The sequence below is a fragment of the Micromonospora sp. LZ37 genome (assembly GCF_059359015.1).
The window spans coordinates 56,864-113,130 of the sequence record NZ_JCADBL010000007.1 but is presented as its reverse complement, the minus strand read 5'-3'; the positions used below and the strand labels follow the sequence as shown (position 1 = coordinate 113,130).

At 74.7% G+C, this 56,267-nt stretch carries 53 protein-coding genes (2 of these 53 running past the window's edge); 16 read left to right on the top strand and 37 right to left on the bottom strand.

Annotation, left to right across the window (positions count from 1 at the left end; all coding sequences use genetic code 11):
- The 4 genes from AC5L3Z_RS16365 to AC5L3Z_RS16350 form a co-directional block, all read right to left on the bottom strand.
- Positions 1-12: the start of a beta-ketoacyl synthase chain length factor gene (locus tag AC5L3Z_RS16365; protein ID WP_494842913.1), read on the bottom strand. It extends 480 nt beyond the left edge of the window; the window shows 12 of its 492 coding nt (coding positions 1-12); it begins with the start codon at positions 10-12; its stop codon lies off the left edge, out of view.
- Between the two features lie 101 nt (positions 13-113).
- Complete coding sequence (locus AC5L3Z_RS16360) at positions 114-1,226, bottom strand: beta-ketoacyl-[acyl-carrier-protein] synthase family protein (protein WP_494842911.1); 1,113 nt, start codon at positions 1,224-1,226, stop codon at positions 114-116.
- Positions 1,219-1,464 (bottom strand): acyl carrier protein, encoded by a 246-nt coding sequence (locus AC5L3Z_RS16355; protein ID WP_494842909.1) that lies wholly within the window; start codon positions 1,462-1,464, stop codon positions 1,219-1,221. The genes AC5L3Z_RS16360 and AC5L3Z_RS16355 overlap by 8 nt, the downstream gene beginning before the upstream one ends.
- The gene (locus AC5L3Z_RS16350) at positions 1,464-1,730 is read right to left on the bottom strand and encodes an acyl carrier protein (RefSeq protein WP_494842907.1); all 267 of its coding nucleotides are present in this window, start codon (positions 1,728-1,730) and stop codon (positions 1,464-1,466) included. Before AC5L3Z_RS16350 ends, AC5L3Z_RS16355 begins: the two co-directional genes overlap by 1 nt.
- A 17-nt stretch (positions 1,731-1,747) precedes the next feature.
- Here AC5L3Z_RS16350 and AC5L3Z_RS16345 point away from each other — a divergent pair, with 17 nt between their 5' ends.
- Complete coding sequence (locus AC5L3Z_RS16345; protein ID WP_494842905.1) at positions 1,748-2,389, top strand: 4'-phosphopantetheinyl transferase family protein; 642 nt, start codon at positions 1,748-1,750, stop codon at positions 2,387-2,389.
- 35 nt (positions 2,390-2,424) lie between these two features.
- Here the strand turns inward: AC5L3Z_RS16345 and AC5L3Z_RS16340 are convergent, their stop codons facing one another.
- Together AC5L3Z_RS16340 and AC5L3Z_RS16335 are read right to left on the bottom strand one after the other, a co-directional pair.
- The gene (locus AC5L3Z_RS16340) at positions 2,425-3,816 is read right to left on the bottom strand and encodes a class I adenylate-forming enzyme family protein (RefSeq protein WP_494842903.1); all 1,392 of its coding nucleotides are present in this window, start codon (positions 3,814-3,816) and stop codon (positions 2,425-2,427) included.
- Between the two features lie 421 nt (positions 3,817-4,237).
- Positions 4,238-6,028: a hypothetical protein gene (locus AC5L3Z_RS16335; protein ID WP_494842901.1), complete on the bottom strand. Its 1,791-nt coding sequence runs from the start codon at positions 6,026-6,028 to the stop codon at positions 4,238-4,240.
- Between the two features lie 279 nt (positions 6,029-6,307).
- Between AC5L3Z_RS16335 and AC5L3Z_RS16330 the strand changes: the two genes are divergently transcribed.
- Positions 6,308-6,430 (top strand): hypothetical protein, encoded by a 123-nt coding sequence (locus AC5L3Z_RS16330; protein ID WP_494842899.1) that lies wholly within the window; start codon positions 6,308-6,310, stop codon positions 6,428-6,430.
- 248 nt (positions 6,431-6,678) lie between these two features.
- On the opposite strand, the gene AC5L3Z_RS16325 is transcribed toward AC5L3Z_RS16330, so the two are convergent.
- The 12 genes from AC5L3Z_RS16325 to AC5L3Z_RS16270 all read right to left on the bottom strand — a co-directional run bounded on the left by AC5L3Z_RS16325 (position 6,679) and on the right by AC5L3Z_RS16270 (position 15,962).
- Positions 6,679-7,005: a hypothetical protein gene (locus AC5L3Z_RS16325; RefSeq protein ID WP_494842897.1), complete on the bottom strand. Its 327-nt coding sequence runs from the start codon at positions 7,003-7,005 to the stop codon at positions 6,679-6,681.
- A 73-nt stretch (positions 7,006-7,078) separates the two neighbouring features.
- Entirely contained in the window at positions 7,079-7,618 is a 540-nt protein-coding gene (locus AC5L3Z_RS16320; protein WP_494842895.1) for an SMI1/KNR4 family protein, read from the bottom strand.
- Positions 7,619-7,676: 58 nt separating this feature from the next.
- Positions 7,677-7,841, bottom strand: a complete 165-nt coding sequence (locus tag AC5L3Z_RS16315; protein ID WP_494842893.1) for a hypothetical protein — start codon at positions 7,839-7,841, stop codon at positions 7,677-7,679.
- 102 nt (positions 7,842-7,943) lie between these two features.
- A complete protein-coding gene (locus AC5L3Z_RS16310) occupies positions 7,944-8,267 on the bottom strand; it encodes an antibiotic biosynthesis monooxygenase family protein (RefSeq protein WP_334532632.1) in 324 nt (107 codons plus the stop codon).
- On the bottom strand, positions 8,264-9,514 hold the full coding sequence (locus AC5L3Z_RS16305; protein ID WP_494842891.1) for a beta-ketoacyl synthase N-terminal-like domain-containing protein: 1,251 nt from the start codon (positions 9,512-9,514) through the stop codon (positions 8,264-8,266). The genes AC5L3Z_RS16310 and AC5L3Z_RS16305 overlap by 4 nt, the downstream gene beginning before the upstream one ends.
- A 61-nt stretch (positions 9,515-9,575) precedes the next feature.
- Positions 9,576-10,844, bottom strand: a complete 1,269-nt coding sequence (locus tag AC5L3Z_RS16300; protein ID WP_494842889.1) for a beta-ketoacyl-[acyl-carrier-protein] synthase family protein — start codon at positions 10,842-10,844, stop codon at positions 9,576-9,578.
- A complete protein-coding gene (locus tag AC5L3Z_RS16295) occupies positions 10,841-11,245 on the bottom strand; it encodes a cupin domain-containing protein (protein ID WP_494842887.1) in 405 nt (134 codons plus the stop codon). The genes AC5L3Z_RS16300 and AC5L3Z_RS16295 overlap by 4 nt, the downstream gene beginning before the upstream one ends.
- On the bottom strand, positions 11,238-11,948 hold the full coding sequence (locus AC5L3Z_RS16290; protein ID WP_334532624.1) for an SRPBCC family protein: 711 nt from the start codon (positions 11,946-11,948) through the stop codon (positions 11,238-11,240). The genes AC5L3Z_RS16295 and AC5L3Z_RS16290 overlap by 8 nt, the downstream gene beginning before the upstream one ends.
- The gene (locus tag AC5L3Z_RS16285) at positions 11,945-13,369 is read right to left on the bottom strand and encodes an acetyl-CoA carboxylase biotin carboxylase subunit (RefSeq protein WP_494842885.1); all 1,425 of its coding nucleotides are present in this window, start codon (positions 13,367-13,369) and stop codon (positions 11,945-11,947) included. The genes AC5L3Z_RS16290 and AC5L3Z_RS16285 overlap by 4 nt, the downstream gene beginning before the upstream one ends.
- A gap of 15 nt (positions 13,370-13,384) precedes the next feature.
- Positions 13,385-13,915, bottom strand: coding sequence for an acetyl-CoA carboxylase biotin carboxyl carrier protein (gene accB, locus AC5L3Z_RS16280; protein WP_494843242.1), 531 nt, complete (start codon positions 13,913-13,915; stop codon positions 13,385-13,387).
- Positions 13,894-15,624 carry an acetyl-CoA carboxylase carboxyltransferase subunit alpha gene (locus AC5L3Z_RS16275; protein ID WP_494842883.1) on the bottom strand — a complete coding sequence of 577 codons (1,731 nt, stop codon included), beginning with the start codon at positions 15,622-15,624 and terminating at the stop codon, positions 13,894-13,896. Before AC5L3Z_RS16275 ends, accB begins: the two co-directional genes overlap by 22 nt.
- Positions 15,621-15,962: a TcmI family type II polyketide cyclase gene (locus AC5L3Z_RS16270; RefSeq protein ID WP_494842881.1), complete on the bottom strand. Its 342-nt coding sequence runs from the start codon at positions 15,960-15,962 to the stop codon at positions 15,621-15,623. Before AC5L3Z_RS16270 ends, AC5L3Z_RS16275 begins: the two co-directional genes overlap by 4 nt.
- A 406-nt stretch (positions 15,963-16,368) precedes the next feature.
- Here AC5L3Z_RS16270 and AC5L3Z_RS16265 point away from each other — a divergent pair, with 406 nt between their 5' ends.
- The 7 genes from AC5L3Z_RS16265 to AC5L3Z_RS16235 all read left to right on the top strand — a co-directional run bounded on the left by AC5L3Z_RS16265 (position 16,369) and on the right by AC5L3Z_RS16235 (position 23,706).
- Positions 16,369-17,253, top strand: a complete 885-nt coding sequence (locus AC5L3Z_RS16265) for an AfsR/SARP family transcriptional regulator (RefSeq protein ID WP_494842879.1) — start codon at positions 16,369-16,371, stop codon at positions 17,251-17,253.
- A 121-nt stretch (positions 17,254-17,374) separates the two neighbouring features.
- The gene (locus AC5L3Z_RS16260) at positions 17,375-17,722 is read left to right on the top strand and encodes a TcmI family type II polyketide cyclase (RefSeq protein WP_334522119.1); all 348 of its coding nucleotides are present in this window, start codon (positions 17,375-17,377) and stop codon (positions 17,720-17,722) included.
- Positions 17,723-17,735: 13 nt separating this feature from the next.
- The gene (locus AC5L3Z_RS16255; protein WP_494842877.1) at positions 17,736-19,088 is read left to right on the top strand and encodes an FAD-dependent oxidoreductase; all 1,353 of its coding nucleotides are present in this window, start codon (positions 17,736-17,738) and stop codon (positions 19,086-19,088) included.
- Positions 19,089-19,323: 235 nt separating this feature from the next.
- Positions 19,324-20,535 (top strand): helix-hairpin-helix domain-containing protein, encoded by a 1,212-nt coding sequence (locus AC5L3Z_RS16250; protein ID WP_494842875.1) that lies wholly within the window; start codon positions 19,324-19,326, stop codon positions 20,533-20,535.
- A 365-nt stretch (positions 20,536-20,900) separates the two neighbouring features.
- A complete protein-coding gene (locus AC5L3Z_RS16245) occupies positions 20,901-22,097 on the top strand; it encodes a low temperature requirement protein A (protein WP_494842873.1) in 1,197 nt (398 codons plus the stop codon).
- A 190-nt stretch (positions 22,098-22,287) separates the two neighbouring features.
- Entirely contained in the window at positions 22,288-22,494 is a 207-nt protein-coding gene (locus AC5L3Z_RS16240) for a hypothetical protein (RefSeq protein WP_334522123.1), read from the top strand.
- A gap of 252 nt (positions 22,495-22,746) precedes the next feature.
- Positions 22,747-23,706: a TIGR03557 family F420-dependent LLM class oxidoreductase gene (locus AC5L3Z_RS16235; RefSeq protein ID WP_494842871.1), complete on the top strand. Its 960-nt coding sequence runs from the start codon at positions 22,747-22,749 to the stop codon at positions 23,704-23,706.
- A 133-nt stretch (positions 23,707-23,839) separates the two neighbouring features.
- On the opposite strand, the gene AC5L3Z_RS16230 is transcribed toward AC5L3Z_RS16235, so the two are convergent.
- The 5 genes from AC5L3Z_RS16230 to AC5L3Z_RS16210 form a co-directional block, all read right to left on the bottom strand.
- On the bottom strand, positions 23,840-25,201 hold the full coding sequence (locus tag AC5L3Z_RS16230) for a hypothetical protein (protein WP_494842869.1): 1,362 nt from the start codon (positions 25,199-25,201) through the stop codon (positions 23,840-23,842).
- 261 nt (positions 25,202-25,462) lie between these two features.
- Positions 25,463-27,568, bottom strand: coding sequence for an APC family permease (locus tag AC5L3Z_RS16225; RefSeq protein WP_494842867.1), 2,106 nt, complete (start codon positions 27,566-27,568; stop codon positions 25,463-25,465).
- A gap of 109 nt (positions 27,569-27,677) precedes the next feature.
- Positions 27,678-28,073 (bottom strand): hypothetical protein, encoded by a 396-nt coding sequence (locus AC5L3Z_RS16220; protein WP_494842865.1) that lies wholly within the window; start codon positions 28,071-28,073, stop codon positions 27,678-27,680.
- Between the two features lie 146 nt (positions 28,074-28,219).
- The gene (locus AC5L3Z_RS16215) at positions 28,220-28,990 is read right to left on the bottom strand and encodes a DUF5995 family protein (protein WP_494842863.1); all 771 of its coding nucleotides are present in this window, start codon (positions 28,988-28,990) and stop codon (positions 28,220-28,222) included.
- A 114-nt stretch (positions 28,991-29,104) separates the two neighbouring features.
- A complete protein-coding gene (locus AC5L3Z_RS16210; protein ID WP_494842861.1) occupies positions 29,105-32,029 on the bottom strand; it encodes a helix-turn-helix transcriptional regulator in 2,925 nt (974 codons plus the stop codon).
- Positions 32,030-32,219: 190 nt separating this feature from the next.
- On the opposite strand from AC5L3Z_RS16210, the gene AC5L3Z_RS16205 reads away from it, so the two are divergent.
- On the top strand, positions 32,220-34,847 hold the full coding sequence (locus AC5L3Z_RS16205) for an AAA family ATPase (protein WP_494842859.1): 2,628 nt from the start codon (positions 32,220-32,222) through the stop codon (positions 34,845-34,847).
- 31 nt (positions 34,848-34,878) lie between these two features.
- Here the strand turns inward: AC5L3Z_RS16205 and AC5L3Z_RS16200 are convergent, their stop codons facing one another.
- The 4 genes from AC5L3Z_RS16200 to AC5L3Z_RS16185 form a co-directional block, all read right to left on the bottom strand.
- Complete coding sequence (locus AC5L3Z_RS16200) at positions 34,879-35,469, bottom strand: dienelactone hydrolase family protein (RefSeq protein WP_494842857.1); 591 nt, start codon at positions 35,467-35,469, stop codon at positions 34,879-34,881.
- 59 nt (positions 35,470-35,528) lie between these two features.
- Complete coding sequence (paaI, locus tag AC5L3Z_RS16195) at positions 35,529-35,945, bottom strand: hydroxyphenylacetyl-CoA thioesterase PaaI (protein WP_494842855.1); 417 nt, start codon at positions 35,943-35,945, stop codon at positions 35,529-35,531.
- Position 35,946: 1 nt separating this feature from the next.
- Complete coding sequence (gene paaK / locus AC5L3Z_RS16190; RefSeq protein WP_494842853.1) at positions 35,947-37,254, bottom strand: phenylacetate--CoA ligase PaaK; 1,308 nt, start codon at positions 37,252-37,254, stop codon at positions 35,947-35,949.
- 164 nt (positions 37,255-37,418) lie between these two features.
- Positions 37,419-37,859 (bottom strand): DUF6766 family protein, encoded by a 441-nt coding sequence (locus AC5L3Z_RS16185; RefSeq protein ID WP_494842851.1) that lies wholly within the window; start codon positions 37,857-37,859, stop codon positions 37,419-37,421.
- Between the two features lie 247 nt (positions 37,860-38,106).
- Between AC5L3Z_RS16185 and AC5L3Z_RS16180 the strand changes: the two genes are divergently transcribed.
- From AC5L3Z_RS16180 to AC5L3Z_RS16155, 6 genes are all read left to right on the top strand, one after another.
- Complete coding sequence (locus tag AC5L3Z_RS16180) at positions 38,107-38,586, top strand: fluoride efflux transporter FluC (protein WP_494843240.1); 480 nt, start codon at positions 38,107-38,109, stop codon at positions 38,584-38,586.
- A complete protein-coding gene (crcB, locus tag AC5L3Z_RS16175; protein WP_494842849.1) occupies positions 38,583-38,945 on the top strand; it encodes a fluoride efflux transporter CrcB in 363 nt (120 codons plus the stop codon). The genes AC5L3Z_RS16180 and crcB overlap by 4 nt, the downstream gene beginning before the upstream one ends.
- A 532-nt stretch (positions 38,946-39,477) precedes the next feature.
- Positions 39,478-41,517: a glycosyl hydrolase family 28-related protein gene (locus AC5L3Z_RS16170; RefSeq protein ID WP_494842847.1), complete on the top strand. Its 2,040-nt coding sequence runs from the start codon at positions 39,478-39,480 to the stop codon at positions 41,515-41,517.
- A gap of 239 nt (positions 41,518-41,756) precedes the next feature.
- Positions 41,757-43,295: a ricin-type beta-trefoil lectin domain protein gene (locus AC5L3Z_RS16165; protein WP_494843238.1), complete on the top strand. Its 1,539-nt coding sequence runs from the start codon at positions 41,757-41,759 to the stop codon at positions 43,293-43,295.
- A 45-nt stretch (positions 43,296-43,340) separates the two neighbouring features.
- A complete protein-coding gene (locus AC5L3Z_RS16160; RefSeq protein WP_494842845.1) occupies positions 43,341-44,597 on the top strand; it encodes a family 16 glycosylhydrolase in 1,257 nt (418 codons plus the stop codon).
- 59 nt (positions 44,598-44,656) lie between these two features.
- Positions 44,657-46,255, top strand: a complete 1,599-nt coding sequence (locus tag AC5L3Z_RS16155) for a glycoside hydrolase family 64 protein (protein WP_494842843.1) — start codon at positions 44,657-44,659, stop codon at positions 46,253-46,255.
- A 63-nt stretch (positions 46,256-46,318) separates the two neighbouring features.
- Here AC5L3Z_RS16155 and cobA read toward each other — a convergent pair whose 3' ends face one another.
- The 10 genes in view from cobA to AC5L3Z_RS16105 are tightly spaced (at most 29 nt apart) and all read right to left on the bottom strand, a layout consistent with a single transcriptional unit that may run on beyond the window.
- A complete protein-coding gene (gene cobA / locus AC5L3Z_RS16150; protein WP_494842841.1) occupies positions 46,319-48,007 on the bottom strand; it encodes a uroporphyrinogen-III C-methyltransferase in 1,689 nt (562 codons plus the stop codon).
- Positions 48,004-48,600 carry a precorrin-8X methylmutase gene (locus AC5L3Z_RS16145; protein ID WP_494842839.1) on the bottom strand — a complete coding sequence of 199 codons (597 nt, stop codon included), beginning with the start codon at positions 48,598-48,600 and terminating at the stop codon, positions 48,004-48,006. The genes cobA and AC5L3Z_RS16145 overlap by 4 nt, the downstream gene beginning before the upstream one ends.
- Positions 48,597-49,676 (bottom strand): HoxN/HupN/NixA family nickel/cobalt transporter, encoded by a 1,080-nt coding sequence (locus AC5L3Z_RS16140; RefSeq protein WP_494842837.1) that lies wholly within the window; start codon positions 49,674-49,676, stop codon positions 48,597-48,599. The genes AC5L3Z_RS16145 and AC5L3Z_RS16140 overlap by 4 nt, the downstream gene beginning before the upstream one ends.
- Positions 49,673-49,906 carry a DUF362 domain-containing protein gene (locus AC5L3Z_RS16135; protein ID WP_494842835.1) on the bottom strand — a complete coding sequence of 78 codons (234 nt, stop codon included), beginning with the start codon at positions 49,904-49,906 and terminating at the stop codon, positions 49,673-49,675. Before AC5L3Z_RS16135 ends, AC5L3Z_RS16140 begins: the two co-directional genes overlap by 4 nt.
- Positions 49,903-51,612 (bottom strand): precorrin-3B C(17)-methyltransferase, encoded by a 1,710-nt coding sequence (cobJ, locus tag AC5L3Z_RS16130; protein WP_494842833.1) that lies wholly within the window; start codon positions 51,610-51,612, stop codon positions 49,903-49,905. Before cobJ ends, AC5L3Z_RS16135 begins: the two co-directional genes overlap by 4 nt.
- Positions 51,613-51,641: 29 nt before the next feature.
- On the bottom strand, positions 51,642-52,889 hold the full coding sequence (cbiE, locus tag AC5L3Z_RS16125; protein ID WP_494842831.1) for a precorrin-6y C5,15-methyltransferase (decarboxylating) subunit CbiE: 1,248 nt from the start codon (positions 52,887-52,889) through the stop codon (positions 51,642-51,644).
- Entirely contained in the window at positions 52,877-54,019 is a 1,143-nt protein-coding gene (locus tag AC5L3Z_RS16120) for a cobalt-precorrin-5B (C(1))-methyltransferase (RefSeq protein ID WP_494842829.1), read from the bottom strand. Before AC5L3Z_RS16120 ends, cbiE begins: the two co-directional genes overlap by 13 nt.
- Entirely contained in the window at positions 54,016-54,849 is an 834-nt protein-coding gene (cobM, locus tag AC5L3Z_RS16115) for a precorrin-4 C(11)-methyltransferase (protein WP_494842827.1), read from the bottom strand. The genes AC5L3Z_RS16120 and cobM overlap by 4 nt, the downstream gene beginning before the upstream one ends.
- Positions 54,846-55,613 carry a precorrin-2 C(20)-methyltransferase gene (gene cobI, locus AC5L3Z_RS16110; RefSeq protein WP_494842826.1) on the bottom strand — a complete coding sequence of 256 codons (768 nt, stop codon included), beginning with the start codon at positions 55,611-55,613 and terminating at the stop codon, positions 54,846-54,848. Before cobI ends, cobM begins: the two co-directional genes overlap by 4 nt.
- Positions 55,610-56,267, bottom strand: the final stretch of a protein-coding gene (locus AC5L3Z_RS16105; RefSeq protein ID WP_494842825.1) for a cobyrinic acid a,c-diamide synthase CobB. The gene runs 704 nt beyond the window's last position; 658 of the gene's 1,362 nt are visible here — the last part of the coding sequence; its start codon lies off the right edge, out of view; its stop codon occupies positions 55,610-55,612. The genes cobI and AC5L3Z_RS16105 overlap by 4 nt, the downstream gene beginning before the upstream one ends.

The following is a 56,267-nucleotide window of genomic DNA, read 5'->3' as shown; positions in this document are numbered from 1 at the left end:
CTCGGCCAGCACCCGGACCTCCCGCGGCCGGTCGGTTCCGGCCGCCGGTGCGGCCGTCCGGCCCGATTCGCCGGGGCCCGGAGTGCGGGACCGAGGCGGGTGGGCGGGGGCGGTCACGGGGCGCCGACCAGGAGCGCGGTGTTGGCGCCGCCGAAGGCGGCGTTGAGGCTGAGCGCGTACGGGGTGGTCGCGCGGCGGGGGGCGGAGGTGATGACGGTCAGCGGGCAGGCCTCGTCGGGGCCGAGCCAGCCGGCGTTGACCGGCAGCCTCCCCCACCGGAGCGCGAGCACGGTCACCACGAGTTCGAGCAGCCCGGAGGCTTCCAACGCGTGCCCGTGCACCGACTTGGTGGAGCTGACCGGCACCCGGTCGGCGACGTCGCCCAGGGCCAGCCGCAGCGCGGCCGCCTCGGAGGCGTCGCTGAACCCGGTGCCGGTGGCGTTGGCGTTGACGTAGCCGATCGCGTCGGCGGGCAGCCCGGCCCGGCGCAGCGCCGCCCCGACCGCCCGGGCCAGCCCCCGCCCGCCCGGGTCCGGCTGGCACGGGTGGTACGCGTCCCCGGCCCGCCCCCAGCCCCTGATGGTCGCCACCGGCGTGCCACCCCGGCGGTGTGCCGCCCCGGCGGACTCCAGCACCACCGCGGCCACCCCGTCGCCGAGCAGCAGGCCCCGCCGGCCGGCGCTGAAGGGGCGTACCGCGCCGTCGGCGGCGAGCGCCCGGCCGGCGTCGAAGAGCGCGAACTGGTCCGGTTCGACCAGGTAGCCGGCGGCGACCACGACCCGCTCGACGTCACCGCGGCGGATCATCGTGGCGGCGTCGGCCACCGCGGTGCTCGCCGAGACGCAGGCGCTGGTGTAGATCCGCGTCGGGCCGCCGAGGCCGCCGCGCCGGGCCAGGTGAGCGGCGAGCGCCGGCACCTCCGGGCCCGGGTCGGCCGCCGGGCCGCCGTGCGTCGCCAGCAGCAGGGCCGACTCCGCCCTGGCCGCCGCGTCGAGCCCGGCCGCCCGGCAGGCCGCGTCGATCGCCTCGGCCAGCTCGTCGGGCAGCGTCCCCACCTCGGGCAGGGTCGCCGCGACGGTGACCCGGCGGCCGGCGGTGTCGAAGCGGCGTACCGGCCGGAACGCCGGCGCGCCGGCGAGCACTCCGGCGAGCTGCGCGTCGGCGCCCCTGCCGAGGGCGCTGACCGCGTCTACGCCGGAGATCGCTACGGCCCCCCGCTCAGCCATCGGCGGGGCTGGTCAGGCAGGTGCGGAACACCGCCAGGGCGTCGTCGACGGTACGGATGCCGGCCAGCTGGTCGTCGGTGAGCTCCAGCCGCCGGTCGTAACGCTGCTCGACGAGGTGCACCAGCCAGGCGAGTTCCATCGAGCCGACCCGGTGCGGCACCTGGTCGACGGGTTTCGCGCTCATCTCGGCGAGCATGCTCACCAGGTCAGCTCGCCCCAGGTCGGGCTGACCGGCCATCAGCGGTCGGCGGCGGTCTGACCGGCGATCCGGTCGGCGACCATGGCGGTGAACTCGCCGACCGTCATCAGGGCCAGCTTCTCCGACTCGTCGTCGGCGAACTTCAGGCCGTAGCGGTCCTCGACGCGGACGGACAGGTCGGCCAGGGCGAGGGACTCCAGGTCGACCCCGGACGGGCCGAGGGTGGTCTCGTCGTCGATCCCCTCGACGTCGTAGTTCATGTCCTCGAGCTGCTCGATGACGAAGGTTCGGACCTCGTCTCGCATGGCTTTAACCTCTCTTCATGGGCGAGCTGACGGTGTCCGGTCGGGACACCGTGCACGTGTGGGTCGGCCGTACCACCGGCGGTCGGCCGGAGGTGGCGCCGCTGCTGCGGCACGCGGGTGGCGCGCTGCTCGGCGGGCCCGAGCGGGAGGTCGCGGTGGGTCGGACGCCCGGCGGGCGGCCCTGGGTACGGGCCGGCGGGGTGGCGCTGCCGGTCAGCGTCAGCCACGGCGAGGGGCTGGTCGTGGTCGCCGCCCGCCGGGCCGGCCCGGTCGGGGTGGACGTGGAGCGGCGCCGGCCGCTGCCCGCCGTGGCGCTGGCCCGCCGCTGGTACGCCCCGGCCGAGGCGGCCTGGCTGGCCGGCCTGCCCGACAGCGCCCGGGTGGAGGCGTTCCTGCTGCTCTGGACGGCCAAGGAGGCGGTGGGCAAGGCCCTGGGCGCGGGGTTGCGCTCCGGTGGTCTGCGTCGGCGGATGCCGGTGCCCGCGCACCCCGTGGAGCTGCTGCGCCCGTTGCCCGACCGCTGCGGCGTCCGGGTCGGACATCCGGGGTGCGGTGCCGGGTGGGTGCTCGCGGTCGCGGTCGGCGGCGAAGCCGCTGACCCCGGCGCCGGGGAGTCCGTCCCGGCCGCCCCGGTCAAGGTGTCGGTGCGGTACGCCTAGCCGGCCGGTGCCCTCGTGTCCGCCGAGCGGGCCGGTCACGGCGCCGCCGCCCGGAGCGCGGTGGCGGATCGGACCAGCTTGCCGGTGGTGGTGCGGGGCAGCTGCTCGACGAGGTGCAGGGTGCGGGGGCGCTTGTAGCCGGCCAGCCGTTCGGCGAGCAGCTTCTCCAGCACCTCCTCCGACAGCGGGCCGTCGGGCTGCACGTACGCGGTGATCTCCCCGTCGTGGACCACCACGGCCGCGCCCACTCCGGGCAGCCCGGCCAGAGTCGCCTCGACCTCGGTGAGGTCCACCTTCAGGCCGCCGACCGAGACCTGCGAGTCGAGCCGCCCCTTGACGGTGACCAGACCGGTGTCGGCGTCGACCGTGCCGGCGTCGCGGGTGTGCAGCCAGCCGTCGGCCCACCGGGTCGGGTCGCTGAGCCCCACGTACGGCGACGCCGGGCAGCTGACGTGCAGCTCGCCGTCGACCTCGCGGACCTCGATGCCGGGCGCCGGGGCGATGGACGGGCGGTGCCGGCCGTGCAGGTCGGTGCCGATCACCCCGACCTCGGTCATCCCGTACATGTTGCCCAGCGGAACGCCGAACCGGTCGGTGAAGGCCTGGGCGGTGGCGGCCGGGACCAGCTCCCCGCCGGTGGTCATCCGCCGGAACTGTGGCAGCGGGCCGGCCGGGCGGGTGGAGGCGAGCAGTCCGATGTGGAAGGGCACCCCGAGCACGGTGGCCGGGGTGGCCTGGGCGGCGATGGCGGCGAGCACCGCGTCGCCGCTGAGCCGCTCCGGCGGCACCAGCTCCACGCCGACGTGCAGGCCGTAGAGGAGGCCACCGACCAGGCCGAGCACGTGCACCATGGACGGCAGCAGGATGATCCGTTCGCCGGGCAGCGCCACCCCGTCGATCCGGGTGTAGCGGTGCACCTCGGCGACCAGGTCGGCGGCGGTGCGGCCGATCACCTTGGACGGGCCGGTGGAGCCGGAGCTGAGCTGGATCACCGCGTGTCCGCTGGTGGCCGGCCGGTCGGCGTACGCGGTGACTCCCTCGGTCACGTCGACGAAGATCCGCAGCGCGCCACCGCCGGTGCGCACCGGGGCGACCACCACCTGCGGGGTGAGCCGCTCCAGCGCCTGACGCACCTCGTGGTCGGTGAGCCGGTGGTCCAGCAGGATCGCCTGGGCGCCGGTGCGCCAGGTGGCGAGCAGGTTCACCACGTACGCCAGCGAGGGAGGCAGCCGCAGCGCGGCGGCCCCGCCGGGGCGCAGCCCGCCTGCGGTGAGGCGGTCCTGCGCCCCGGTGACCAGGCGGTGCAGGGTGGCCCGGTCGACCGGCTCGGGCAGGCGTAGACAAACGTCGGTCGAACGCCCGCTGAACAGAAGGTCGTCGACCCAACCGGGGTCCTGCGCCTCAGAATCTTCCGTCGGACGATCCATGGTCACCGCCGTCCACCGCCCAGCATGAAAGAGGGCGGAATCCGCCCATACAGTGCATCTTTTGGGGTGCTGACGGAACCCTACGGCAGCCTGGGAAAGCACTGCTAGATGCAAATGGCTGGATCGGAAAGGGCCTGCGGTCGGATTGCCGACCCTCGATCGGACGGGCAGTATCACCCGCGCATCCACCACTCCCGGTCATCAAGAGGTGGACGGAGAGAGTCGATCTTGCTCTATGCCGCCAACCGCCCTGAATAGCCGGGGGGCGAAACGGGAGGGCGAGATGCGCTGGTTGCTGGTGCTGCTGATCGTGGTGCTCGTGGTCCTGGGGTTCTGGCTGCCCCGTGGGGGCGTTCAGGGCCGGCAGGTCGGCGACGGCCTCATCTGCCGGCCTGCTCCTACAGCGAGGACGGGCTACCCCTCACCCCTGTCCCGTTCCCTTCCCACCACCATCAGCCCACCCGACCCTGCGCATGTCGCAGCGGCCCGCCTCGCCGTCGAGGTGGCCCGCCGACGGATCGCCCTCGGCCTCACCAAGAAATGCTTCGCGGCGCTCGCCGACATCGCCCTCCGCACCGTCCACCACGTCGAGGACGGCTACCCGGCGGCGCTGCGTCGCGCCACCGTCTCCGGTCTCGAGTGGGGCCTGCGGTGGACGGCCGGTAGCGTCGCTGACGTCGTCGCCGGCGATCGCCCAGGGAAGCTGGCCGAGCCGGAACCTGACTTGACCCGGGCGAAGTGGATGATCGTCAACGCGGGCCTGCCGGGGAAGATCGAGGCCGCGTTGATCGCGCACACGCAGGCGCGGCGTGAGGACATGATGGCGGCGTTGGAGTCGGAAGCCCTTCTCCTCCTGGCGCAGGTGCGGTCCGGGTTGCAGCACCGGTCCCATCCGTCGGAGTAGCCGCCGGTCAGCCGGCGGGGTGACCGCGTCGACCCGTGTCGCGGGGTGGATCAGCAGCAGCCATACCAGCAGCCACACCACCGTTGTGACCCGGTTCGCGGTCAGCGTCGGTAACCCCAGCGACCCGGCGACGACCACCAGGAGCACGCCCCGGCCGAGGCGCACCATCACCGGGTCGGCGATACCCCGCGCGTGGAGCCAGCAGCCAACGAACACGACCATGATGGCGGCGTGGACGGCCACCCCGACCATGCCGGCCATCACCAGCGCCTCCACCCACGAGCTGTCGTAGGCGACCGCGAGGCCGCCCACCCCGAACCCGAACCACGGGGCGTGGTCCATGACGAGACTCGCGGCGTCGGCGAGCGTCGAGTTCTCACCGAACCGGCTGGCCGAGTACAGCGACACCAGGCTGCCGCCCCGCTCGCCCGGGTTCAGCCAGTCGTCGAGGAGCACCCCGCCGATCGGGGAGTCCGGCCGGCTGGCCTGATGGTCGAAGACGGCAAAGACGGCGGCGACGGCGGCGACGATCCCGGCCCGGCCCGGCCAGGTAGCGGCCCGTAGGCCCTGCCACAACGCAATCGGCAGCCCGACCAGCAGGAAGATTTTCGACGCGGTGAGCAGGCCACCGATGGTGATGGCGACGCTCGTGACCGCGAGCAGCACCGGCCGGCGCCGCAGGAGGATCGCCGCCATGATCAGGCCGATGGAGTACATGACGCCCGCCTCGGCGGGCTGGTTGAAGATGCCGCTGTAGCGGCCCATCTCGGCCGCCCTGGACGCAGTCGTGACCGCGCCGGGGTCGGCGCTGCTCCAGAACCGGGACAGGGCAGGGGTCAGGTCGCCGACCTGGGACAGGGTGAGGTAGCCGAGACCGGCGTTGATGCACAGGGCGGCGATGAGGACGGTGCCGGCGACGCGGACGAGCCGCGCCCGGTCGACGTCGCCGACGGTGAGGACGTACCCGATGAGGAGGACCGCCAGCGGGAGGAGGAGGTTGTCCAGGCCGGCGGCGATCCCGACCTGCGCGTACCCGGTTGTCGTCGCGGCCGACCCGATCGACGCCGCGACGGCGAACGCGGCTTGGACCAGCAGGAGCCCACCCAGGGCGGCGGCAGCGACGGGTACCCGCCTCACCGCTTGGGCGGCGAGGAGCAGGCAGACACCGCTGACGGCGATGACGGCGAGTTGCTCGGTGCGTACGCCGGCGATGGGGGTGTACGGGCCGAACGCGGCGGCGACGAGGGCGGCGACCGTCAGGTCAGCCGTCCGTTGGCGTGCCGTGTGGCGCTTCCCGTGCTGAGACAATGTGAACCTCCTCAACATGGGAACGAATCACATCGCCTTATCGCTCGCCCGGTGCTGGCTCCGCCGGACCGGCCGAGGCGGGCAGCGTGCCGTGCCGGAACCCTACGGCAGCCTGGGAAACCATTGCTTGATCTAAATAGCTAGATCAAGAAAGGCGACCGGTCGGATTGCCGCCCCTCGATCGGTCGGGCAGTATCACGCGCGCCCCCACCACTCCTGGTGATCAGGGTGTTTACGGTGAGTGTGCACAGGAGATGCTCTACGGGGAGGGAGGACGAGATGCGCTGGTTGCTGTTACTGCTGATCGTTGTGCTGGTGCTCCTGGGTTTCTGGCTGCCCCGCCGGGCGTTCAAGGCCGGCAGGTCGACGCGCCGACGGATCGAGGAGCACCGGGACCGGTGAGGGCGCCGGGTCTGCGGCGACCGCCCGACCGCGACGGGGTGCCGGTGGGCGCGGCGAGACGTCCTCGCTGCGCCGGCGGGCCGGTGCGCCCGGTACGTACGGGTCGTCGCGATCGCCGTCGTCTGCGTGATTCGTGCCGGCCGGATCGGGCAGGCGGTGGCCACGGCGCTCCCGGTCGCCCTGATCGCGGCGGCGCCCAGGGTCGCGCCCTGGCTGCACCGGCCGGGCCGTGCTGGCTAGGGCACGGGTCAGCAGCGCCGCGACCACCACGGAAGATCATCGGGCGTCTGCGGATCGTGGTGGGTGCGGCGCGACAACGCGTCGTCCAGGGCCTCGACAACCGTCCGCAACTCTCCGGCGGCAGGTGCGGGCAGCATGGCGACCGTCTCCTCCAGCCGGTCCCGCGCCCAGCCCACCCCGCAGCACAGGCAGGTGAACTCGGCCTCCCATGGCCTCCAGCGTCGCCGGCGGCCGGACGCGTGCGCGCGCCACACGCTGACGGCGGCGCACACCACGCCGGGTAGCCACCGCCGCCCCTCCAGCTGCCGGACGGCCGCGTTGGCGGGACCGGACAACCCGGGGATGTCGCGATAACGGATCCACGGCGTTCGGGCGGAAACTACGCGAGGACGCAGCGAGGATGGCCGTCTACGAGGCACGTCCCCTTTCGTACGCCAGTGCTTGCGAGCTGAGCAGTGCCTCGAAGGCGGGGATCTCGGCCTGCGCGGCGGCGATCATCTCCGCGGTCGACCGTCGGGTGGAGCCGGTGTACCGCTGCGCGATGGTCGTCAGCACGGCGACGGGCTCGGGCACGCGCTCGATGCCGTCGACCGTCTCGAGCGGGCCGACGCCATTCGCCAGCAGCCACAGATAATCGCCGAGGTCACGCGCGATGACGGTGTACTCGCCTTCAGAGCCCAGGAACACGACGGGCTGGCGGTCGAGAGGGCCGCCCGGGTCACGGAGCCAGAAGGCGGCCAGACCACCGGCGCCGTCCTGGCCGAAGGCGAGGAACGGAGGAACGCCGGCCGTAGCGTCGTTCGTCCAGTCCTGCCACCACTCCACCATGTCGCCCGACCACAGGAACGTGTCGTAGGGCTCGAAGTCGTGCCCGCTGTGCTCGTGACAGAACCCCGCCGCGTGCGCTTCGACGAGCACCGCAGGCAGCTGCAGGTCCCCGTTCGTCATCGCCGCAGTCTAGGTAGTGCCCCTCGCCACCGCTGCGGGTCCCCACGGCGGGCGGGATTCAGATCTTGGACAGTTGCCGTTCGTCAGCGACGGAAAGTGTCCAAGATCTGCGCCGGCGGGCGGGCGGTGCGGCAGTCACCACCTTTGAGACGCGCAACGGGACGCCGGGGCGGATCGCGCGGATCGCCAGGGCGAGCAACAGGAGGGCGAGCAGGTACGACACCGGTCAGCCCGTGCCGGGTGGGACCGTCCGTCGCCTTGCACAGACTGGCGCCGACGACCGCGGCGGAGATCGCGCGGAGCAGGCACAGGTCCGGCACGCCGGTCAGACCCGGGCCACCTCCGGCGTCTGGGCGTGTACGACGAAGCGCAACGACCGGGCGTCGGTGAAGCACTCCCGCATCGGGCGTACCAGGTCCCGGTGCTCCGGGCTGCGCTCCCACGCCTCGAAGTCGGCCAGCGCGGCCCACTCGCTGGTGATCAGCCACTGCTCCGGGTCGGTGGCCGAGCGGCACACCTGGTCCACCAGGTGGCCCGGCACCCCCTCGGCGACCAGGTGCCGGACCGCCTCGTACGCCCGCAGGAAGTCCGCGGTGCGCTCCTCGGCGACCCGGACCAGGAAGACCACCCTCGCGCGTTCTCCGCTCATCGTGCCGCTCCTTCCGGCGCCGGTGGCGCGCCCCGCACCACCAGCGCGCTGTTGAAACCGTCGTAGCCGCGCGCGCAGACCAGCGCGACCCGGCTGCGGGGCCGCCGGGGCGCCCGCAGGAAGTCCAGCTCGCAGCCCGGCGCCGGCTCCACCGGGCCCGCCGAGGCGGGCAGCGTGTCGTGCCGGAAGGCAAGCAGCGCGGTCGCCACGTCCAGCGCCGCACCACCCTGGTGGGCGCGGCCGGTCAGCGCCTTGTGGGTGGTCACCGGCGGTGGCCGGTCACCGAAGACCGCGCGCAGCGCCTCGGCCTCGGCGCGGTCGTAGCGGAGCACGCCGAGCGCGTCGGGGACCACCACGTCCACCTCCTCCGCTGCGACCCCGGAGCGGTCCAGCGCCAACCGCATCGCCCGGGCGTACCGGGCGGGATCACCCGCGCTGCCCGGTCCGGTGTGGACGGCGTCGTGGGTGGCGCCCCAGCCGGTCACCTCGCCGTAGATCCGGGCGCCCCGGGCCAGCGCGTGGCCCAGCTCCTCCACCACGAAGACCGCGCCCCCCTCGGCCGGCACGTACCCGCCGGCCGCCCGGTCGAACGGCCGGTACGCCACCGCCGGGTCGTCGACGTCGCTGAGCAGGCCGGAGCGGAGCTGACAGGTCAGCGCGTACGGGCTCAGCGGGCACTCGGTGGCGCCGGCGATCACCACCGGGGTGCCGCGGCGCACCGTGCGCACCGCGTGGGCGAGGCTGTCCAGCCCGCCGGCCGACTCGGCGACCAGCACCCCGCACGGCCCCTTGAACTGGTGGTGGATGGAGAGCTGCCCGACGCTGGCGGCGTAGAACCAGGCGATCGACTGGTACGCCCCGACGGTGCGGGTCGGCCCGCCCCAGAGCCGTTGCAGCTCCCGCTGGCCGAACAGGTTGCCCCCCGACGAGCTGGCCAGGGTGACCGCCCAGCCGTACGGGTCGGGGGCCCGCTGCGGCAGGCCCGCGTCGGCCAGCGCCAGCCGGGTGGCGGCGAAGCCGAGGTGGGTCCACCGGTCGGTCTGCACCAGCTGCCGGTTGTCGGCGTACGCGGCCGGGTCGAAGTCGGCGACCTCGCCGGCGACCCGGGTCGGGTAGCCGGCCGGGTCGAAGAGGGTGACCGGTCCGGTGCGCCGGGTGCCGTCGACGACGGTCCGCCAGTGCGCGGCGGCGCCGATCCCGCTGGGCGCCACCACCCCGATGCCGGTCACCACGGCGCGGGCGGTCACCGGGTCACCGCCCGGTCCACCGGGGCCACCGGCCGCGGCCCACCCACCGCCTGCGGCCCGGTCACGCCGGGACCGCCAGCCGGCGGAAGAGCATCGCGGACTGGAAACCGCCGAAGCCGCTGCCCACCGAGAGCGCCACGTCCACCGGCGTCTCCCGGGCCACGTTCGGCACGTAGTCCAGGTCGCACTCCGGGTCGCGGGTGGTCCAGTTCGCGGTGGGCGGCACCACGCCCTGCTCGATGGCCAGGGCGCAGGCGGCCATCTCGATAGAGCCGATCGCCCCGAGGGAATGCCCGACCATCGACTTGATGGAGCTGACCGGCACCCGGTACGCGGCCTCGCCGAGGGCCCGCTTGAACGCCGCCGTCTCGTGCCGGTCGTTCTGCCGGGTGCCGGAGCCGTGGGCGCTGATGTAGGAAACCTCCTCCGGGGCGAGCCGGGCCTGGCGCAGCACGTCGCTGATCGCCACGGCCATCTCCACCCCGTCGGGGCGCAGCCCGGTCATGTGGAAGCCGTTGCTGCGGCTGGCGTAGCCGGCCAGTTCGCAGTAGACGTGCGCGCCGCGCCGGCGGGCGTGCTCCCACTCCTCCAGCACCAGCACGGCGGCGCCCTCGGCGAGGACGAAGCCGTGCCGGTCGGCGTCGAAGGGCCGGGACGCGTGCGCCGGGTCGTCGTTGTCCGGGCTGGTCGCCTTGATCGCGTCGAAGGAGGCGACGGTGACCGGGGAGATCGGCGAGTCGGCGGCCCCGGCGAGCACGATGTCGGCCTCGCCGTCGGTGACGAGCTGGTGGGCGTACCCGATCGCGTCGATGCCGGAGGTGCAGCCGGTGGAGATCACCTGGGCCGGTCCGTGCAGACCGTGCCGGACCGCCACGTCGGCGGCGAGGCTGCTGGGCACCAGCGCCGGATACAGGTACGGCCCGGCGAGGGCGTGGTCGACCAGCCACCGGCGACCGGAGTCGCTGACCCGCACGTACTCCTGCTCCAGGGCCATGGTGCCGCCGACGGCGGTGCCGAGCACCACCCCGGCGACCTCCCGCTCGGCGTCGGTCAGGGTGAGCCCGCTGTCGGCCAGGGCCTCGGTGGAGCAGGCCAGGGCGAACTGCACGTACCGGTCGGCGCGCTGCCGCTCGGCCGGGGTCAGCCCGGCGGCGTCGGGGTCGAAGTCGCACTCGGCGGCGAGCTGCGAGCGGAACGGCGACGGATCGAAGAAGGTGATCCGGCGGGTCGCCGTCCGCCCCTCGGTGATGGTCTTCCAGAACCGGTCGCGGGTGACGCCGCCGGGGGCGACCACCCCGATCCCGGTGACCACCGTGCGGCGCCCGGTCACGACGGGCCCCGCTGCTGGGCCAGCTCCGTGTCGACGTGGCCCAGCTCCGGGCGGGGCGCCAGGGGTCCGAGGTGGAACACCACCTCGGCCGGGGCGTCGCCGGTGTTGCGCAGCCGGTGGCGCACGTTGCGCGGCACGAAGAGCGCCTCGCCGGCCGCCAGGGGCACCGGTTCGTCGTCCAGGTCGACGGTGATGCCGCCGCGGGCGACGTAGAGGAACTCCTCGCTGTAGGGGTGGTAGTGCTCGGCGATCCGCTCCCCTGGCGCGAGCGCGGCGACCCCCATGAAGCCGGAGGTGCTGCCGACGGTCTTCGGGCCGAGGAGCACCCGCAGCTCCCCGCCGCGCCGCCGGTCGGCGGTCACGTCCCGGGCGGCGACCACGCCACCGGTGGTCTCACTCATCGCCGCCTCCCGCGTACGCCCGCTCGATCCGGTCCTTGATGATGGCCAGCTGCACCCGGCTGTTGGCGTTGATCCGCTCGGTCATCCCGGCGTCGTCCACCGGGGCGGTCGGCTTCATGGCGAAGTCCTGCACCCAGGTCATCCGGGTGCCGCCGGGCACCTCGTCGTAGCGCCAGCGGATCCGCATGTACTCGAACGGCCCGGTCTCCACCCGGTGCGCCCGGACCTGTCGGGTGGCCGGGTCGGCGGTGCGTTCGCTGACCCAGCTCCACGAGGTGCCGTTCTCGTCGGGGTGCATGGTGAGCCGGAAGCGCACCGTGTCGCCCTCCTGGTGCAGGATCTCCACCACGGCGTACTCGGTGAACAGCTCGGTCCACCGGGCCACGTCGTTGGTGATGTCCCAGACCAGCGGCAGCGGCGCGGCGATGTCGATGCTGTTCTCGGTGTGGCCGGGTGGGTGGGCGCGGCGGGCGACCAGGTCGGCGACGGCGGGGATGCTCAACTGCCCGGCCTGCTCGGGGATCTGGACCCGCCACCGGTCGGCCACCACCGCGGAGAGCTCCAGCAGGGCGAGCGAGTCCATGCCCAGCTCCTCCAGGGAGGCGGCGGGGGCGCGGGCGGCGGCGTCGGCGTCCAGGCCGCAGTGCGCCACCAGGATGTCGGTGATCTCCGTGGTGAGCGGCTGCCCGTGGGTGACGGTCATCTCGATTCCTCCTCGGTAGCGGTCAGGACGGTGCGGGGGCGCGGTGGCGGGGCGGTGGGAGCGGCCGGCTGGTCGCCGGCGAGCAGGCGGTCCACCAGGGACGTGCCGTGGCGGCCCTTGCGGAACGCGGCGTCGTCGAGCACCCGGCGGACGAACGGGATGGTGGTACGCATCCCGGGGCCGGTGACGACGAACTCGTCGAGCGCGCGTTCCAGCCGGTTCAGCGCCAGCTCCCGGTCCGGCGCCCAGACCGCCACCTTCGCCAGCAGCGAGTCGTAGTGCGGCCCGACGACGTAGCCGGCGTGGCCGTGGGTGTCGACCCGGGTGAACGGCCCGCCGGGCGGGACGAAGCGGTCCAACCGGCCGGGGGTCGGGGCGAAGCCGCGGTCCGGGTCCTCGGCGTTGACCCGGCACTCCACGGCGACCCCGTGCAGCCGGATGTCCTCCTGCCGCCAGCGCAGGGGCAGCCCCGCGGCGATGTGCAGCTGCTCGTGCACCAGGTCGATCCCGGTGATCATCTCGGTGACCGGGTGCTCGACCTGGATCCGGCAGTTGATCTCCAGGAAGTGGTACCGCTCCTCGGCGTCGACCAGGAACTCCATGGTGCCGGCGCCGGTGAAGCCGACCTCCAGCGCGCCGCGCAGGGCGGTCTCCGCGATGCTGTCCAGGGTCGCGGCGGACAGCGCCGGCGCGGGCGCCTCCTCGACCAGCTTCTGGTGCCGCCGCTGCACCGAGCAGTCCCGGGTGCCCAGGTGCACACCCGCGCCGTGGGAGTCGCAGAGCAGCTGCACCTCCACATGGCGGGCGTCGGTGAGGTACCGCTCGACGTACACCCGGTCGTCGCCGAAGGCGGCCTGCGCGGCGGCCCGGGTCCGGGCGTAGGCCCGGGACAACTCCGCCGCGGAGCGGACCACCGTCATCCCCCGGCCGCCACCACCGGCGGCGGCCTTCACGATCACCGGGTAACCCACCTCGGCGGCGACCTCCGCCGCCTGGGCGGCCGTCGGCACCGGGCTGACGCTGCCCGGCGGCAGCGGCAGGCCGGCCCGGCGCATCAGCGCCCGCGCGGAGGACTTGTCGGCCAGCGCCGCCATCACCTGCGGCGGCGGGCCGATGAAGACCAGCCCGTTGTCGGCGCAGATCTCGGCGAAGTCGGCGTCCTCGGAGAGGAAGCCGTAGCCGGGGTGCACGGCCTGCGCCCCGACCTGCCGGGCGGCCTCGACGATCGCCGCGGCGTTGAGGTAGCTGCGCTTGCTCGGAGCCGGTCCGATCAGGACCGCCTCGTCGGCCAGGCGCACCGGCGCGGAGTCGGCGTCCGCGGTGGAGTAGACCACCGCCGTGCGTACCCCGAGCTCCCGGCAGGCGCGCAGCACCCGCAGCGCGATCTCACCCCGGTTGGCGATGAGCACCTTCTCGAACATTCCCCACACCCCGCCTCAGACCGGGTCCAACGTGACCAGTGGCTGGTCGTACTCCACCGGCTGGCCGTCGACGGCCAGCACCTCGGCGACCCGGCCGGCACGCTCCGCGGTCACCTCGTTCATCAGCTTCATCGCCTCGACGATGCCGACGACCTGACCGGGCCGCACCGCGTCGCCGACGTTCACGAACGGCGCCGCCCCCGGCTCCGGCGCGCGGTAGAAGGTCCCGACCATCGGCGAGCGCACCTCCGCCCGCCCGGCCGGCGGCGCGACCGGCGGCACCGGCGGCGCCGGCACGGCGGCCTCCGGCACGGGACCGCTCTCCGGCACCACGGCCGGGGCGGCCGTACCGTGCCACTCCACCTCCAGCACGGTGTCGCCGCTGCGCAGCCGCACCCGACGCACCGGGCCGGCCAGCTCGGCGACGAGGTGCCGTGCCTGCCGGCGCAGCCCGGCCAGCACGGCGTCCACCCCGGCGGTCTCCTCGCCGGGCGCCGGACCGTCGGTCCGCAGCGTGCCGGCGCTCACCGGGCACCCGCCCGGGATCCGACGCGCGCCGCGCCGAACCGGCGGAACCGCTGCCGGCGACGGCGTACCAGGGTCGCGGTCGGCACGTCGAGCAGCGGCAGCAGGTTCGCCCGCACCGCCTCGCGCAGGGCCCGGGTCGCCGCCTCCGGGTCGTGGTGGGCGGCCGGGGCCGGCTCCGGGACGACGTCGTCGACGATGCCGAGCCGGCACAGGTCGGGCGCGGTCAGCCGGAGCGCGCGGGCCGCCTGCGGGGCCGCGCCGCGGTCCGGCCAGAGGATGGCGGCGCAGCCCTCCGGGCTGATCACCGAGTAGACCGCGTGCTGGAGCATCAGCACCCGGTCGGCCACGGCGAGGGCCAGCGCGCCGCCGCTGCCGCCCTCCCCGGTCACCACGGCGACGACCGGCACCGGCAGCACGCTCATGGCGAGGATGTTCTCCGCGATCGCCGCCGCCTGGCCCTGCTCCTCGGCCCGTACCCCGGGGTCGGCACCGGGGGTGTCGACCAGGGTGACGACCGGCAGTCCGAGGCGGGCGGCGAGCCGCATCAGTCGCAGCGCCTTGCGGTGACCGGCCGGGCTGGCCATGCCGAAGTTGCGGGCGACCAGCTCGCCGGTGGTGTGTCCCTTCTGGTGGCCGATCACCATGAGGTGCCGGCCGTCGAGCCGGGCCAGCCCGCCGACGACGGCCGGGCAGTCCCCGCCGAGTCGGTCGCCGTGCAGCTCCACGAAACCCTCGAACGCCGAGTCCAGGTAGTCCAGGGTGGTCGGCCGGCCGGGATGCCGGGCCAGCCGTACCGTCTCCCAGGCGTCACCGCCCGCCGGCTGCCCGGCCGGCGTCGCGGTCGGCTCGGCGCCGTCGGCCCGCCGGGCGGCGCCGGGCGGCCGCTCCTGCCGGGGTACGGCCGCGGCCGGCACCGGGCGACGGCCGGTCCCCGCCGCGGCGAGCAACGCGGCGAGCCGCCCGCGCAGCGCGTGCCGGGGCACCACCATGTCCACCTGGCCGTGCCGGAGCAGGAAGTCGGCGGTCTGGAAGCCCTCAGGCAGCGCCCGGCCGGTCACCTGGCGGATCACCCGGGGACCGGCGAAGCCCATCCGGGCGCCGGTCTCGGCGAGCACCACGTCGGTGTTGGTGGCGAACGAGGCGGCCACGCCCCCGTAGGTGGGGTCGGTGAGCACGCTGACGGTGAGCAGTCCCGCCTCCCGCAGCCCGGCGATCGCCTGGCTGACCGTGGCCATCTGCATCAGCGACAGGGCGCCCTCCTGCATCCGCGCCCCGCCGGAGGCGGTGACCAGGACCAGCGGGATCCGGTCGTCGAGGGCCCGCTCGGCGGTCCGGGTGATCATCTCTCCGACGGCGGCGCCGAGGCTGCCGCCGAGGAACCGGAAGTCCATCACGGCCAGCGCGCACCGGTGCCGGCCGACGGCGGCGGTGCCGCAGACGACCGCCTCGTCCAGGCCGGTGCCGGCGCGGGCGGCGGTCAGCCGGTGCGGGTACGGCAGCACGTCGACGAAGTCGATCGGGTCCACCTCGGCCGGCCGGTCCGGCAGCGGGGTGAACGACCCCGGATCGACCAGTTGGGACAGGCGCTCCGGCGCGGCCAACCGGGCGTGGGCGCCGCACTCCGGGCAGACGTCGAGGTTGCGGCGCAGCCGCTTGCGGTACAGCAGGCTGGCGCACCCCTCGCAGCGGGACCAGAGCTGCTCCTGGCGGGGCGCGGTGGCGGTCACGGCCGCCGCCCGGTGGCGGTCACGGCGTCGAACCGGTAGAAGCAGTGGGCCATCGCGTCCCGCGGCTCCCGCCAGGTCGGCAGGTACGGCGAGACGTAGGGCCGCAGTCGGGCGCTGACCCGCTGGAACTCGGGGTGCCCGCGGGCCGCCTCGACCGCGCCCTCCGCCGGCGACTCGGTCTCCAGCAGGTGCACGTACAGATCGTGCAGCCGGTACAACGACCGGTGCCGGACCCCGACCAGCCGCGGCAGGTCGGTCGCGTCGGACTCGGCGAAGATCTCGGCCACCTGTGCCTCGGCGGTTGGGACCACCTTCGCGACGATCAGCGAACGGTCCATGGTTGGGCCTCCCCCCACGGCCTCGGACGCGGTGCGGACCGCGTCGTCTCCGGCCGGACGACTGCCGACACGATGCCGGGCGGCGCGTCACCCGGGCGTCACGGGCATCGTCTCGTCGGCCGGCTTTCGTGACGATGCGTTGACGCAGCCTGTGTATGAGCTGTGTCAAGATCACAATCAAAGGCTTCTATGCGCAGTTCAGAACCCGTATCACGGGACCCCTTGTCTACCTGGCGATATTGACTGAGAGTGACCACGATTGATAACCTTCGTGGTGGTCAGCCCGGCGACCGCGGCGTGCCACAGACGCCGTGCCGCGGCGGAGCGACCCGACACCGGGGTCATGGGCAGCCGCGCCGGGGACACACAGATGAGTCGGGACGAGCGTTCCGCAGGGGGTGCCGCCGTGGCCGCCGATCCGTCCATGCCGACCGCCGGAGATCCTCCCGGCCCCGGCATCTCGCTGCACCTGCTCGGTGGTTTCCGGCTGCTGCACGGAGACGCGCCGGTCGTGGTGCCGCGCGGTCTGCAACGGGTCATCGCGCTGATCGGGCTGCGCCCCGGGGCCACCCGCAGCCACCTGGCCGGGCTGCTCTGGCCGGACGCCACCGAGGACCGCGCCCTGTCGTCGCTGCGCACCGCGCTGTGGCGACTGCGCCAGGATCCCTGCTGCCCCCTGACCACCGCCGGCGACACCGTACGCCTGGACCCCGCCGTCCGGGTCGACGTCGACGCGCTGGTCGGCACCGCCGCCCGGGTCCGCGACGGCGGCGACCCGTGCGCCGCCGCGGCCCTCGCCGCCGGCCGCCACGACCTCCTCCCCGGCTGGTACGACGACTGGGTGCTGACCGAGCGGGAACGGCTGCGCCAGCTCCGGCTGCACATGCTGGAGGAGCTGGCCGGGCAGCACCTCGCGGCGGGCCGGCACGGCGAAGCCCTGGAGGCGGCGCTCGAGGCGATGTCCGCCGAGCCGCTGCGCGAGACGCCGCACCGGCTGGTGGTGCGCATCCACCTGGCCGAGGGCAACGCCTTCGAGGCGGTGCACGCCTTCTACGTCTACCGGGACCTGCTGCTGCGGGAGCTGCGGCTGGAGCCGTCGGCGGCGATGACCGCGCTGCTCGACGACACGCTCGCGCCGATCCGGGACGCCACCCGCGACGCGCCGGGCGGCCCCGCCCGGCCGACGAACACCCGGAACGCCTCGACTCCCCCACGCAACCCCGCCGTACGCGACACGCCGGGCGGGCAGCCCCGCAGCCCGGCCACCCGGGTCGGGCCCCGGACCCGCTGACCGGCGTCACCGCCACCGCACGCCGAGTGACGTGCAGGTGACAGCCGGTGGGTCAAGGTGGGTGCACAGCAGACCGTGGGCTCCCACCCCGATGGGGAGCACCACCGGCGAGAGGGGTCCCATGAGCCGTCTACTGATCGTCAGCAGGATCATCCCGGGCTCGGAGGGTCGGGTGGCGCAGATCTTCGCCGAGTCCGACGCGACCGAACTGCCCGCCCTGACCGGGGTCCGGCACCGCTCCCTGTACTGCCTGCACGACCTGTGCGTGCACCTGATGGAGACCGAGGACGTCGACCCGGACGCGCTCGCGGGCGCCCGCAACCATCCGCTCTACCTCCAGGTCAACGAGCGGCTCTCCGCGCACACCTCGCCGTACCTGCCGACGTGGCGGTCGCCGCGGGACGCGATCGCCGGGTGCTTCTACCGGTGGGACGCCGCCGAGGTCCCGTCACCCCGGCCGGCTGGTTGAGCGGAACCTCGCCGTGACCTCCGCAGGATCACCACACGTCCTGATCGTCGGCGCCGGCACCGGCGGCCTCTGCCTCGCGCAGGGGTTGCGCCGGGCCGGCGTCAGCGTCGCCGTCTACGAGCGCTACCGCACCCGCGGCGAGGGGCTGCTCGGCTACCGGGTCGGCATCGGCCCCACCGGCAGCAAGGCGCTGCGGCAGTGCCTGCCGCCCGAGCTGTTCGACATCTACCTGGCCACCTGCGCCCGCTCCCCCCGCTACTTCAACGTCCTCACCCAGCGGCTGGGCCGGACCGCGTCGTTCACGCTGCGCCCCGACACCGACCCGGTCGACACCGAACGCTCGGTGGCCCGGATGACGCTGCGCCAGGTCCTGCTCACCGGCCTCGAGGACGTGGTGCACTTCGACAAGACCTTCACCCGGTACGAGCAGCGCGACGACGGCACCGTCACCGCGTACTTCGCCGACGGCACCAGTGCCACCGGCGACCTGCTCGTCGCCGCGGACGGCACGCACTCCGCGGTCCGCCGCCAGTACCTGCCGCACGCCGTGACCCGCGACGCCGGCACCATCAACATCGCCACCCGGATCCCGCTCACCACCCACACCCGCGCCCTGCTGCCGCACCACGTCGAGCACGGCATCTCGCTGATCTTCGGCGCCGGCGGGATGATGGGCGTGCTGCACGTGATGGAGTTCAAGTGGGACCGGGACGGGAACATCAAGCCCGACGTGGCCGACGCCGACGCCGCGCTGCTGCGCAAGTGGCCGGGGCGGCGCCACGACAACACCCGCGACAACATCAACCTGATCATCTGGAGCACCGCCCGCCGCTTCCCGCCGGACGTCATGCAGCGGCGAGGCGACGAACTCGTCCAGCTCGCCCTGGGCCTCACCCGCAACTGGCACCCGAACCTGCGGCAGCTGCTGGCCCGCAGCGATCCCGGCAGCGCCCTGCCGATCAAGGTGACCACCAGCGAGCCGGTGCCGGCGTGGAAGAGCAGCACCGTCACGCTGCTCGGCGACGCCATCCACACGATGACACCGGGGCGCGGGGTGGGGGCGAACACCGCCCTGCGCGACGCCGCCCTGCTCTGCCGGCAGGTCCGCCAGGCCGCCGCCGGCGACAAGACACTGGTCCAGGCGGTGGCCGACTACGAGGCGGCCATGGTGCCGTACGGATTCGCCCGGGTCGCCGACTCGCTGAACCGCAGCGGCACCAGCGGCGACGACCGGATGTACAAGCCGGTGGTCGGCCGGCTGGCGCTGCTCGGCGCCCGCGGCTACTTCGGCGTCAGCAGCCGGGTGCCCCGGCTGGCCCGCAAGTTCGTCGACGACTTCTACACCTACCGGGGCGAGGACGACTGAGCCGCCCGGCCGGGCCCGGCGACGGCACCTCGCCGCGGCCCGGCCGGGCCAGTCGCCGTCCGGCGCCCGCCTCCGGCGCCCCACCGTCGGTCATCCCACCGCCACCCGCTGGCACCGGCCGTCCCGCCCGCGTCGCGAGTCGTGATCCTCCCTGTCGCCGTCGCCACCCGTGTGGAAAGCTGCCGGCGAGTTTTCTTCGCGACTTTCACCGACAAATGCAAGAGGGAGGTTCGCCGTGCCGTCGACTTTCGGGCAATGGCTGATCGTGATCCTGGCCCTGGTGGCCGGTGTGGCTGGAGGCTGGGTGTGGCGCGGCCGGCAGGCCGCGGCGACCACCGGGACATCGCAGCCCATCGTGGAGGGCGATCCGGTGGTCGGTCTCTCCGAGGACGAGAAGGCGGCCGCCGCGGCGACCGCCGTCGTCGACCCGCCCCGGCCCGAGGCCACGGTCGACGAGGCGCCCGCGCCCGCGGCGGTCGTCGACGAGGTGGTCCCCGCCGAGGTGGACGCCGCTCCGGTCGCCACCGACACCCTGCCGACCGGGGACGGCACCGACCGTGCCCCGGCGACCGTGGCTTCGACCGACGTGGACACCGCCGACGCGGACCGGCCCGCCGCCGGCACGGAGCGCGACGCGGACACCCCGGCCGCCGACGCGGACCGCGACGTCGAGCCGGTCGGACCGGCCGGCGCGGCCGACCCGCAGGTCACCTCCGTGACCGCGGAGCACGCCGACGAGCCGACCCACGCCGACCTGCCCGGCGACGCCGACGACGAGCGTGCCGACCGGGTCACGTCGGCCACCGACGCCGGGATCACCCAGCGGCCGGCCGTGGCGGACTCGCCGGGCGGCGACGACGCCGGGGCGCAGGTCGAGGCCGGCCCGTCCACCACCGAGCCGGCTCCGACCGCCACCCCGGTGGACGCGGTCGCCACCGACGAGGACACCACGCCCGTCGGGACCGGCGCTCCGGTGGGGATCGCCGCGCCCGACACCACCGAGGAGGCCGCCGAGCCGGTGACCGCCACGTCCGGCGTTCCGGCGCCCCGGACCCCGGTCGAGGACACGATGACCGGCGGTGCCACCGAGGCCGCCGCGCCGACTCCCGCCGAGGAGTCCGACCTGACGGTCGGGTCCGCCCTGGTGGCCGCCGCCGCGCCGGTGACCCCGGCACCCGTCGACGACACCGCGCCGGCCGACGACTTCCGCCGGATCCAGGGCGTCGGACCGAAGATGGCCGCCGCGCTGCACGCCGCGGGCATCCGCACGTACCGTCAGCTGGCCGAGCTGGACGAGCCGGCGCTGCGCGAGACCATCCGCGCGGCCGGGCTGCGCGCCGCCGCGAGCCTGGCCACCTGGCCGCAGCAGGCGAAGGTGCTGGCCGGCGCCGGCGCCGAGGCCGAGCGGGTCCTGCCCGTCGGCACCGGAGCCGGCGAGCAGGACTGACCCGAAAACAGCGGGCCGGTGGTGGTGCCCCCGGCATCACCACCGGCCCTCGCCCCACCCGGCGTCGCCGCCGCCGGCGTCGCGGGCGCCCGTCAGCTCGGGTCGGCTCCGGCCCCCGGTTCCACATCGCCCGGTCGACCCCCGGCACGGCGCGGAACGCCCGCCGGCTCTCGCCCGAGAACAGTGTCCAGGCGATCAGGCCGGATCGCCGACGCCGCGGCAGCAAAGTCGACGACCGCGGCCGACTCGGACCACGGCCGGGAAAGCACCGAACCGGACACCCGGTCAGGCCCGCCTCGATACCGTCGGTGCGGGGCCGGACGGCGGCCCGCCGCGCCGACGGTCCGGTTCCCGAGGAGCAGCCCGTGCAGTTCGACCCGCCGGAGCGGCGCATCCGCCCGCCGGTGCGCGATCCGGACTCGCCCCGCCGGGTGACCCTGCTGGAACTCTTCTTCGATCTCGTCTACGTCGTCGCGCTCGCGCTCATCTCCCGTGGGCTGATCACCGAACTCAGCTGGCAGCGCGCCGGCCAGTCGTTGATCATTCTGATGGCGATCTGGTGGACCTGGGCCATCACCACCCTGGTCACCGACATGTACGACCCGCAGCGCCCCGAGATCAAACTACTGATCACCGCGGTGATGTTCGGCGCGCTGCTGATGACCACCGCCATCCCGGAGGCGTTCGGCTCCCGCGGGCTGGTCTTCGCCGGTACGTACGTGGCGATCCACCTGGGCCGGGGGCTCTTCCTCATGCCCACCATGCGCCGGCATCCGGAGACCCAGCGCCGGGCGGCCCGGATCTTCGTCTGGTTCGCCGTCTCGGCGGTCCCGTGGATCGTCGGCGCCCTGGTCGGCGGGCACGCCCGCGAGGCGCTGTGGGCGCTCGCGCTCGCCATCGACTACGGCGGCTTCCGGTTGGCGTACCCGGTGCCGGGGCTGGGCGTCGTCCCGGAGGCGCTGCGCAACGTCACCGCCGAGCATCTGTCCGAGCGCTACCAGCAGTTCTTCATCATCGCCCTCGGCGACGCGATCCTGGCGATCGGCATGATGTTCAGCGCCGGCCACTCCGAGGTGGCGAACCTGGCCGCCTTCGCCACGGCGTTCATCAGCACGCTGCTGCTCTGGCGGATCTACGTGCACAAGTCCGGCGAGCTGCTGCCGCACGCCATCCGGCGCTCGCGGGCGCCCAGCCGGTTCCTGCTGACGGCGCCGTACACCCACCTGCTGATGGTGGCCGGGGTGGTCACCACCGCGGCCGGCTTCGACCTGGTGCTGCACGAGCCGATGGGGCGTACCCCGCCGGCGTGGGCGGCGGTCATCCTCGGCGGGCCCGCGCTCTATCTCGCCGGTCGGGCCGCCTTCGAGTACGAGGTGTTCAGCCGGGTCTCGCTGTCCCGTCCCGGCGGGCTGCTCGCGCTGCTGACCATCGCCCCGGCGGTGCTGTTCCTGCCGCCGCTCCTCGCCGCGGGCGGGGCGATGCTGGTGCTGGCGGGCGTGGCGGTGGCCGACCACCTGCGCAGCCGCGGTAAGCCGCCGGAGGAACCGGCGCCGCCGCACTGAACGCCCGGGCGGGCTCGCCGGGTCGGCAGTGGACGAACGCAGGGCGCGGCCGCGTGGTGGCCGATCCGGCCCGTCCGGCGACGCCGCCCACGGGTCGCCGGGCCGACCGTTCCCCGACCCCGTTTACCCGTTCGTCGGGTCTGGGTACTGGGTCGTCACCTCGAACCACCACGACCCGGGAGGCACCCCCATGCGCGGTACGTCGATTTTCGGAGTCCTCGTCGTCATCTGGTTGATCATTGGCGCTGTCGCCGCTGGTCAGCGCGGCTACTACAACAATGACGACACCAACTGCGCCGAGGCCGGGACCATCCTGGTGACGATCGTGGCCGGCCCGCTGAACTACATCGGCGCCAACCCCAAGATCGACTGCGCGCTGCCCGAGCCGTCCAAGTAGGCGGTACCGAGAAGCCCGCGCCCCCACCCCCGGGGCGCGGGCTTTTTCATGTCCGCTCCCGATCATCCACGACCGGCGCAGGCGCGACGCCGGCGGCGGCCGGCGCCACTGTGCACCCGCGAAGCCGGTCCCCTGGCCCGTCGTCCTGGTCACTACCCGCAGTGCGTCCTAGGAGGCTGGGTCAGGGCGGGCGTTTGCCGGCGTCCGGGCCGGAAGGGTGACGGGCCACCCGGGACCCGGACGGAGCGAGTCATGAAGATCGGCTACAAGCTGGCCTCGGAGTCCTTCGGGCCGCGGGAGCTCATCCGCCAGGCGGTCCGCGCCGAGCAGGTCGGCTTCGACTTCGTCGAGATCAGCGACCACTTCCACCCCTGGCTGGACGTGCAGGGGCACTCCTCGTTCGCCTGGAGCGTGCTCGGCGCGATCGCCGCGAGGACGAGCACCCTCGGCCTGGCCACCGGCGTCACCTGCCCGACGGTGCGCTACCACCCGGCGATCATCGCCCAGGCGGCCGCCACCATGGCCCTGGTCTCCGACGGCCGGTTCACCCTCGGCGTCGGCGCCGGCGAGCGGCTCAACGAGCACGTCGTCGGCCAGGGCTTCCCCAGCGTGCGCGGCCGGCACGAACGGCTGCGCGAGGCCCTGGAGATCATCCGGTTGCTCTGGCAGGGCGGCTACCGGTCGTACGAGGGCCGGCACCTCCAGCTGGAGGACGCCCGGCTGTTCGACCTGCCCGAGACGCCGCCGGTGATCGCCGTGGCGGCCAGCGGGAGGGCGTCCGCCGAGACGGCCGCCGAGCTGGGCGACGGCCTCTTCGTCACCGAACCGAAGTCCTCCATCGTGGAGCACTACCGGGCGGCGGGCGGCGACGGCCCCCGGTACGCCGAGGTGCCGCTGGCCTGGGCCACCGACGAGGAGCAGGCCGTTCAGGCGGCGCTGGAGAAGAGCCGCTGGGCGATCACCGGCTGGAAGGTGATGAGCGAGCTGCCCAACCCGGTCAACTTCGACGCGGCCACCTCGTGGGTCGAGGGCCACCACATCCGGCGCCAGTTCGCCGTGGGCCCGGAACCGGAGGTGCACCTGGCGGCGGTCCGCGGCTACCTGGACGCCGGCTACGACCACATCGTGCTGCAGAACGCCGGCCCGGACCCGGACGGCTTCCTGGACTTCTTCGCCGGCGAGTTCGCCGGGCGGCTCCGCGCGCTCGCCTGAGCGCCCTCAGGAGTTCGCCGGTCCGGCCACCGTCGACGGCGGGCCGGACCGGCGCACCCGGTCCACCGTCGCGGTGGACCGGGTGCGCTCGGAGCCACGGGGCGCGAACCCGGCGGGTTCGCTCCGTCGAGGATCAGCGGAAACAGTTCGGGACCGGCACCGTGCTGCCCACGCAGTTGCCCGGCTCGTTGTCGATGATCTCGGTCTCGTCATCGACCCTGGCGCGGGCCTTGTCCACGAAAAGGCCACCCGGCTCCTCGTCGGAGACGTTGTCGGTCACCCGGCTCTTGTACAGGGAGACCTGACCCATGGTGACGAAGATACCGCCGGCCTTCTCGTCCGCGTCGTTGCTGCTGACGTGGCTGCGGCGCACCAGCAGGTTCGACTTCTCCGAGTAGATTCCGCCGCCGTCCCCCTCGGAGCTGTTGTGCACGATGGTGCTCTCGTCGAGCGGGACCAGACCCTGGAAGGTGGAGATGCCACCGCCCTTGACCGTGGCGGTGTTGCCGCGGATCGTCATGCCCCGCAGGTAGATCAAGGCGTCGGAGTTGGCGATGCCGCCGCCGACCTCGGCGGTGTTGCCGAGCACCCGGGCGTCGGAGACCCTGGTACGGGCCGAGAAGCTGGCGATCCCGCCGCCCTGCTTCGCCTTGTTGTCGGCGAAGGTGCCCCCGTTGACCTCGGCCGCCCCCCGGTAGTTGCCGAACCCACCGCCGTAGCTGGTGGCGAAGTTCTCGTAGAACTTCGCCCCCTTCACGGTGAGCACGCCACCGTTGAGCAGGCCCCCGCCCTTGCCCTCCTTCCCGATGGCGCGGTTGCCGACGAAGGTGCTGTCGATGACCACCGTGTTGCCGTCGTTGAAGAGGCCGCCGCCGCCGCCCTCGGCGGAGCGGGAGGTGCTTCCGATGATCGTGGTGCGCCGCACCACGGCCGCGGCACCGTGGACCACGTGGATGGCGCCCCCCTCCGCGGCCGACCGGCCGTTCCTGAGCACGACGTCCCGCAGGTCCAACTCCCCGCCGTCGCGCACGGTGAAGAACCGGAACTCGTCGGCGTTCGAATCCCGGCGGATGGTGGCGCCCTCACCGTGGATGGTGATGGGGTGGTAGATGACCGGCAGGCCGGCCTTGTCGTCCTTCGGGTCCCGCGGGGGCGCCTCGGCGTCACCGGGATTCTCGGCGCTGTCGGCGGCCTCGCGGGCGTCCCGGATGCCCCCGTCGTAGTCGTCCGGTTGCTGGAACGCCTCCCTGAGGGTGTAGGTGCAGTTGCGGGCGAGCCGGAGCTCGCCGCCACCCTCGGCGTTGGCCCGAACGAGAGCAGCGATGAGCCGGTCCGAGTCGCAGGGCACGCTCACGCGGTCGGCCGCCGAGGCCCCCACGCCGGTCAGGCCCGTCGCCGCCACCACCATGCCGCCCGCCATCAGGCCGCCGGTTAAGAACCACCGGGACCGCCGCCTGGGCCTCGCTGGGCGCCGACTCACTCGGTTCGTGGACATAGGGCTTCCCTGCCTCTCGTACGTGTGATGCGGCCGCACCGAAACGGGCGCGGGGTGGCCGAACGTCCGGTGAAGCCACCGAAAATTACGATACGACGATCAAATGTGACAAGACCGGCGAACGTGAAGAAACTTGCGACTTCCGTTCATGCCCCCATCGACCGCCGACCGGCCCCACGCAGGTTGATTTCCCACGAAATACCAGGTCAGCGACGCTTTCCGACGTCGGGCGCGCCCGGCCGGCCCGGTCTGACCCGGGAATCAGCCGCCGACGTGGATGCCGGGCCGGCGGGCCGGATCCGCCTCGCTCTTGCGGATGATCTCCCGGACCACCGGTGGGGTGTCGCCCCGCCCGAGGATCAGGTAGCGCAGCAGGTGGGCGACCGGGCTCCCCTCGGACCACTCGAAGTGGGCGTGCGGACGCGTCCCGGTGGCGTCGCGCAGGGCCAGCAGGATGGCCGCGATCGCGTTCGGCGCGGCCGGGCTGCTGGCCCGCAGCACCCGGTAGCCGCCGACCTCGACGCCGCGCACCCGCAGCACCTGGCTGAACTCCGACGGGTCCACCACGTCGATCTCCAGGAAAAGCACGTCGGCGGCCCCGGGCACGGGGTTCATCCCGCGCTGCGCCCGTTCCTTGACCCGGTACTCCTTGACCGCGCCGCTGTCCCGCTTGTTGGCGATCAGGTGCAGCCGACCGTCGTGGGCCAGCGACTCGGCGATGAACCGGCGGGCGGGCGGGTCGAACTCGATCCGTTCCGCGCGCAGCTCGGTGGTGCGGGCCACCCGCGAGACCAGCGAGACGACGATGATGCCGGCGATGAACATGCCGGAGATGGTGATCCCGTCCGGCTTCTCGATCACGTTCTCGACCAGCGCGTAGAGCAGGACCAGGGTCAGCACGGTGAAGCCGACCCCGGCGACCCGGTGCCGGGCGCGGAGCGCGGCGATGCTCACCGCCACCGCCGCGGAGACCATCATCGCCAGGATCCCGGTGGCGTACGCGCCGGCCTGGGCGTTGACGTCGGCCCGGAACGCCACCGTGATGGCAATGCTGATCACGGTGTAGACGATCACCACGGGGCGCACCGCCCGGGCCCACTCCGGCGCCATCCCGTACGCCGGCAGATAGCGTGGCACGATGTTGATCAGCCCGGCCATCGCCGAGGCGCCGGCGAACCAGAGGATGAGCACGCTGCTGATGTCGTAGACGGTGCCGAACCCCTCGCCGAGGTGCTCGTGGGCGAGCCAGGCCAGCGCCCGGCCGTTGGCGGCGCCGCCCGGGGCGAACTGGTCCGGCGGGATCAGCACGGTGGTCACGACGGTGGTGGCGACCAGGTAGACCGACATGATCAGGGCGGCGGTGGTGAGCAGCCGGCGGGTGTTGCGGATCCGCGCCCGCAGGCGCTGCTCACGGTCCGCGCCGTCCCCCCGGACCAGCGGCATCATGCTCACCCCGGTCTCGAAGCCGGAGAGCCCGAGCACCAGCAGCGGGAAGGCCAGCACCGACGTCCCCACCAGGTGACCCAGGCCGTCGCCGCCGGCGGTCAGCCGGCTGGTCCAGTCGGCCAGCAGCGCCGGGTCGGCGGTCACCTCGGCCAGACCGGCCACCACGATCACCGCGTTGAGCCCGAGGAAGGCCACGACCAGCGGGATGGCGACGGTGACCGCCTCGCGGAAGCCCAGCAGGAACACCCCTCCGAGGACGATCAGCAGCACCACCGTCACCACCACGGCCGCGCCGGCCCCGTGCGGGAAGGAGGACGGTAGGTACGGGTTCTCCAGCAGGTGGACCGTGGCGTCGGCGGCGGAGAGCGTGATCGTGATGATCCACGAGGTGGCCACGAAGCCGAGCAGCACCAGGACGGAGAGCTTGCCCCGCCAGAACGGCAGCAGCCGCTCCAGCATCGCCACCGAACCCTGCCCGTGCGGGCTCTCCCGGGCCACCCGCCGGTACATGGGCAGCATCCCGAACAGGGTCAGCGCCACGATCAGCAGGGTGGCCAGCGGGGAGAGCGCCCCGGCGGCCAGCGCGGCGATACCGGGCAGGTAGGACAGCGTGGAGAAGTAGTCGACCCCGGTCAGGCACATCACCTGCCACCAGGGGTGGCGCTGCTGCTGCCCCTCCTGGGCCTCCGGCCCCACCGGCTGCACCCGGTGCGCGAAGAGCCAGCGCCGCAGCGAGCCGGCCGGTGGGGCCGGGTGGACCGGGCTGTCCACGCGCTCCGGCACGGTCACCGAGCGACCGGCGTCGGTCGGCTGGCCCGGGTCGCGGGCCGCCCGCAGCGCCCGGTCCGCGGCGGCCGCCGGGACAGCGCCGCCCCGTCTGCGGGCACGCCGCCCCGGTACCCCGTCCCGCTCCTGCGCCATGCCCCGTACCACCCTTTCCGGCCCTGAACCCGACCGTAGGTGGTACGCCCGGCCCCACCTGCCGGAACGCCGGGAAGCGGGACGATCAACCGCGGCGGCGGGGGGCCGGTCAGCCGACGGGCGGGGCGCGCAGCACGCCGAGCAGGGCGTCGGGGTCGGTGACCGTGACCGTGACGGCCGGGTGGCGCAGCCACGGCCCCGGCACCAGGGCCGGTACGCCGGCGGCGAGGCGGATGCAGACCCCGGCGGCGGTGCTGCTGCCGAAGGTGACCCCGCCGTCGGCCAGGGACAGGTGCGGCCCGATCGCCTTCCACCAGTGGTACGGCCCGGAGATCTCCGCCCCGGTGACGTTGTCATGGGTGGTGCGCAGTCGCCAGGGGCCGAACCGGATCTCGACCGCCTCCTCGTCGACCGTCACCCAGGAGGTCTCCGGCCGGACGCCGAGCAGGGCCAGCGGCACCCGGAAGGGCGGGTCGAAGCGGAAGGCGGAACGGTGCGCGGCCATGCCGCGGGCGTACCCGGTGCCGGCGCGCCGACACCCGTCCGGGCGGGCGGGACGCTCGCGGCGAAGCGCGCCCGGGCCTGAGGCCCGAGCGGGACGCGTCCCCGCGCCCCGGTCGCCCGGAGCGCGGGGACCCCCCGTCCCGGCTGCTACTGCAGGAACGCCCCCAGTGGCGAGAGCAGCAGCCGGCCGAGCGCGGCGGCGTTGTCGTCCAGCCGCGCGCGCTCGCAGTCGCGGGCGTGCGGGTCATGCCGGCAGCGCCAGATCTTCTGCGCGTTGCGCCAGGCCACGTCCCGGGTGTACTCCACCAGCTCGCCCTGGTACCAGTCGTCGATGTCGCCGTTGAGCATGTCCAGCATCAGCTGCCACTGCTCCAGGTAGCCCCGGCGTAGGGTGGGGATCTTGTCGGCGAAGATGTCGTTGATCTTCAGGTAGTCGCGGTGCTGGTCGCTGCCGTCCACCGGCTCCGACTCCAGGTGGTCGAAGGTCGTCACCAGGGCGAACGGCAGGTCGAAGTTGATGTGCGCGTTCACCCCCGCCGCCGCCGACGGCAGCGGCCGGGCGTCCCGGCCGCGCATCCGCTTGAACAGGCACGACCACGCCTTCGGGGTGCTCGGGCTGGACTCCGACCACAGCCGCAGCGCGTCGAAGTACCGGGCGGCGAACTCCACGTCCAACCGGGACAGGAAGGCCGGGTCGGCGAAGTAGTCGTCGTAGAGGCCGTCCAGCACGCTGCTGGTGATGGTCAGGTAGAGCTGGTTGAAGTCGGCCAGCGGGCAGCTGCGCTCCAGCGGAGGGAGCCGGACCAGCAGGTCCTGCAGCTTGGTGAGGTGGTCGACCACCGCCGGCACGTCGGCAGGATGGTCGGCGAGCAGATCGACGATGTCGGCGTGGACAGGGCCCCAGACCGGTTCCGTCATGTCTCCTCCACTGTGGTCGGGGCACCCCCGTGCCTTCGGCTCGCTGGACAGCCTTCCAGCGGCGAGCGCCCGCGCCATCAGTAGAACGACGTATTCGAGGCGATCACACGTACGTCAGTCGGCGCGGTTACGCAGGTGGATCGCGCTCGCCTGCACCCGGGTCCGGACCTGGAGCTTGTCGAAGATGTGCGAGACGTGCACCCCGATGGTCCGCTCGCTGATGAACAGCCGCTGCCCGATCTCCTTGTTGGTCAGCCCCTCGGCGACCGCGGCGAGCACCTCGCGCTCCCGCGCGGTGAGCACCGACAGCTCACCGGCGGCGGCTCCGGCCCGGCGCGCGGGACGGCCGGCGGCCGACGGGGGCCGCTCCTCCAACGCCACCCGGGCGCGGCCGGCGAGGGTACGGATCTCACTGGTCAGCGGTACCGCGCCGAGCCCCTGGGCCATCTCGTACGCCCGGCGCAGCAGCTTCGCCGCGGTCGTGCTGCGGCTGCGGCGGGCCAGCAGCGCCTCGGCCTGCCGCAGCCGGGAGTACGCCGCCGGGTACGGATGGTGGCGCCGGTCCCACTCGGCGGCCGAGCGGGCCCAGAGCTCGGGATCGCCCCGCCCGTCGAGCCGGCTCAGCTCGGCGGCGCAGAGCGCCAGGAAGCCCTCCGCGCCGAGGCGTACCGGCCGGGCCGCGTGCACGCTCTTGCGGGCCACCTTGTCGACCACGTCGCGCAGGCGCCGGACCGCGGTCTCGTCCACCGGCACCGTACGGCTGGCGTGCGCCTCCGCCTCGGCCCGCAACCCGTGCCAGGCCAGGGTCGCCAGCAGCATCACGTCGTCGGAGCGGCTCTCGGTGAGTCCACGCTGCACGGCCTGCCGAGCGACGTCGTGCCGCCCCTGCCACATGGCCAGCCCGGCGCGCAGGATCAGCATCGGCAGCACGTGTCGGGCACCGCCACCGGCGAGCACCGTGGCGACCGCCTCCAGGTCCCGGTCGGAGGCCTCCACGTCGCCGTAGCCGACGGAGAGCCGGCAGCGGGCCAGCAGCAGCTCCACCGCGTCGGCGCCCGAGGGGCGGTGCCGCAGCGCGGCCGCGACCACCTTCTCCGCCTCGGCCCACTGCCCCACCCGGAACAGCCCGTTCGTGGCGATCGCCAGCAGCCGGGTCTCGTAGGTGCGGCCCAGCCCCAGTTCGGCCACCCGCTCGGCGCCCCGGCGGGCCACCACCACCCCCTCCTCGAGGATGTTCAACGGCCCGGTGAGCAGCTCCGCCAGGTGCAGGTACGCGCAGGCGACGTCCTCCGGCCGGCCGGCCCGCTCGGCGATCTCCAGGGCGCGGCGGACCACCGCCAGGCCGGCGTCCGGGTCCTCCAGGAACGCCTCGCTGAAGCCGAGCGCCGAGCTGGCCAGCACCACCTCGGTGGTGCTGCCGTCCACCGCCGCGGCGAGGTCGAGCGCCTCCCGGGCGCGCCGGCCGGCCTCGGCGTACCGGCCCAGGTGCAGCAGCAGCTCGGCCAGGCGGGCGGCGGCGGACGCCCGCTCCCGCGGGGTGCAGTCGGCGGACTCCAGGACGCCGGTGTACTCCGCCTCGGCCGGGGCGGACCGTCCGGCGGCGGCGAGGTAGCGGGCCCGGCGGATGCGCAGCGCGCAGGACGGGCCGGCCTCCGCGCCCCCGGCCAGCTCCTCCAGCAGGTGCAGCGCCCGGGCGTGCTCGCCGCACTGGTGCGCGGTCTCCGCGGCGTGCTCCAGCAGCACCGCCCGGTCGACCCGGACCGGCGCCGGGGCGGCCGGGCCGGCGGCCGGCGCGGCGGCCAGGTCCAGCGCCGCCGACCAGTGCCGGTGCGCCTCGGCGAAGCCGTGCAGCCGCTCCGCCTCCCGGGCGGCCGCCATCGCCGCCGGCAACGCCAGGCCCGGTTCGCCGGCCAGCCGCCAGTGGTGGGCCAGGCGCGCCTGGTGCAGTTCCGCCGGCGCCCGGGTCAGCGCCTCGGCGTAGCGTCGGTGCAGGGCGGAGCGTTCCGCCGGCAGCAGCTCGTGCGCGAGGACCTCGGCGACCAGCCGGTGGCGCAGCCGGTAACCCTCGTCCACGCCGACCAGCAGCCGGTGCGCCACGGCGGCCCGCACTGCCTCGATCAGCTCCTGCTCGGGCAGACCCAGCACCTCGGCCAGCAGCCAGTGCTCGACCGGTTCGACACCGGCGGCGACGGCGTGCACCACGGCGTGCGCGTGCTGCGGCAGCGCGTCCACCCGGGCCAGGAAGATCTCGCGCAGCGTGTCGGAGAGCCCGTCCCGGCCGTCGCGCAGGTCCCGGGCCAACTCCTCGACCACGAACGGGTTGCCGCCGCTGCGCTGCCAGACCTGCTCGGCGGCCTCCGGGGTCAACGACGCGCCGGCGATGGCGGCGGCCAGCCGGTCGGTGTCGGCCCGGTCCAGCGGGGCGAGGTCGAGCACCCGCACCGACCGGAGCCGGCGCAGCTCGGTGAGCACCCGGCGCAGCGGGTGAGCGCCCTGCAACGACTCGGCCCGCACCGCGGCCAGCACGGAGAGCTGGAGGTCGCCCAGACCGGCGAGCAGGTAGAGCAGCAGCTGCCGGGTGCTCCGGTCCACCCACTGCAGATCGTCCAGGACGAGCACCAGCGGCCGGCCCTCGGCGATCAGGCCGAGCCCGCGGGACACCCGTTCGAGCAGCGCGCCGGCGCCGTCCGGGGCGGCGGTCTCCTCGGCGAACATCCGCAGCAGGCCGCGGACCGCCGAGGACGTCCGGGCCTGGGTGGAGGTCAGCTCGGCGTCGAAGCGGCGTAACGCCTGCAGCACCGGGTGCAGCGGCGAGGCGTCGCCGATGTCCAGGCAGGAGCCGGTCAGCACCACGGCTCCCGCGTCGCGCAGCCGCGCCCCCACCTCGTGCAGCAGCCGGGTCTTGCCCACGCCGCTCTCACCACTGAGGAAGACCGCCGCGGTCTGCCCGGGCCCGAGGTCGTCGAGCAGGGCGGAGCGCAGCGACGTCAACTGCTCGGCACGGCCGACGAGCGGTGCGGTGTCCACATCGCTGGCCATGCCCGCAGCCTAGCCACAGCCCCCCGCACCCATCTACGGGCTTGATCCCGCTGTGGTACTCCTCGCGTCGACATTGCGACTAAAGGTTGTCACCGGCCGACATACGTCGTTCGGCAGATCCCCCGTCGGCCCGGTGGTGACAGTCTCCGGAGATCGTCAGGCACCACTGCTGGGGGGAAGGGTGGGTGCGATGCCACTGTCCACGCTCGTCATCGGTCGGGAGGACGTCACCGGGCCGCCCTGGCCGGTGCCGGAGGAGAGACGCACGGTGACCGTGCTCTTCGCCGACATCGTCGGCTCCACCGCGCTGACCGAACGGCTCGACCCGGAGGACGTCCGGGCGCTGCAACACGCGTACTTCGACACCGTCGCGGGGGTGCTGCGACGGTGGCAGGGGGTGGTCGAGAAGTACGTCGGTGACGCGGTCATGGCGCTGTTCGGGGCGCGCCGCTCCGACGGGCTCGACGCGTACCGGGCGGTCCGGGCCGGCCTGGAGATCCAGGCCGCGCTGGACCGGCGGCCGATGCCGGGGGGCGTCGCGCTGCGGGTCCGGGTGGGCGTCGCCACCGGCGAGGCGGTGGTCGACCTGACCGCCGCCCGGAACGGCGGCCACGGCTCGGCAAGCGGCGCGGTGATCAGCACCGCGGCCCGCTTGCAGGAGTACGCCCCGGCGGGCGGGGTGGTCGTCTGCGCGGCCACCCACCGGGCCACCGCCGGCCTGATCGACCAGCACGCGCTCGCCCCGGCGGCCCTCGCCGGCAAGGCGCTGCCGGTCGAGCTCTGGCGGGTCACCGGGCCGGCCCGGCCCCGCGCCGACCGGCACCACGGCCCGCTGGTCGGCCGGCGCCGGGAACTGGCCACCGCGCAGGACCAGATCGTCCGGGTCGTCCGGGAGCACCGTCCACGATGGGTGTCCGTGGTCGGTCCGGACGGCATCGGCCGCTCCCGCCTCCTGCACGAGCTGCGCCAGGCGGTACGGAAGGTCGACGGGGCGCCGGTGCGCTGGTGCGTCGCGTACTGCCCGCCGTACCCGGAGGCGGTGCTGGCCCCGGTCGCCGACCTGGTCCGCGACCTCGCCGGGGTGCGGCCCGCCGACCCGCCGGCGGTGGTCCGGCGCCGGCTGGCCGCACTGGTCGACGGGCTGGACACGCCGGGACCGGCGGCGACGACCGTGGACGCGCTGGCGGCGCTGCTGGGCGCGCCGGACCGGCCCGGGACCGGCGGCGCGGCGGCGGGCCGGCAGGTGCTGCTGGCGCTCGCCGCCCGCCAGCCGGTGGTGGTGGCGGTGGACGACCTGGACCGGGCGAGGCCGCAGCTGAGCCGGTTCCTGCACACCCTGTTCGCCACGGCGACACTGCGCGGGCTGCCGCTGGCGGTGGTGGCCACCCACCGGCCGCACCACGCCGACCCGGTGCCCGGCCCCGCCGACCGTCGCTGCCAGGTGGCGCTGGCGCCGCTCGGCGCGGTCGACGCCGGTCGGCTGCTGCGGCGGCTGCTCGGCCGCGCCGGCCGCCCGGCGGCGCTGGCCGCTCGGCTGCTGCCGTTCGTCGGGGGCGTGCCGGGACGCGCCGCCGCCTACGCCGCCGCGGGGGCGGGGGCCGCGTCCCCGCCGCTGCCCGAGGCGGTACGGCGGGCCGCCGAGGCCCGGCTGGACCGGCTGGACGGCGCGGGGCGGGCCGTGCTGATGGTCGCCGCGACGCTCGGCGCCGGCTGCACCGCACCGGCCGTGGCGCGCCTGCTCGGCTGGGCTCCCACCCGGGCCACGGCGCTGCTGCGCACCCTGACCCGGGAGGGCCTGCTGCGGCCCATCGCCCACGGCGGGTACGCCGTCGTGGATCCGGCCCTGCGCCGGGTCGCCCACGAGCGGCTGCCCCGGGCCATCCGCGCCGAGTTCACCCGCCGGGCCGCGCAGTGGCCGGCGGCGCGGGGCGGCGCCGCGACCGGGGAACCCCCCGGCCGGACGGTCCCGGGGCCTACCGCCCGCGAGGCGGCGCCCGGACGCGGCGGCTTCGGCCGGCCCGCACGCCCGCGTCTCCTGGCGTCCAGCGGGGCGGGGCCGATGCCGGCGGGGCTCGTCGGGGCCGTGTGGACCCGGCCGGCCGTCGGGGCCGTCGGATCCACGGTCCATCGTGGAGCGGACATTCGGCCGGTGGTCGTCGCCGGCCCGGGAGCGGGGCGCTCGCCGGCCCGGACCGGCGCCCGGGCGGGCCGGGCCTCGGATCATCGACGCGCGGAAGACCTGACCGCCCCCGAGCCGACCGGGCATGCGGCCGCCTTCGCCCGGAACGGCCTGGTCGTGCGGCCGGCCACCGCCGGCCGGATCGGCGCGCTCACGAATCCGGCCACCGCCGGTTGGGCCGGCCCGGGCGCGGATCCGGCCACCGCCGGTCGCCCCGGCCTGGTCGAAGAGCCCGCCGCAGCCGCCCGGATCGGCCTGGCACGGAATCCGGTCGTCCCCATCCCGGGCGGTGGTGGGGTCGACCCGACCGGCGACCCGGGGCGGGGCGGGCCGGCCGCCGGTCGGAGAAGCCCCGACCGGGCGGGCGCATCGCCGTACGGCGCGACGGTCCCGGCCGTACCCGCGATCCCCGGCACGTCGCGGCTGACCATCGTGCCGCCCGGACGGACGGTGCCGCCGCCGGGCGGCCACTTACCGATCGGCGGGGTCGCCCGGTCGGGCGGCCCCGCCGGCGACGGGCGGACCGGACGCGGCCGGATCGCCCTCACCTCGGCGGACCGGGCGCGCCGCGGCGACCGGCCGGCGCGACGGCGGCCCGCCGGGTCGGGACGGGTCGCCCCGGTACCACGCGCCGCCTGAGCGCGGGCCGCGCCGGTCGGGGCCTGGCGGGTCAGGCCGCGGCCGGACCGGTCGGCTGCCCGACGGGAAGGAAGGCCAGCATCCGCTGCCAGGTCCGCTCGGCGGCCACCGGGTCGTGGTCGGGCACGTCCGGGTCGGTGAAGAGGTGCCCCGCGCCCGGGTAGCGGAACACCTCCAGCCGCGCCCCCGCGTCGGTCATCGCGCGCCGCCACTCGTCGAGCTCGTCGGGCGGCTCGTACCCGTCGGGGTCGGCCAGGTGCAGCTGCACCGGCAGACCGGCCCGCACGCCGGCCGGGTCGCCGCCGGTGCCGTGCAGCAGGAGCAGGGCGGCCGTGTGCGGCCGCTCCGCCAGCAGCGCGCCGGCCACCCCGGCCCCCATCGACCAGCCGGCGAGCACGGTGTCGGGCGGCAACCGGTCCACCGCCGCCCGGGCCCGCCGCAGCACCTCGTCCTGGCCCACCGCCGCCAGCAGGGCGAAGCCCTCCTCGACGGTGTCGACCGGTGGCCGGCCGTACAGGTCGGGGGTGGTGACCTGGTGCCCGGCGGCGCGCAGCCGAACGGCGGCGGTCAGCACGGCGGGCCGCAGTCCGTACACGGAATGGAAGAGCACGACGTGTCCCATCGGGACATCGTGCCGGAGAGCCGGGCCGGACACGTGGTGCCGCGCGGCCAGCCGCCGGCCTACCGGGCCAGGGTGCGGCTGCGGCCCCGGAACTCGGCGACCACCTCGTCGCCCCGGGCGACCGTCACGTCGTAGATCCCGCTGCGGCCGTAGCGGCTCCGCTCGGTGGCGCGGGCGGTGAGCAGGTCACCCTCGCGGACCGGACGGAGGAAGGTGATCTCACCGCCGGCGGCGACGGTGGCCGGCCCGTGGCTGTTGCAGGCCAGCGCGAAGGCCGTGTCGGCGAGGAGGAAGACGAAGCCGCCGTGACCGATGGCGTGGCCGTTGAGCATCGCCGCCGTCACCCGCATCCGGGCCACCGCGGCGCCGTCGCCGGCGGAGACCAGCTCGATGCCGAGGCCGCGCGAGGCGACGTCGGCGTCGAACATGTCGTGCGCGGCGGTCCGCCCCGGCGTCACCGTGCCGTGCTCCCCCATCTCAGCCCACCCGCCGATGGTCGACGATCCGGCGCATCTTGCCCATCGAACGCTCCACCCCGTCCGGCGCGATCACCCGCACGGCGACGCTCACCCCGATGGTGTTCCTGACCAGCTCGACCAGGGCGGCGCCGGCCCGCTCGGCCGACTCCGGGGTCACGCCGGGGCGACGCTCCACCCGCACCGTGAGGGTGTCCAGCCGGCCCTGCCGCTCCAGCACGCACTGGAAGTGCGGGGACAGCTGCGGCGTACGCAGGATCAGCTCCTCGATCTGGGTGGGGAAGACGTTCACCCCGCGCACGATCATCATGTCGTCGGTCCGTCCGGTGATCTTCTCGATCCGGCGCATCGGCCGCGCGGTGCCGGGCAGCAGGCGGGTGAGGTCCCGGGTGCGGTAGCGGACCACCGGCATGGCCTCCCGGGTCAGCGAGGTGAGCACCAGCTCCCCCCGCTCACCGTCGGGCAGCACCGCCCCGGTGACCGGGTCGATGATCTCCGGATAGAAGTGGTCCTCCCACAGGTGCGGCCCGTCCTTGGTCTCCACGCACTCGTTGGCCACACCCGGCCCCATCAGCTCGGAGAGGCCGTAGATGTCCACCGCGTGCATGTCGAGCCGCCGCTCCATCTCGCGGCGCATGTCCTCGGTCCACGGCTCGGCCCCGAAGATGCCGACCTGGAGCGAGGTGGCGCGCGGGTCGATCCCCTGCCGCTCCATCTCGTCCACGATCGCCAGCAGGTAGCTGGGGGTGACCATGATGATCTCGGGGGCCAGGTCGCGGATCAGCATCACCTGCCGCTCGGTCATCCCGCCGGAGACGGGGATGACGGTGCAGCCCAGCTCCTCGGCCCCGTAGTGGGCGCCCAGGCCGCCGGTGAAGAGGCCGTAGCCGTACGCGACGTGCACCCGGTCGCCGGGGCGGCCGCCGGAGGCGCGGATCGAGCGGGCCATCAGCCGGGCCCAGGTGGTCAGGTCCTGCCGGGTGTAGCCGACCACGGTGGGGCGGCCGGTGGTGCCGGAGGAGGCGTGCAGCCGGGCGATCCGCTCCCGGGGCACGGCGAACATGCCGAACGGGTAGTTCTCCCGCAGCTCGGCCTTGCCGGTGAGCGGGAACCGGGCCAGGTCGGCCAGGTCCCGGCAGTCGTCCGGGTGCACGTCGCGCGCCTCGAACGCGCGCCGGTAGTGCGGCACGTTGTCGTACGCGTGCCGCAGCGACCACCGCAGCCGGTCCAGTTGCAGCGCCCGCAGCTCGTCGACGCCGGCCCGCTCGATCGGCTCCAGCTCCTCCGGCCGAGGGGCGCGGTCCTGCATCGGTGCCTCCTGCACGTCACGGCGGGGCCGGGCCACCCACCGACGCGGCCGGGCCGCCACACCCCCGATCTTGGTACCGTACGCCCGCCCGGGGCGCGGCACCACCGGCGGCCGGCCCCGCCGCTGTCGAGGCCCGCGCCGGCGACCAGGACACTCCGCGGGTGTCAGGGGTTGCGCGGGTCCAGGTTCCGCTCGCGCAGCAGCGCGTCCAGTTTGGCCTCGATCCGCTCGTCGGACTCCCGCGACTGCGAGGAGCCCCAGTAGTAGAACAGGGCCAGGCCGGCGGCCTGCCAGATCAGCTGGAGGAACTCGGACTGCCAGTTCTCGAAGGTGGAGGCGAGGAACTGCGGCAGGAACTCACTCCAGGCGAAGGACTCGCCGTGCTGGCTCGCCTCGTTGCTCTGCACCGCGGCCTGGAAGACGAACTGGCCGATCCAGGAGAACAGGAACAGCGCGCCGGTGACCCACGCGAAGGCGTACGCCTTCGGCCACCTGGGTTTGCGGAACGGCGGCCCACCGGCCCGCGTGCCGCGTCCGCGCGCGCCGCGACCGCCCCCCGTGGCCCCGGACCCGCGCGCCTCCGACGCCGTTGTCGTCTCGGCCATCACGAACCCCCTCTCGACGAAACCGCTGGTCGGGCTTTTGCCCCGGCCTCGCTGCGTCGAAACGGCGCCCCGGCGCGTCGCGTCGATCAGCGCCCTCCCCGAAGCCGCGTCGATTCACGGACGGCGATGGGGCGCGCGCGGACGGCGATGCCGCGCCGCGGGCCGGCCGGGCCCCGACCGTCAGACCGCGTCCGCACGGGGGCGATAGGCTGACGGGCCGCCCCGCAGGTTCGTCCGGGGTCGCACTCTGGGAGGGGACGTGTCCGGACCGGAGCGGCGCATCGACCCCGACGTCGACCTGCGGGTGGCCGCCGACCGGGGCGAGGTGGCCGCCCGTCCGCGCGCGGTGCTCGGGGCGATCGCCGCCGGCGGGGCCCTCGGCGCCCTGGCCCGCGCCGGCGTGCAGCACGCGCTCCCGCACCCCGCCGCCGGGTTCCCGTGGGCGACGTTCGCCGTCAACCTCACCGGCTGCCTCCTGATCGGCGCGCTGATGGCGGCCCTGCCCCGTCTCGGCACCGGCCGGCCGCTGCTGCGCCCCTTCCTCGGCGTGGGAGTGCTCGGCGGCTACACCACCTTCGCCACGTACGCGGTGGACGTGCACTCGGTGTTCCGGGCGGGCGCCCCGGTCACCGCCCTGTCGTACCTGGCCGCGACGGTGCTCGGCGCGCTCGCCGCGGTGTGGGCGGGCGACGCGCTCGCCGGGCGGCTGCTCGGGAGGCACCGGTGACCGTGCTGCTCGTCGCGCTCGGCGCGGCCGTGGGGGCGCCGCTGCGCTACCTGACCGACCGGGCGGTGCAGGCCCGGTTCGGCTCGTCCTTCCCGTGGGGGACGCTGACGGTCAACGTGGTGGGTTCGCTGCTGCTCGGGTTCCTGGTGGGACTGCCGGTCGGCCCGGGCCTCGGCGCGCTGCTCGGCACGGGCCTGTGCGGGGCGCTGACCACGTACTCCACCTTCGGCTACGAGACGCTGCGGCTGGTCCGCGCGGGCGGACGGCTGCGCGCCCTCGCCAACGTCGCCCTGAGCGTCACCGCCGCCCTGTGCGCCGCCGCCGCGGGCCTGACCCTCGCCCACACCCTCACCCCCTGACTCCCCACCCCGACCTGTCGATCAGGCAGTTGTGGTGCCCGGAGTGTGGGGTTCAGCGTGGTTTCAATCCACCACAATTCCATGATCGACGCTGGCGCCGGTGTCGACGCCGGGGTGTTGGGGGCAGTCAGTGGGTGGTGTGGAAGGTGCGGGCGGCTTCGACAAGCTGCCGACATGCGAATGAAGAAAAGCGATTTCGCTCGGAAAAATTCGCACAGGCAGAGCTTCTCCAGATGCCCGATACCGCCCCGCCCGGGGCTCGCGTACCACGACGGTGCCATCGGGAGGCCGGCCGCTAGCGGCGAGCGCCTTCGGCCGGGGCCTTCAGCAGCCAGGATGGATTTCGCCCGACACGTCCCTCCGGTTGGGCGGTGCTGCAAGCAATAGACAAACAGATGCTTGAATATTGACAGCTGATAGAAATAACATCGCAGCACCGTCTCGTCTCGCCCCGACGGCCACCGCGGACATGACGGAGCTTTCCGCGCGGCGTCGATGACGGTCGTCGGACACCTCGGAGAAGGATCACGCGATGACTCGAACGACAGGACAGCCGGGCGGACCGGCACGCCGGCTGGCGGTAGCGGCGGCAGTGCTGGCAGCCGTCACGGCCGGCAGCGTGACCAGCGGGGGCGGGGTGGCCCAGGCCGGAGGTCACGTACCCGCGAACCCGGCCCCGGTCGTCACCCGGGCCGCTCTCGACCCGTCGCTGACCGTGGGCCGGGGCGCCGACGTCGCCTTCCTGGAGCAGGAGGCGGAGAACGCCGCGACGAACGGCACGCTGATCGGCCCGAGCAGGACGCCGTACTCGCTGGCGTCGGAGGCGTCCGGTCGTCGGGCGGTCCACCTGACGCCGGGACAGTACGTCGAGTTCACGCTGCCGGCCGCGGCCAACGCGATCACCGTCCGGTACAGCATCCCGGACGCGCCCACCGGCGGCGGCATCACCGCGCCCCTGGACGTCTCGGTCGACCGCCGCCACGCCAGGACCATGACGCTCACCTCGCAGTACGCCTGGCTGTACAACCAGTACCCGTTCTCGAACGACCCCACCGCCGACCTGCTCCACCCCGACTGGTGGATCACCGAGTGCTCCTGCGTCCCCGCCGCCACCACCCCGACCCCGACGATCACCAAGCCGTTCCGCCCGCACCACTTCTACGACGAGCAGCGCCTGCTGCTGGGTAGGACCCACTCGGCCGGCAGCGTGGTGCGGCTCACCGCCCCGGCCGGACGCGCCGCCCCGTGGACGGTGATCGACCTGCTCGACTCGGAGCTGGTCGGGCCGCCGCGCGTCGCGCTGGCCGCGGCGAACGTGCTGGCGTTCGGCGCGGACCCGACCGGCCGGCGCGACTCCGCTGACGCCCTGGACCGGGCGATCGCCTTCGCCCGGCGCGCGCACCTGAGGGTCTACCTGCCGCCCGGCACCTACCAGGTGAACCGGCACATCCTCGTCGACGACGTCACCATCGAGGGCGCCGGCAACTGGTACACGGTGATCAAGGGTCGGGAGGTCGCGCTGAGCACGCCGGCTCCGGACGGCTCGGTGCACACCGGGGTGGGGTTCTACGGCCGGGACGCCTCGGTGGGCGGCAGCAGGAACGTCCATCTGTCCGGCTTCGCGATCGAGGGCGACGTGCGCGAGCGCATCGACACCGATCAGGTGAACGGCATCGGCGGCGCGATGAGCCACAGCAGCATCGACGGTCTCTACCTGCGCCACACGAAGGTGGGGCTCTGGTTCGACGGGCCGATGACGGACCTGAGAATCACCAACAACATCATCGTCGACCAGATCGCGGACGCGTTGAACTTCCACACCGGCGTCACCGACTCGGTGGTGCGGAACAACTTCGTCCGGAACACCGGCGACGACGGCCTCGCGATGTGGTCGGAGAAGACCGGCAACGCCCGCAACACCCTGGACCGCAACACCGTGCAGTCGCCGGTCCTGGCGAACGGCATCGCCGTCTACGGCGGCACGGACAACACCATCTCCCGCAACCTCATCGCCGACCCGGTCCGCGAGGGAAGCGCCATCCAGGTGGGGTCCCGGTTCGGTGCCGAGCCGTTCACCGGGCAACTCCGGATCACGGAGAACACCACGGCCCGCGCCGGCACCTACGAACTGAACTGGAAGATCGGCCTCGGCGCCATCTGGTTCTACGCCCTCGACCGGAACATCGACGCGGACATCCAGGTGGTCGGCGACCACTACCTCGACAGCACCTACAACGCCATCATGCTGGTCAGCGACTGGCCGGTGAAGGACCGTTACTCGATCACGAACGTCCACTTCAGGGACATCCGGGTCGACGGCACGGGAACCTCCGTGGTGAGCGCCCGATCGGCGGGGTCGGCGTCGTTCGCGAACGTCGACGCGCGCCACGTGGGTGCGGTCGGCGTCAACAACTGCGGGTCGTTCAACTTCACCCCTGCCGGATCCGAGTTCAGCCTGACCGACCTCGGCGGGAACGACGGCGGGTGGCTCGCCGGCTGGCAACTGCCGAACACCATCACCTGCGACGACCGGCCGCCGGTGGTGGCACCGCCGCCGCCCGCCGCCTGGTAAGGGCCGCCGGTTCGACACCGGCCGGTCACGCGCCGTACGCCTGGCACCACTTGCGGCGTGTCGGGGTGTCCCGCCCGTGGGAGACCCCGACACGCCGCAAAGCGTGTGGTCATGACGCCCGCACGAAAACCGGAAACACTCTTGACAAATAAAGTGCCATCGACGACCTTCGTTGTGAGAGCGCTCTCCGGCTCTGTCCCGGCAGCCCGTTCCGCATCGCAGGAGGTACCGTGAGACTTCTGTCGCGTGTCCTCGCTCCCGTCGTCGCCGCGCTGACGATCGTCAGTCTCCTCCCCAACGCGAGCGCCGCCAACGCCTCCCCACAGCCCGACCCGACCGCCGGCACCACGACACCGGCGGGGCTGCCCACCGAGCTGGTGGCCGCGCTGCGGCGCGACCTCGGCCTGACCGACACACAACTCGATCAGCGGTTGCGGCTGGAGGCGGCGGCGCCGGTCGTGGAGCGGCGGCTGCGCTCCCGGCTCGGCCCGGCCTTCGCCGGCGCCTGGCTCGCCCCGGACAGCCGTCGCCTGACCGTGGCCGTGACAGATCCCTCGGTCGCCGCCGTCGTGACCAGCGAGGGCGCGCAGCCACGGGTGGTGACCCGCAGCGAGGAGACCCTGCGGTCACTGCGGAGCAGGCTCGATCGGAGTCGGACCAGGACCGACCCCCGCCGCGTCTTCGGTTGGCACGTCGACGTACCGAGCAACAGCGTGGTCGTGACCGCCGCGCGGGGAGCCGCCGCCGAAGCGCGGGCGTTCGCGCGTGCGAGTGGGCTCGCCGGCAACGTCGTCCGCGTGGTCGAGACCAGCGCCGCGCCCCGCCCCCTGTACGACATCCGCGGCGGCGACCAGTACGTGATCAACGGGAACACGTTGTGCTCGGTGGGATTCGCGGTGGCCGGCGGCTTCGTCACGGCCGGGCACTGTGGCCGCACCGGCAGTCCGACGCTCGGGTTCAACAACGTCGCCCAGGGCACGTTCGCCGGCTCGTCGTTCCCCGGCAACGACTACGGCTGGGTCCGCACCAACGGCGACTGGACGCCCCGCCCGTGGGTCAACAACCACTCCGGCGGCAACGTGGCGGTGACCGGCTCGCAGGACGCGGCGATCGGCAGCTCGGTCTGCCGCTCCGGGCGCACCACCGGATGGCGGTGCGGCACCATCCTCGGACGCGAGGAGACCGTCAACTACCCCCAGGGCGCGGTGTACGGCTTGACCCGCAGCAACGCCTGCGCCGAGGGCGGCGACTCCGGCGGCGCCTGGCTCTCGGGCAACCAGGCCCAGGGCGTCACGTCGGGCGGATCCGGCAACTGTTCCACCGGCGGCACCACCTGGTTCCAGCCGGTCAACGAGATCCTCGGCGTCTACGGCCTGTCCCTGGTCACCACCGGCGGCGGCGAGCGGATCATCAGCAACTGGAACAACCGGTGCGTCGACGTGCCCAACTCGAACTTCGCCGACGGCGTGCCCCTGCAGACCTGGACCTGCAACGGCACCCCCGCCCAGGCCTGGACCCTCACCGGCGGAACGCTGCGTACGCAGAACAACAAGTGCATGGACGTCGCCTGGGGCTCCACCGCCAACGGCGCCGCCATCCAGATCGTCACGTGCAGCGGCAACCCGGCCCAGCAGTTCGTTCTCTCCCCTGCCGGCGACCTGGTCAACCCGCAGGCCGACAAGTGCGTCGACATCAGGGACTGGAACAACTCCGACGGCGCCCGCCTCCAGTTGTGGGAGTGCACCGGCGGCGCGAACCAGAAGTGGCGCCGCGGCTGACAACCGCGACTACCCGTCCCCCACCTCACCGCCGAGGAGTCCGCCGTGTCCCTGTCCCGACTCGTACGACCGCTGGCACGTGCGTCGGTCGCCGTCATCGCCCTCGCCGCCACCCTGGCGCTACCGTCCCCACCCGACCGGGCCGAGGCCGCCATCGGCGCCATCAGCTGGCAGGACGAGTTCAACGCCCCCGCCGGCGCACCCGTCGACCGGAACAGGTGGCGGTTCGACATCGGTGGCGGCGGCTGGGGCAACAACGAGCGGCAGTACTACACCGACAGCACCAGCAACGCCGTCCACGACGGCCAGGGCAACCTGGTCATCACCGCCCGCCGCGAGAATCCCGCGAACTACCAGTGCCACTACGGCCGCTGCGAGTACACCTCCGCCCGACTGCTGACCGCCGCGACGTTCACTCAGGCGTACGGCCGGTTCGAGGCCCGCATCAAGATCCCCCGCGGCCAGGGCATCTGGCCGGCGTTCTGGATGCTCGGCGACAACCTGGGCAGCGTCGGCTGGCCCAACTCCGGCGAAATCGACATCATGGAGAACGTCGGCAAGGAGCCCAACACCGTCTACGGCACCGTCCACGGACCCGGCTACTCCGGCGGCGGGGGCATCACCGGCAGTCGCACCCTGCCGCAGCCGCTCGCCGACGCCTTCCACACCTACCGGGTCGACTGGGAACCCAACTCCATCATCTGGTACCTCGACGGCGTCGAGTTCCACCGGGTCGACCCCGGCCGGCTCGGCGGCAACCGCTGGGTCTTCGACCACCCCTTCTTCCTGATCATCAACGTGGCGGTGGGTGGCAACTGGCCCGGCTACCCGGACGCCACCACCCAGTTCCCGCAACAGATGCTCGTCGACTACGTCCGGGTGTCCCACCACAGCCCCGGAGACGGCAACCCGGCCCCGGGCACCACCCGTATCCGGGGTGCGCACAGCGGCCGGTGCGTCGACATCCCCGGCGCCGACCCGGTGGACGGCGCCAAGTTGCAGATCTGGGACTGCAACACCACCGCGGCGCAGGCCTGGACCTTCGCGGCCGACGGCACGATCCGCGCGATGGGCAAGTGCATGGACCCCGCCTGGGCCGGCACCGGCAACGGCACCGAGGTCAACCTCGTCACCTGCAACGGCAACCCGGCGCAACGCTTCACCCTCACCGCCGCCGGCGACCTGGTCAACCTGAACGCGAACCGATGCGTCGACGTCCGGGACTGGAACCCGAACAACGGCGGCAAGCTGCACCTCTGGGACTGCACGGGCGGCGCCAACCAGAAGTGGTCGCGCGCCTGACTTCGCCCCACCGTCACCGGGGCGGGCCGTGCCGCCCCTCACCAGCCCGAGGAGTCCTCGTGAGCATCCGAAGAAAGCTGCTGGCCACCCTCTCCGCCCTGGTCGCCGCCCTCCCGGCGATCGTTCTGGCCTCCCCCGCCCACGCCGTCGGTCCGGCGGTGCTGCCCGTCACGGTCACCAACAGCACCGGCCGGGGCGACGCCGTCCACCTGTACGTCATCGGCATCCACCTCGCCAGCAACCGCCTCGGCTACGTCGACCAGGGCGGCACGTTCATCCCGTGGACCGGCGGCCAACTCCCGCCGTCGCCCGCCCCGGACGCGTCAATCCCCGGCCCCGGCAACGGCGGCACCACCACCATTCGGTTCCCCCGCGGATTCTCCGGCCGCGTCTACTTCTCGTTCGGCGAGAAACTCAAGTTCTTCCTGACCCCCGACGGTCTGGTGCAGCCCGCGCCGTGGGCCGCCGGCGACGCCAACCGCGACATCCTGTTCGACTGGAGCGAGTTCACCTACAACGACGCGGGCCTGTGGCTCAACAGCTCGCAGGTCGACATGTTCGCCGTGCCGCACGCGGTCACCGTCACCGGCGCCAACGGCGTCACCAAGCGGACCGGCGACGTCGTCGACAACGGCCGCAACGCCATCATCGACGGCATCCGCGCCCAGGCCGGCTGGGCGAACACCGTCCACGTCCGGTCCGACGGCACCGTGCTGCGCGTGCTCGCACCCGGCAAGGCCGCCGGTGCGGGCCTGCTCAGCGCCACGTACCTCGACTCCTACATCGCGTCGGCGTGGAACGCGTACACCACCAGGACGCTGACCGTGGTGCCGTTCGCCGACCGGCCCGACATCCGCTACCACGGGCGGACCTCCGGCAATGTCATGCGGTTCACCAACAGCGCCGGCCAGGTGGTCGCCTCGTTCAACCGGCCCTCGTCGGCGAGCGTCTGGGGCTGCGACGGCGACCTGCCCGCCCCCAACGACCTGGTGGTCGGTCCGATCTCCCGCACGCTCTGCGCGGCGCTCAACCGAGGCACGCTCGGCACCGTCGACACCCAACCCAGCCTCAACGCCGCCGAGTTCTACCGCAACAACCCGACGAACCACTACGCCCGCGTCATCCACGCCAACATGGTCGACGGCAAGGCGTACGCGTTCGCCTTCGACGACGTCGGCGCCTTCGAGTCGCTGGTCCACGACGGCGACCCCCGCGCGGCCGGTCTCATCCTGAGCCCGTTCGGTTCCGGCGGCGGCGGACCGGGGAACCCGAGCGTGGCGGTGCCCGTGCTGAGCAACTGGAACAACAAGTGCATCGACGTGCCCGGCGCGAACTTCGTCGACCGGGCGCCGTTGCAGATGTGGGGCTGCAACGGCACCGACGCGCAGAAATGGACGTTCACCGGCAACGCGGTGCAGAGCCGGAACAACAAGTGCCTGGACGTCGACGGCGGCTCGACCCAGAACGGCGCCGTGGTCCAGCTCTACACGTGCAACGGCAGCGGTGCCCAGCAGTTCACCCTCAACGCGGCCGGAGACCTGGTCAATCTCCAAGCCGACAAGTGCGTGGACATCAAGGACTGGAACGGCGACGACGGGGCGCGGCTCCAGCTCTGGGAGTGCGCGGGCACCGCCAACCAGAAGTGGCGCAAGGGCTGACCCGACCGCAGCGGACGGCCGCGCCACCGCCCGGGGACGGGCGGAGGCGCGGTCCCGCCGGCCTCAGCTCGCGTCGCCGAGCGGTCCGGCCCCGGCCGGGTGCCCATCGCCGCCCGTGCGCAGCGCCACCACCGGACCCACCACGAACACCGCCGGCGGACGGACCCCGGCCCGCTCCGCGAGCCCACCGACCTGGTCCAGCCGGCTCGACAGCGACCACTGCGCCGGATGCCCGGCGTCCTGCACCACCTGCACCGGGGTGTCCGGGGCCCGGCCGTACTCGACCAGCACCGCCGCGATCTTCGCGATCGTGTCCACCGCCATCAGCAGCACCAGGGTGCCCCGGCCCCGGCCCAGCGCCGGCCAGTCGACCAGCGACGCCGGGTGGTCCGGTGGCAGGTGCCCGGAGACCACGGTGACGTCGTGCGCGACGCCCCGGTGGGTCACCGGCACCCCGGCCAGGGCCGGCGCGGCGAGCGCACTGCTCACCCCCGGCACCAGCACCGTCGGCACCCCGGCGGCCGCGCAGGCCTGGACCTCCTCGTGGCCCCGGCCGAAGACGTACGGGTCACCACCCTTGAGCCGGACCACCCGCCGGCCGGCGCGGGCGTGCGCCACCAGGGTCTCGTTGATGGTGTCCTGCCCCATCGACGGACCGCGCGGCACCTTCGCCGCGTCGACCACCAGCACACCCGGGCGCAGTCCGGCGAGCAGGCCCCGCGGGGCGAGCCGGTCGGCCACCACCACGTCCGCGGCGTCCAGCAGCGCCTTCCCCCGTACCGTGATGAGGTCGTCGGGGCCGGGGCCGCCACCGACGATCGCGACCTGACCGGGACGCAGGCCCGGGCCGTGGTGATGGTGGTGCGGGCCGTGGTGGTGGTGGTGGCCGTGGCCGCCGACCGGGTCGTCGGGGTGGTCGTGCGGGGTCTGCGGCCGGCCCAGCTTGTCCGCGAAGCCCGGCATCAGCACCCGGTACGCGCAGGTGTCGCAGTTCATCCGGATGTCACCGCGCCGCGCCTCGGCGTGCCGTTCGAGGACGAGGTCGGCGAGGGCGTCGCAGTCGCCGATCAGGTCCGCCACCCGCACGTCGAGGTCGGGATGGGCGGCGGCGAACTCGGCCGACCGGGCGGCGATCCGGTCCGGCAGCACCCCGGCGAAGAGGAAGTACGGCGCGACCACGATCCGCCGGGCCCCGAGCCGGCGCAGCCGCTCCAGCACCGCCGGCACGGACGGCTCGGCCAGGGAGACGAAGCCCGGTTCGACGCCGGCGTAGCCGCGGCCCTCCCAGAGCAGCCGGGCCACCTTGGCCACCTCGGCGTTGGCGTCCGGGTCGGTGGAGCCACGGCCGATCAGCGCCACCCAGGTGCCGGCCCGGCCGTCGCCGCCGAGCGCGGCGTCGATCCGCTCCGCCAGGGCGGTGTGCAGCAGCGGGTGCGGGCCGAGCGGGCGGCCGTACCGGTAGGTCAGGCCCGGGTGGCGGTCCTGCTCCCGGGCCATCGCCGCCGGGATGTCGCCCTTGCCGTGCCCGGCCGCGGTGAGCACCAGCGGCAGCGCGACCAGGGACCGGTGTCCCCGGCCGACGAGCGCGCCGACCGCGTCGGTCAGCGGTGGGCGGGACAGCTCGATGAAGCCGCCCTTGACGTCGCCGACGGCACCGCCGGCCCGCCGCCGAACCCGGTCCACCAGCGCGGTGAACTGGTCGACCCCGGCGGCGCTGCGCGTGCCGTGGCCGACGATGACCAGCGCGGTCATGCCTCCTCCTCCTGGTAGAGCAGCGCGTTGAGGGCGGCGGCGGCGACCGCCGAGCCGCCCTTCTCGCCGACGTTGGACACGGCCGGCAGGCCGCTGGCCCGCAGCGCCGCCTTCGACTCGGCGGCGCCGACGAAGCCGACCGGCAGCCCGACCACCAGGGCCGGCCCCGCGTCCAGGATGAGCAGTTCCGCCAGCGCGGTGGGCGCGCAGCCGACCACCCAGACCGCGCCCGGCCCGACCCGGTCCAGGGCGATCCGGACGGCGGCGGCCGAGCGGGTCAACCCGGCCTCGCGGGCCAGGTCGGCGGCGGCCGGCTCGGCGACCGGGCAGACCGGCTCCCGCCCGGCGCCGGTGATCCCGGCGGCCACCATCCACACGTCGGTGACGATCGGCGCGCCGGCGCGCAGCGCGGCCAGCGCACCGGTCAGGGCGTCCTCGTCGCAGACCAGGTCGGTGGCGTAGTCCAGGTCGGCGCTGGCGTGCACCACCCGCTCGGTGACCGCCCGGGTCAGCGGCGGCAGGTGGCTCAGGTCGACCCGTTCCCGCAGGATCCGGTACGACTCCCGCTCGATCGGGTGGACGGCGCGGGTCACGGCTGGGCCTGCCCGTAGCGGCGGTCGTGGCCGCGCAGCTTCCACAGTGCCACCGCCCCACCCCAGGCCAGCGCGAAGAGCGCCACCACGACGTAGCCGAGCTGCTCGAAGTGGTCGCCGATCGCGGCGTACCCGGCCAGCGCGGTCACGCCGAGCCGGTCGACCAGCAGGCCGGCCAGGTAGACGCTGGCGACCAGCCCACCGACGAACACGGTCATCCCGGTGGTGGCGAGGTTGTACCAGAGCCGCCGGGCCGGCTGCCGGTATGCCCAGGAGTACGCGCGGGTCATCAGCAGGCTGTCCGCGGTGTCCATGGCGGACATCCCGGCGGCGAAGAGCAGCGGCAGGGTGAGCAGGGCGAGCACGGGCAGCCCCCCGCCGGCGGCGGTGCTGGCCGACAGCGACAGCAGGGTGACCTCGCTGGCGGTCTCCAGGCCCAGGCCGAAGAGGAAGCCGACCGGGGCCATGTGCCAGGACGAGCGCACCAGGGACCGGGCCCGGGACCCGAGGATCCGGTGCATCAGTCCCCGGTTGACCAGCAGCAGGTCCAGCTCGGACTCCTCCAGCGCGCCGGCGCGCAGTCGCCGCCAGAGCCGGGCCAGCCCGGCCAGAACCACCGCGTTGAGCCCGGCCACCAGCAGCAGGAACCCGGCGGCGGCGGCCGCGGCGACCACGGCGCCGACCTCGCGGGCGCCGGCGAGGTCGGCGTCGCTCATGCTGGCCGAGGCGAGTCCGATCACCAGGGACAGCAGCAGCACCACCGCGCTGTGCCCGAGGGCGAAGAAGAAGCCGACGCCGACGGCACGGCGGCCGCGCAGCAGCATCAGCCGGGTGGTGTCGTCGATGGCGGCGATGTGGTCGGCGTCGAAGGCGTGCCGCACCCCGAGCACGTACGCGAGGGTGCCGGCGCCGGCCAGCCCGCCGGCCGCGGCGGGCTGGCCGTTCCAGTAGAGGTAGAGGGTCCAGCCGGCGACGTGCAGGGCGGCGACGGCGAGCACGACGCCGCCGAGGCGTACCCGTTCGGCGCGGCTCCACCGGCCCACCGGGGCCGCGGCGGTGGTCGGGGTCGTGGTCATCGTTCTCCTCGAGGGTCGGGGTGACCGGCGGGCGGTGCGCCGCCGGCTCCGGTGACGCGAATGGCGTCGACCGGGCAGATCTCCAGGCACTCCAGGCAGCCGGTGCACCGGTCGGCGCGGACGGTCAGCCCGCCGGGAGTGGGTCGGATCGCGTGCGTGGGGCAGGTGAGCAGGCAGGCGCCGCAGCCCTGACAGGCGCCGACGGTCACCGGCGCGGGGTCGGTGGTCACGGTCGCCACCGGTAGCCGCGCGGGGTCACCATCCGGCCGGCGACCAGCCGGGTCCGGCTGCTGCCGACGACCACCACGCTGTACATGTCGACCACCGCCGGGTCGAGGGTCTCCAGGGTGGCCAGGTGCACCCGCTCGCCGTCCCGGCTGGCGTTGCGCACCACCCCGACCGGGGTCCCCGGCGGGCGGTGCGCGGCGAACGTGGCCAGCGCCGCGCCGAGCTGCCAGTCCCGGGCCCGGCTGCGCGGGTTGTACAGCAGCGCGACCAGGTCCGCCTGGGCGGCGGCGGTGACCCGCCGGGCGATGACCTCCCAGGGGGTGTGCAGGTCGGACAGGCTCAGGTAGACGTGGTCGTGTCCGAGGGGGGCGCCGAGCAGCGCGGACGCGGCCAGCCCGGCGGTCACGCCGGGCACCCCGACCACGTCGATCCGCTCGTCGGCGTACTCCAGCGCGGGACTGGCCATCGCGTACACCCCGGCGTCGCCGGAGCCGATCAGCGCGACGGCGTGGCCGGCGACGGCCTCGGCGACGGCGGCGCGGGCCCGTTCCTCTTCGGCGCCGAGCCCGCTGGCGAGCACCCGGGTGCCCGGCCGGAGCAGGTCGCGGACCTGGTCGACGTACTGGTCGAGGCCGACGACCACGGCGGCCCGGCGCAGCTCGGCCACCGCGCGCGGGGTGCGCAGGTCGGCCGCGCCGGGGCCGAGACCGACGATCGCCAGCCGGCCCCGGGGGGTGTGCCGGGCGACCGCGACCGTCGCCATCGCCGACGCGGTCTTCGGCACCAGCAGCGTCCCGCCGCCGCGCAGCGCGGCGGCCTCCGCGACGCTGGGCGTGCCGACCGCGGCGCGGACGACCTCGCTGGGGTGCGGCACGTCGACCGCCGCCAGCTCCGCCGCCGTCGTGGTCTCCAGGGGTACGCCGAGGGCGCGGGCGGTCTCCACGATGCCCGCCTCGTCGGCCTTGACGTCGACGCTGGCCAGGCAGCGCAGGCTGGCCGGGCTCAGGCCGGCGTCGGCGAGTACCCGGCGCAGCAGCCCGGCCACCTCGGCGGCGGGCACGCCACGGCTGGCGCCGACCCCGGCGACCAGCGACGGCGGGCGCAGCACTGCGGTCCGCCCGTCCAGCGGCACCACCCGGTCGGTGACCAGCAGCCGGTACCCGCCGTCGGCGTCCGCTGCGCCGGTGCGGTCCGCCGGCGGGTGGTGGGTGACGTTCTCCGGCAGGGCGGGCAGCGGCCAGGTGGCGTCGGCGACCAGCCGGACCGGCTCGCCGTCGAGGATCGCCCGGCTGACCGCCGCGACCGCCCCCTCGGCCGGCCAGCCGAGGGTGTCCAGGCCGGGCAGGTCGACCGCGTCGGTGGCGGTGGTGACCACCGGCCGGGCGTCGAGCAGCGCGCCGACCCGGGCGGCGAGGGCGTTGGCCCCGCCGGTGTGCCCGCCGAGCAGGGCCACCGCGTGCCGGGCGGCCTCGTCGACCACGACCACCGCCGGGTCGGTGCGCTTGTCGTCGAGCAGCGGCGCGAGGATCCGCACCACCGCCCCGGTGGCCAGGAACGCCACCACCGCGTCGCACTCCGCCCAGGCGGTGCGCAGCGCGTCGGCGACGGTCCCGCCGTCGACCGGGCGGGCGTGCGGCCAGGCGGCGGCGAGGGTACGGGCGTGCCGGCGGCCGGCGGCGGTGGCCGCGACGAGTCCGATCTGCTGCACGGGCGCTCCTGTGGGATCAGGGGTGGTGGTCACGGGCGGTTCCCGGTGAGCAGGACCACCGGGTTGGCGGCGGCCAGCCGGATCGAACCGCCGGGCAGGTCGGCGAGGCGGGCGGCGGCGAGCTGGCTGCCCTCGACCGCGTAGCCGGCGGCGCGGAGCAGGTGGACCGAGGGGCCGACCCGGTCCAGCGCGGCGAGGGCCACCACCACCCGCGCCGGCCGGCGGGCGGCCACGGCGGCGAGCACCTCCGCGCCGCCTCCGCCGACGAAGACGGCGTCCGGCTCGGGCAGCCCGCGCAGCGCCTCGGGGGCGCTGCCGACGACGAGCCGGACGTCGACGCCGTGCCGGGCGGCGTTGGCCCGCACCGGGGCGGCCGGGTCACGCTCGACGGCGACGACGGCCGCGCCGAGCAGCGCGCACTCGACGCCCACCGAGCCGCTGCCGGCGCCGACGTCCCAGACCAGCCGGCCGAGGCGGGGACGGAGCCGGGCCACCGCGAGGGCGCGCACCTCCGCCTTGGTGATCATCGAGGCGCGGTGGTGGTACGCGGACTCGGGCAGCGCCCAGCCGTCGGCGGGGGCCGCGGCGGGCTGGTTGTCGGCCCGCATCGGGCCCACCGCGGCCCCGCCGTCCGGGGCGTCAGGGGCGAGGCTGAGCAGGACGTGCGGGTCGGCCCAGGCGCGGCCGGCTGCCTCCGCCGGGACGGTCCAGGTGATCCGCTCGTCGGGCGTGCCCAGGTGCTCGGCCACCACGAGTCGGCGGGACCAGCCGACCAGACCCGCGCCGAGTTCGGCCGCGCCGGCGCCGGGCGCGGTGAGCACCGCGACGGCGGGCAGCGCCCGGCAGGCGTTGAGCGCGGGCCGCGGGTCGCGGCCGTGCGCGGTGACCACCGCCGTGCCCTCCCAGGGCAGCCCGGCCCGGGCGAAGGCGGCGGCGACGCTGGAAACCGCCGGCAGCACCCGCAGCGGGAGCCCGGCCGCCCGCAGCCGCCGGACGATGCCGAAGAAGCCGGGGTCGCCACTGGCCAGCACGACGGCCGGGGTGCCGGTCGCCACGGCGGCGCGGAGCCGGTCCAGCGCGGGCGCGAGCGGCCCGAGGGCGACGGTGGCGCACCCGGGCGGCACCGGCACGGCGGCGAGGTGCCGGGCCGCCCCGACCACCAGCCCGGCCGTGGCCAGCACCTCGGCCAGCCCGCCGGGCGCCGGCCGACCGGCGGCGTCGATCCCCACCACGGTCACGGTCGCCCCGACGGACGCGAGCGTGCTCACGCCGCCCACCGTCCGGAGGAGGCGACGACCCGGGAGCCGGCGAAGTCGACCATGGCCACGTCGACGTCGACCACCGGCCCGGCGAAGCGGAGCAGCACCTGACGGACCCGGCGGCAGAGCTGGTCCCCGGCCGGTCCGAGCAGGCCGGCGGCCTCCCACAGCTCGTACGCGTGCCGCCCGGTGTTCGCCGCCACGACCGCCGCGACGAGGTCCGGGGCCCCGCCGGCCTCGGCGGTGACGTCGCCGAGCAGCGACAGGTCCACCTTCGACCGGGTGTAGTGGGTCATCAGGATGCCGGCGGCGAGCTTGGCCAGCTTGCCGGCCATCCCGACGAAGACCACCCCGGTCATGCCGTCGCCGACGGCCGCGGTGACCGCCGCGCCGGTGAAGTCGCCGACCTCGACGAAGCACACCTCGGACAGCTCGGGCAGGAGCGCCCGGGCGGCCCGCTCGGTACGCCCACCGGTGCAGAGCACCACGGTCCGCTCCCCCTGGGCCGCCATCACGTGCACCGCCTGCACCACGCTGGCCCGCCAGGAGGCGGTGGAGAAGGGCCGGACGATCCCGGTGGTGCCGAGGATGGAGATGCCGCCGAGGATGCCGAGTCGCCGGTTGGTGGTCTTCCGGGCCATGATCTCGCCGCCCGGCACGCTGATCACCACCCGGACGCCGACCTCGGTCAGGTCGACCACCTCGGCCACCGCTTGGCCGATCATGCGTCGGGGGGTGTCGTTGATCGCCGGCCCGCCGACCGCCAGGCCCAGTCCCGGCTTGGTGACGGTGCCGACGCCGGGGCCGCCGCCGAGGTCCAGGCCGGGCCCGGTACGCCAGCCGACGGTGGCGGTGAGGTGCGCGCCGTGGGTGACGTCCGGGTCGTCCCCGGCGTCCTTGACCACCACCGCCTCGGCGCGCGCCGGGTCGACGTCGCACCGGGCCACCGGGAAGGCCACCCGCCGCCCGTCGGGCAGCCCGATCTCCACCGCCGCCTGCGGTGCGCCGGTGACCAGGGCGGTCACCGCCGCCTTCGCCGCCGCCGTCGCGCAGGCGCCGGTGGTCCAGCCGGTGCGCAGGGCGGTGGGACGGACCTTCGCGGTGCGCGGCAGGTCCGGCTCGCGCAGCGGCGGCTCGGCGTACGTCACCGCGTCCCGTCCTCCGACCCGGTGGCGCGGGCGCGGCGCAGCGCGGCGCGGGCGTCCGGCTCGGCCCGGCGGAAGGTGTGGAAGTGCCCCGGGTGGTAGAGGTGCGAGCGGGTGCCGGTGGCGGCGAGCGCCGGCCCGACCAGGAAGAGCGTGTGCTTCCAGAGCTTGTGTTCCTTGACGGTGGCCGCCAGGTCGCCGAGCGCGCAGCGCACCACCAGCTCGTCCGGCCAGGTCGCCTGGTACGCCACCACGACCGGGGTGTCCGCCGGGTAGCCGCCGGCGAGCAGTTCGGCCTGGGCCTGCCCGGAGCGGGCGGCGGAGAGGAAGAGCGCCATGGTGGTGCCGTGCCGGGCGAAGTCGCGGACCCGTTCCCCCGGCGGCATCGGGGTCTTGCCGCCCTCGAGCCGGGTGAGGATGACCGACTGGGCCACCTCGGGGATGGTCAGCTCCCGGCCCACGATCGCCGCCACGGCGGTGAACGACGACACCCCGGGCACGATCTCCACGGCCAGGCCGAGGGCGCGGCACAGGTCGAGCTGTTCCTGGACCGCGCCCCACAGGGCCGGATCGCCGGAGTGGATCCGGGCCACGGTCAGCCCGTCGGCGGCGGCCCGCCGGTAGAGCGGCAGCACCCCCTCGATGGGCAGCTGGGAGGAGTCGACGATCTCGGCGTCCGGCCGGGCGTGGGCGAGCACGTCGGCGTGGACCAGGCTGGCCGCCCAGATCACCACGTCGGACTCGGCGATCACCCGGGCGGCGCGCAGGGTCAGCAGGTCGGCGGCGCCGGGGCCGGCCCCGACGAACCAGACCTTTCCGTTGCTGGTGCTCACAGTTTTCCTCCCCGCCGCTCCCGGCGGGCCGGGACCAGCAGCGTCGACAGGTACGGCAGGTCGTCTCCGGCGCCGTCCACCGGCCCGATCCGCTCGCCGGGCAGGCCCAGCGCGCTGCCGAGCACGGCGTCGTCGTGCCGGCCCCGCCGGCGCAGCTCGGCGAGCACCTCGGGATGCCGCCGCCAGCCCTTGTAGACCACGACGGTGCCGGGGCCGGCGAGGGCGTCGGCGAGCAGCGCCGGCCCGGCGGTGGCCGGCAGCAGGGTCAGCGGCTCACGGCCCTCGCAGAGCGGGACGCCGCTGCGCGCGGCGAGTTCCTGCATGGCGGTGACGCCGGGCACGGTGCGCACCTCGACCGTCGGGCGCAGCGCGCGGACGGTCTGCGCCAGGTAGCCGAAGGTGGAGTAGACGTTCGGGTCGCCGATGGTGGCGAAGGCGACCGAGCGGGCGCCGTCGTCGAGGGCGGCCACCACGGCGCGGGCGGCGTCGTCCCAGGCGCGTTCCCGGCGGGCGGTCACCCCGCCCCGGTCGTCGAGGGCGAACGGCAGCCGGCGCAGCCGGTCCGGCGGGACGTGCGCGAGGACGGTCGTCTCGGCCCGGCCCGGCGGCGCGTCACCCGCCGCGGCCAGCCGGTCCAGCACGGGTACGACGACCAGGTCGGCCTCGCCCAGCACCCGGACCGCCTTGAGGGTGAGCAGCTCCGGGTCGCCCGGTCCGACCCCCACCCCGGTCAGCGTGGCGGCGCCGGTCGGTGCCGCGCTCACCGGCTGGCCGCCTCGACCAGGCGGCGGGCGGCCAACGGCTGGCCGGCCCAGTGGGTGTGCAGGTAGGAGGCGTGCACCCGGCCGTCGACGAAGCCGTGCCCCGTGCCGTCCCAGCGCCAGGCCGGTCGGTCGCCGTGACCGGGGTCGGTGACGGTGCGGTGGAACTCGTGGCCGCGTACCGGGTCGCCGGCGCGGTGCGGCGGGGAGTCCGTGGCGGCGACGGCCTCCCGGTAGCCGAGGGTGAGCCGGCCGGTCATCCGGGCGGTGTGCGCCAGCCGGCCGCACATCGGCACGCCGTCGAGCGCCCTGCCCAGGTAGAGCAGGCCGGCGCACTCGGCGACGACCGGCCCGTCGAAGTCGGCCAGTTCGGCGCGGAGCGCGGTGTTGCCGGTGAGCGCCTCGGCGTGCACCTCGGGGAAGCCACCGCCGATGACGACGGCGCGGGTACCGGCCGGCAGGGCCGGGTCGCGCAGCGGGTCGAAGCGGGCCACCGTGGCGCCGGCCGCGGCGAGCAGCTCGGCCGTCTCGGCGTACGAGAAGGTGAAGGCGGGTCCACCGGCGAGGGCGACGACCGGGCGGTGCCCGCCGGCGGGGCCGCCGACGGCGGCGTCCGGGTCCCAGGCCGGCGCGGTCAGCGGCGGCGCGGTACGCGCC

Bases quoted from the DNA above. Each gene is read 5' to 3' on its own strand.
- AC5L3Z_RS16360 (WP_494842911.1), bottom strand. From the start codon at position 1,226: ATGGCTGAGCGGGGGGCCGTAGCGATCTCCGGCGTAGACGCGGTCAGC.
- AC5L3Z_RS16355 (WP_494842909.1), bottom strand. From the start codon at position 1,464: ATGGCCGGTCAGCCCGACCTGGGGCGAGCTGACCTGGTGAGCATGCTC.
- AC5L3Z_RS16350 (WP_494842907.1), bottom strand. From the start codon at position 1,730: ATGCGAGACGAGGTCCGAACCTTCGTCATCGAGCAGCTCGAGGACATG.
- AC5L3Z_RS16345 (WP_494842905.1), top strand. From the start codon at position 1,748: ATGGGCGAGCTGACGGTGTCCGGTCGGGACACCGTGCACGTGTGGGTC.
- AC5L3Z_RS16340 (WP_494842903.1), bottom strand. From the start codon at position 3,816: ATGGATCGTCCGACGGAAGATTCTGAGGCGCAGGACCCCGGTTGGGTC.
- AC5L3Z_RS16330 (WP_494842899.1), top strand. From the start codon at position 6,308: ATGCGCTGGTTGCTGTTACTGCTGATCGTTGTGCTGGTGCTCCTGGGT.
- AC5L3Z_RS16320 (WP_494842895.1), bottom strand. From the start codon at position 7,618: ATGACGAACGGGGACCTGCAGCTGCCTGCGGTGCTCGTCGAAGCGCAC.
- AC5L3Z_RS16310 (WP_334532632.1), bottom strand. From the start codon at position 8,267: ATGAGCGGAGAACGCGCGAGGGTGGTCTTCCTGGTCCGGGTCGCCGAG.
- AC5L3Z_RS16295 (WP_494842887.1), bottom strand. From the start codon at position 11,245: ATGAGTGAGACCACCGGTGGCGTGGTCGCCGCCCGGGACGTGACCGCC.
- AC5L3Z_RS16290 (WP_334532624.1), bottom strand. From the start codon at position 11,948: ATGACCGTCACCCACGGGCAGCCGCTCACCACGGAGATCACCGACATC.
- AC5L3Z_RS16285 (WP_494842885.1), bottom strand. From the start codon at position 13,369: ATGTTCGAGAAGGTGCTCATCGCCAACCGGGGTGAGATCGCGCTGCGG.
- AC5L3Z_RS16270 (WP_494842881.1), bottom strand. From the start codon at position 15,962: ATGGACCGTTCGCTGATCGTCGCGAAGGTGGTCCCAACCGCCGAGGCA.
- AC5L3Z_RS16260 (WP_334522119.1), top strand. From the start codon at position 17,375: ATGAGCCGTCTACTGATCGTCAGCAGGATCATCCCGGGCTCGGAGGGT.
- AC5L3Z_RS16240 (WP_334522123.1), top strand. From the start codon at position 22,288: ATGCGCGGTACGTCGATTTTCGGAGTCCTCGTCGTCATCTGGTTGATC.
- AC5L3Z_RS16235 (WP_494842871.1), top strand. From the start codon at position 22,747: ATGAAGATCGGCTACAAGCTGGCCTCGGAGTCCTTCGGGCCGCGGGAG.
- AC5L3Z_RS16230 (WP_494842869.1), bottom strand. From the start codon at position 25,201: ATGTCCACGAACCGAGTGAGTCGGCGCCCAGCGAGGCCCAGGCGGCGG.
- AC5L3Z_RS16225 (WP_494842867.1), bottom strand. From the start codon at position 27,568: ATGGCGCAGGAGCGGGACGGGGTACCGGGGCGGCGTGCCCGCAGACGG.
- AC5L3Z_RS16220 (WP_494842865.1), bottom strand. From the start codon at position 28,073: ATGGCCGCGCACCGTTCCGCCTTCCGCTTCGACCCGCCCTTCCGGGTG.
- AC5L3Z_RS16215 (WP_494842863.1), bottom strand. From the start codon at position 28,990: ATGACGGAACCGGTCTGGGGCCCTGTCCACGCCGACATCGTCGATCTG.
- AC5L3Z_RS16210 (WP_494842861.1), bottom strand. From the start codon at position 32,029: ATGGCCAGCGATGTGGACACCGCACCGCTCGTCGGCCGTGCCGAGCAG.
- AC5L3Z_RS16205 (WP_494842859.1), top strand. From the start codon at position 32,220: ATGCCACTGTCCACGCTCGTCATCGGTCGGGAGGACGTCACCGGGCCG.
- AC5L3Z_RS16200 (WP_494842857.1), bottom strand. From the start codon at position 35,469: ATGGGACACGTCGTGCTCTTCCATTCCGTGTACGGACTGCGGCCCGCC.
- paaI (WP_494842855.1), bottom strand. From the start codon at position 35,945: ATGGGGGAGCACGGCACGGTGACGCCGGGGCGGACCGCCGCGCACGAC.
- paaK (WP_494842853.1), bottom strand. From the start codon at position 37,254: ATGCAGGACCGCGCCCCTCGGCCGGAGGAGCTGGAGCCGATCGAGCGG.
- AC5L3Z_RS16185 (WP_494842851.1), bottom strand. From the start codon at position 37,859: ATGGCCGAGACGACAACGGCGTCGGAGGCGCGCGGGTCCGGGGCCACG.
- AC5L3Z_RS16170 (WP_494842847.1), top strand. From the start codon at position 39,478: ATGACTCGAACGACAGGACAGCCGGGCGGACCGGCACGCCGGCTGGCG.
- cobA (WP_494842841.1), bottom strand. From the start codon at position 48,007: ATGACCGCGCTGGTCATCGTCGGCCACGGCACGCGCAGCGCCGCCGGG.
- AC5L3Z_RS16140 (WP_494842837.1), bottom strand. From the start codon at position 49,676: ATGACCACGACCCCGACCACCGCCGCGGCCCCGGTGGGCCGGTGGAGC.